The 57,671-nt window shown below is 52.2% G+C and carries 43 protein-coding genes, 2 tRNA genes, 2 pseudogenes and 1 riboswitch (2 of these 48 running past the window's edge); of the genes and pseudogenes, 18 read left to right on the top strand and 29 right to left on the bottom strand.

Features of this window, described 5'->3' with window-relative positions:
* The 3 genes in view from BUA49_RS13220 to BUA49_RS13210 are tightly spaced (at most 5 nt apart) and all read left to right on the top strand, a layout consistent with a single transcriptional unit that may run on beyond the window.
* Positions 1–732, top strand: partial view of an FAD-binding oxidoreductase gene (locus tag BUA49_RS13220; protein WP_072798410.1) — the 3' portion only. 885 nt of this gene lie to the left of the window's left edge; 732 of the gene's 1,617 nt are visible here — the last part of the coding sequence; its start codon lies off the left edge, out of view; it ends in the stop codon at positions 730–732.
* Between the two features lie 5 nt (positions 733–737).
* A complete protein-coding gene (locus tag BUA49_RS13215; protein WP_072798684.1) occupies positions 738–2,351 on the top strand; it encodes a glycerol-3-phosphate dehydrogenase/oxidase in 1,614 nt (537 codons plus the stop codon).
* Position 2,352: 1 nt separating this feature from the next.
* Positions 2,353–3,912 carry an FGGY-family carbohydrate kinase gene (locus BUA49_RS13210; RefSeq protein ID WP_072798408.1) on the top strand — a complete coding sequence of 520 codons (1,560 nt, stop codon included), beginning with the start codon at positions 2,353–2,355 and terminating at the stop codon, positions 3,910–3,912.
* 13 nt (positions 3,913–3,925) lie between these two features.
* Here the strand turns inward: BUA49_RS13210 and BUA49_RS13205 are convergent, their stop codons facing one another.
* The 3 genes from BUA49_RS13205 to BUA49_RS13195 all read right to left on the bottom strand — a co-directional run bounded on the left by BUA49_RS13205 (position 3,926) and on the right by BUA49_RS13195 (position 7,713).
* Positions 3,926–5,485 (bottom strand): DUF4139 domain-containing protein, encoded by a 1,560-nt coding sequence (locus BUA49_RS13205; protein ID WP_072798406.1) that lies wholly within the window; start codon positions 5,483–5,485, stop codon positions 3,926–3,928.
* 43 nt (positions 5,486–5,528) lie between these two features.
* The gene (locus tag BUA49_RS13200) at positions 5,529–6,611 is read right to left on the bottom strand and encodes an endonuclease/exonuclease/phosphatase family protein (RefSeq protein ID WP_072798404.1); all 1,083 of its coding nucleotides are present in this window, start codon (positions 6,609–6,611) and stop codon (positions 5,529–5,531) included.
* Positions 6,612–6,849: 238 nt separating this feature from the next.
* The gene (locus tag BUA49_RS13195) at positions 6,850–7,713 is read right to left on the bottom strand and encodes a LysR substrate-binding domain-containing protein (RefSeq protein WP_072798402.1); all 864 of its coding nucleotides are present in this window, start codon (positions 7,711–7,713) and stop codon (positions 6,850–6,852) included.
* A 185-nt stretch (positions 7,714–7,898) separates the two neighbouring features.
* Between BUA49_RS13195 and BUA49_RS13190 the strand changes: the two genes are divergently transcribed.
* Entirely contained in the window at positions 7,899–8,126 is a 228-nt protein-coding gene (locus BUA49_RS13190) for a hypothetical protein (RefSeq protein WP_072798401.1), read from the top strand.
* 9 nt (positions 8,127–8,135) lie between these two features.
* Here the strand turns inward: BUA49_RS13190 and BUA49_RS13185 are convergent.
* From BUA49_RS13185 to BUA49_RS13155, 6 genes and pseudogenes are all read right to left on the bottom strand, one after another.
* Positions 8,136–8,315: pseudogene (locus BUA49_RS13185) on the bottom strand (arsenical resistance protein ArsH); the annotation flags it as partial.
* A gap of 34 nt (positions 8,316–8,349) precedes the next feature.
* On the bottom strand, positions 8,350–9,099 hold the full coding sequence (locus BUA49_RS13180) for a CLCA_X family protein (protein WP_072798399.1): 750 nt from the start codon (positions 9,097–9,099) through the stop codon (positions 8,350–8,352).
* Between the two features lie 151 nt (positions 9,100–9,250).
* Positions 9,251–9,574: an amidohydrolase family protein gene (locus BUA49_RS13175; RefSeq protein ID WP_228704502.1), complete on the bottom strand. Its 324-nt coding sequence runs from the start codon at positions 9,572–9,574 to the stop codon at positions 9,251–9,253.
* 232 nt (positions 9,575–9,806) lie between these two features.
* The gene (locus BUA49_RS13170) at positions 9,807–10,019 is read right to left on the bottom strand and encodes a penicillin-binding protein (protein WP_072798397.1); all 213 of its coding nucleotides are present in this window, start codon (positions 10,017–10,019) and stop codon (positions 9,807–9,809) included.
* 380 nt (positions 10,020–10,399) lie between these two features.
* Positions 10,400–13,258 carry a formate dehydrogenase subunit alpha gene (gene fdhF, locus BUA49_RS13160; RefSeq protein ID WP_072798396.1) on the bottom strand — a complete coding sequence of 953 codons (2,859 nt, stop codon included), beginning with the start codon at positions 13,256–13,258 and terminating at the stop codon, positions 10,400–10,402.
* A 10-nt stretch (positions 13,259–13,268) separates the two neighbouring features.
* Positions 13,269–14,984 carry an NADH-ubiquinone oxidoreductase-F iron-sulfur binding region domain-containing protein gene (locus tag BUA49_RS13155; RefSeq protein ID WP_072798394.1) on the bottom strand — a complete coding sequence of 572 codons (1,716 nt, stop codon included), beginning with the start codon at positions 14,982–14,984 and terminating at the stop codon, positions 13,269–13,271.
* Positions 14,985–15,270: 286 nt separating this feature from the next.
* Between BUA49_RS13155 and BUA49_RS13150 the strand changes: the two genes are divergently transcribed.
* Positions 15,271–15,990, top strand: coding sequence for a DUF2799 domain-containing protein (locus BUA49_RS13150; RefSeq protein ID WP_072798393.1), 720 nt, complete (start codon positions 15,271–15,273; stop codon positions 15,988–15,990).
* A 10-nt stretch (positions 15,991–16,000) separates the two neighbouring features.
* On the opposite strand, the gene BUA49_RS13145 is transcribed toward BUA49_RS13150, so the two are convergent.
* The 6 genes from BUA49_RS13145 to BUA49_RS13125 all read right to left on the bottom strand — a co-directional run bounded on the left by BUA49_RS13145 (position 16,001) and on the right by BUA49_RS13125 (position 21,917).
* Entirely contained in the window at positions 16,001–17,344 is a 1,344-nt protein-coding gene (locus tag BUA49_RS13145) for an NADH:flavin oxidoreductase/NADH oxidase family protein (RefSeq protein WP_072798392.1), read from the bottom strand.
* A 53-nt stretch (positions 17,345–17,397) separates the two neighbouring features.
* Complete coding sequence (locus BUA49_RS13140) at positions 17,398–18,042, bottom strand: SOUL family heme-binding protein (protein ID WP_072798390.1); 645 nt, start codon at positions 18,040–18,042, stop codon at positions 17,398–17,400.
* Between the two features lie 61 nt (positions 18,043–18,103).
* Entirely contained in the window at positions 18,104–19,192 is a 1,089-nt protein-coding gene (locus tag BUA49_RS13135; protein WP_456085449.1) for a flavin monoamine oxidase family protein, read from the bottom strand.
* Between the two features lie 55 nt (positions 19,193–19,247).
* Positions 19,248–19,406, bottom strand: coding sequence for a hypothetical protein (locus BUA49_RS18065; RefSeq protein WP_228704488.1), 159 nt, complete (start codon positions 19,404–19,406; stop codon positions 19,248–19,250).
* Positions 19,390–20,490, bottom strand: coding sequence for a class I SAM-dependent methyltransferase (locus BUA49_RS13130; protein ID WP_228704487.1), 1,101 nt, complete (start codon positions 20,488–20,490; stop codon positions 19,390–19,392). The genes BUA49_RS18065 and BUA49_RS13130 overlap by 17 nt, the downstream gene beginning before the upstream one ends.
* A gap of 311 nt (positions 20,491–20,801) precedes the next feature.
* Positions 20,802–21,917, bottom strand: a complete 1,116-nt coding sequence (locus BUA49_RS13125) for an ADP-ribosylglycohydrolase family protein (protein ID WP_072798386.1) — start codon at positions 21,915–21,917, stop codon at positions 20,802–20,804.
* A 226-nt stretch (positions 21,918–22,143) separates the two neighbouring features.
* Here BUA49_RS13125 and BUA49_RS13120 point away from each other — a divergent pair, with 226 nt between their 5' ends.
* From BUA49_RS13120 to BUA49_RS13110, 3 genes are all read left to right on the top strand, one after another.
* On the top strand, positions 22,144–22,530 hold the full coding sequence (locus BUA49_RS13120) for an HIT family protein (protein ID WP_323807522.1): 387 nt from the start codon (positions 22,144–22,146) through the stop codon (positions 22,528–22,530).
* The gene (locus BUA49_RS13115; RefSeq protein ID WP_072798384.1) at positions 22,527–23,624 is read left to right on the top strand and encodes an HNH endonuclease domain-containing protein; all 1,098 of its coding nucleotides are present in this window, start codon (positions 22,527–22,529) and stop codon (positions 23,622–23,624) included. Before BUA49_RS13120 ends, BUA49_RS13115 begins: the two co-directional genes overlap by 4 nt.
* A gap of 169 nt (positions 23,625–23,793) precedes the next feature.
* Positions 23,794–26,382, top strand: a complete 2,589-nt coding sequence (locus BUA49_RS13110) for a DNA phosphorothioation-associated putative methyltransferase (protein ID WP_072798383.1) — start codon at positions 23,794–23,796, stop codon at positions 26,380–26,382.
* Between the two features lie 50 nt (positions 26,383–26,432).
* Here BUA49_RS13110 and BUA49_RS13105 read toward each other — a convergent pair whose 3' ends face one another.
* Genes BUA49_RS13105 through BUA49_RS13095 form a run of 3 tightly spaced genes read right to left on the bottom strand, consistent with a single transcriptional unit; the run spans position 26,433 to position 30,440 of the window.
* Positions 26,433–27,689, bottom strand: coding sequence for a hypothetical protein (locus BUA49_RS13105; protein ID WP_072798381.1), 1,257 nt, complete (start codon positions 27,687–27,689; stop codon positions 26,433–26,435).
* On the bottom strand, positions 27,689–29,791 hold the full coding sequence (locus BUA49_RS13100) for a ParB N-terminal domain-containing protein (RefSeq protein WP_072798380.1): 2,103 nt from the start codon (positions 29,789–29,791) through the stop codon (positions 27,689–27,691). Before BUA49_RS13100 ends, BUA49_RS13105 begins: the two co-directional genes overlap by 1 nt.
* 13 nt (positions 29,792–29,804) lie before the next feature.
* Entirely contained in the window at positions 29,805–30,440 is a 636-nt protein-coding gene (locus tag BUA49_RS13095; RefSeq protein ID WP_072798379.1) for a hypothetical protein, read from the bottom strand.
* Positions 30,441–30,601: 161 nt separating this feature from the next.
* On the opposite strand from BUA49_RS13095, the gene dndB reads away from it, so the two are divergent.
* Genes dndB through BUA49_RS18285 form a run of 4 tightly spaced genes read left to right on the top strand, consistent with a single transcriptional unit; the run spans position 30,602 to position 35,561 of the window.
* On the top strand, positions 30,602–31,684 hold the full coding sequence (gene dndB / locus BUA49_RS13090) for a DNA sulfur modification protein DndB (protein WP_072798377.1): 1,083 nt from the start codon (positions 30,602–30,604) through the stop codon (positions 31,682–31,684).
* Entirely contained in the window at positions 31,681–33,213 is a 1,533-nt protein-coding gene (gene dndC, locus BUA49_RS13085) for a DNA phosphorothioation system sulfurtransferase DndC (RefSeq protein ID WP_072798375.1), read from the top strand. Before dndB ends, dndC begins: the two co-directional genes overlap by 4 nt.
* Complete coding sequence (gene dndD, locus BUA49_RS13080; RefSeq protein ID WP_072798374.1) at positions 33,200–35,239, top strand: DNA sulfur modification protein DndD; 2,040 nt, start codon at positions 33,200–33,202, stop codon at positions 35,237–35,239. The genes dndC and dndD overlap by 14 nt, the downstream gene beginning before the upstream one ends.
* Positions 35,211–35,561, top strand: a complete 351-nt coding sequence (locus BUA49_RS18285) for a DndE family protein (RefSeq protein WP_072798372.1) — start codon at positions 35,211–35,213, stop codon at positions 35,559–35,561. Before dndD ends, BUA49_RS18285 begins: the two co-directional genes overlap by 29 nt.
* Before the next feature lie 114 nt (positions 35,562–35,675).
* On the opposite strand, the gene BUA49_RS13070 is transcribed toward BUA49_RS18285, so the two are convergent.
* The 6 genes and pseudogenes from BUA49_RS13070 to BUA49_RS13035 all read right to left on the bottom strand — a co-directional run bounded on the left by BUA49_RS13070 (position 35,676) and on the right by BUA49_RS13035 (position 44,416).
* Positions 35,676–36,113, bottom strand: coding sequence for a DNA phosphorothioation-associated protein 4 (locus tag BUA49_RS13070; protein ID WP_072798371.1), 438 nt, complete (start codon positions 36,111–36,113; stop codon positions 35,676–35,678).
* On the bottom strand, positions 36,106–38,115 hold the full coding sequence (locus tag BUA49_RS13065; protein ID WP_072798369.1) for an AAA family ATPase: 2,010 nt from the start codon (positions 38,113–38,115) through the stop codon (positions 36,106–36,108). Before BUA49_RS13065 ends, BUA49_RS13070 begins: the two co-directional genes overlap by 8 nt.
* Positions 38,116–38,286: 171 nt before the next feature.
* Positions 38,287–40,362: a DEAD/DEAH box helicase family protein gene (locus BUA49_RS13060; protein WP_072798368.1), complete on the bottom strand. Its 2,076-nt coding sequence runs from the start codon at positions 40,360–40,362 to the stop codon at positions 38,287–38,289.
* 1,345 nt (positions 40,363–41,707) lie between these two features.
* A pseudogene (locus BUA49_RS18060) lies at positions 41,708–41,845 on the bottom strand (sigma factor-like helix-turn-helix DNA-binding protein); the annotation flags it as partial.
* A gap of 1,257 nt (positions 41,846–43,102) precedes the next feature.
* Positions 43,103–43,747 (bottom strand): metallophosphoesterase, encoded by a 645-nt coding sequence (locus tag BUA49_RS17545; RefSeq protein WP_084063583.1) that lies wholly within the window; start codon positions 43,745–43,747, stop codon positions 43,103–43,105.
* A gap of 21 nt (positions 43,748–43,768) precedes the next feature.
* On the bottom strand, positions 43,769–44,416 hold the full coding sequence (locus BUA49_RS13035) for a hypothetical protein (RefSeq protein ID WP_072798365.1): 648 nt from the start codon (positions 44,414–44,416) through the stop codon (positions 43,769–43,771).
* A 191-nt stretch (positions 44,417–44,607) separates the two neighbouring features.
* Here BUA49_RS13035 and BUA49_RS13030 point away from each other — a divergent pair, with 191 nt between their 5' ends.
* Positions 44,608–45,768 (top strand): PcfJ domain-containing protein, encoded by a 1,161-nt coding sequence (locus BUA49_RS13030; protein WP_175547588.1) that lies wholly within the window; start codon positions 44,608–44,610, stop codon positions 45,766–45,768.
* 142 nt (positions 45,769–45,910) lie between these two features.
* Positions 45,911–47,245, top strand: a complete 1,335-nt coding sequence (locus BUA49_RS13025) for a peptidoglycan DD-metalloendopeptidase family protein (protein ID WP_072798361.1) — start codon at positions 45,911–45,913, stop codon at positions 47,243–47,245.
* Between the two features lie 27 nt (positions 47,246–47,272).
* Here BUA49_RS13025 and BUA49_RS13020 read toward each other — a convergent pair whose 3' ends face one another.
* Complete coding sequence (locus tag BUA49_RS13020; protein WP_072798359.1) at positions 47,273–48,778, bottom strand: flavin-containing monooxygenase; 1,506 nt, start codon at positions 48,776–48,778, stop codon at positions 47,273–47,275.
* A gap of 184 nt (positions 48,779–48,962) precedes the next feature.
* Between BUA49_RS13020 and BUA49_RS13015 the strand changes: the two genes are divergently transcribed.
* On the top strand, positions 48,963–49,976 hold the full coding sequence (locus BUA49_RS13015; protein ID WP_072798357.1) for an AraC family transcriptional regulator: 1,014 nt from the start codon (positions 48,963–48,965) through the stop codon (positions 49,974–49,976).
* Between the two features lie 13 nt (positions 49,977–49,989).
* Here BUA49_RS13015 and BUA49_RS13010 read toward each other — a convergent pair.
* The 4 genes from BUA49_RS13010 to BUA49_RS12995 all read right to left on the bottom strand — a co-directional run bounded on the left by BUA49_RS13010 (position 49,990) and on the right by BUA49_RS12995 (position 54,092).
* A tRNA-Cys gene (locus BUA49_RS13010) sits at positions 49,990–50,063 on the bottom strand.
* Between the two features lie 63 nt (positions 50,064–50,126).
* Positions 50,127–50,201, bottom strand: a tRNA-Gly gene (locus tag BUA49_RS13005).
* A gap of 112 nt (positions 50,202–50,313) precedes the next feature.
* Entirely contained in the window at positions 50,314–52,962 is a 2,649-nt protein-coding gene (locus BUA49_RS13000; protein WP_072798355.1) for an AAA family ATPase, read from the bottom strand.
* Positions 52,959–54,092 (bottom strand): metallophosphoesterase family protein, encoded by a 1,134-nt coding sequence (locus tag BUA49_RS12995; RefSeq protein WP_072798353.1) that lies wholly within the window; start codon positions 54,090–54,092, stop codon positions 52,959–52,961. The genes BUA49_RS13000 and BUA49_RS12995 overlap by 4 nt, the downstream gene beginning before the upstream one ends.
* A gap of 128 nt (positions 54,093–54,220) precedes the next feature.
* Positions 54,221–54,318, top strand: a riboswitch (TPP riboswitch).
* A 67-nt stretch (positions 54,319–54,385) separates the two neighbouring features.
* Between BUA49_RS12995 and thiB the strand changes: the two genes are divergently transcribed.
* The 3 genes in view from thiB to BUA49_RS12980 are tightly spaced (at most 21 nt apart) and all read left to right on the top strand, a layout consistent with a single transcriptional unit that may run on beyond the window.
* Positions 54,386–55,390 carry a thiamine ABC transporter substrate binding subunit gene (gene thiB / locus BUA49_RS12990; RefSeq protein WP_072798350.1) on the top strand — a complete coding sequence of 335 codons (1,005 nt, stop codon included), beginning with the start codon at positions 54,386–54,388 and terminating at the stop codon, positions 55,388–55,390.
* Between the two features lie 21 nt (positions 55,391–55,411).
* Positions 55,412–57,142: a thiamine/thiamine pyrophosphate ABC transporter permease gene (gene thiP / locus BUA49_RS12985; RefSeq protein WP_084063582.1), complete on the top strand. Its 1,731-nt coding sequence runs from the start codon at positions 55,412–55,414 to the stop codon at positions 57,140–57,142.
* On the top strand, positions 57,135–57,671 hold the 5' portion of the coding sequence (locus BUA49_RS12980) for a thiamine ABC transporter ATP-binding protein (RefSeq protein WP_072798349.1). The gene runs 78 nt beyond the window's last position; the window shows 537 of its 615 coding nt (coding positions 1–537); its start codon is at positions 57,135–57,137; its stop codon lies beyond the right edge, outside the window. The genes thiP and BUA49_RS12980 overlap by 8 nt, the downstream gene beginning before the upstream one ends.

Genomic DNA, 57,671 nt, shown 5'->3' with positions numbered 1-57,671 from the left:
CGAACCCAGCTTTCCATGCTGCGGCTCAGCAGCGCCGTTGAGACTGAAACTCAGCTTGCACTGGCAGGACACCCACACCTGATCAGCATGCTTGAGAAAGTCCTTTCCCTGCGTGGCTCCGCCGAAGGTAAGTGCATGATGACCTTCGGGCTGACCGGCAGCAGCCGACAGTGCGCCAGCGCCAAACAGGAAGCAAAGCGCATCTGCTCGGAATACAACGGTGTTTATACCGGCACCAGGCTGGGTAAAAAATGGGCCGAAAAACGCTTCACCATGCCCTATCTCCGGGAGGCACTTTGGCAGATGGGCTACGCTGTGGACACTCTGGAAACAGCGACCGATTGGGATAACGTCGACAATCTGCTTGGCCTGATGGAAGGCAGTCTGCGCGACGGCCTTCAAGCCCGCGAAAAAAGCAAAAATGAGCGCGCTCATGTGTTTACCCATCTTTCCCATTTTTACGCACAGGGTTGCAGCATCTACACCACGTATGTTTTCCGGGTTGCAGACAGCTACGAAGAGACCCTGGCGCGCTGGCAGCATCTCAAGAACACAACCTCTGAGCTGATCGTGCGCAACCGCGGCACCATCAGCCATCAGCATGGCGTCGGCAAGGATCACGCGCCCTTCCTGCCGGTTGAAAAAGGTGAGCTGGGAATGCTGGCAATCCGCTCTCTTTGTGCAACCTTCGACCCGGAAGGCATTCTCAACCCGAAAACCCTGGTGGAATGAGCCCAATGAAGCGCCGAGACTCATTGCTCAGTGAACTTCAAAGCAGCGCGCACACGTTTGATGTTGTGGTCGTTGGCGGCGGCATTACCGGTGCTGGCATAGCCCGGGAAGCCGCAGGCAGTGGCCTGAATACCTTGCTGGTCGAACAAAAAGACTTTGCCTGGGGAACCTCCAGCCGATCTTCGAAAATGGTGCACGGGGGGCTACGCTATCTTGGCAGCGGCCAGTATCGGCTGACCCGTGATGCCGTTACCGAACGCCAGCGCCTGATGGCCGAAGTGCCGGGGCTTATCGAACCCTTGCGCTTTATCATGCCGCACTTCCAGCGCCAGTTTCCCGGCCCTCGCCTGTTTCAGATTCTGCTGCGGATCTACGACTGGATATCCCGCTCCCATTCGCGCCAATTCCTGACGCCGGGCGAAACCATGCAATGGGTGCCTGGTCTGAATACCACAAAACTGACCGGGGCCAGCGGTTTCACCGATGCGGTAACCGATGATGCTCGACTGGTGCAGCGTGTGATAACCGAAGCCCGCCACGACGGCGCCTGTTGCCTGAACTACGTTAAAGCAATGAACGTTCTTCGAACGAACGGCAAAGTCAGTGGGCTTGAACTGCAGGCAGAAGACGAAACCTCAACATTTACCGTCAACACGCCTCTGATTATCAACGCCACAGGCGTATGGGCTGACCGGCTTCAGCAACCAGTCGACGGCCAAAAGCCCATGACTATCCGGCCATTGCGCGGCAGCCACCTGGTTATTCCCTGGCAGAAGCTTCCTGTCTCTTGCTCTGTTTCCCTGTTCCACCCGGATGACAAGCGCCCGGTTTTCGCATTTCCCTGGGCCGGCACAACAGTGCTTGGCACAACAGACCTCGACCATACAGATAGCCTGGACAATGAGCCGCATATTGCCGGTGAGGAAGTCGATTATCTGTTGAAAATTTCCAGCAGCCTGTTCCCCGGCGCGACCATCTCAAGAAGCGACGTTCTATCCACTTGGGCGGGCGTTCGGCCCGTCGTAACAGCAGAACCAGGCAATGCCAGCTCGAAAGCGCCATCAAAAGAAAGTCGGGAGCATGAGTTCCGTGAAGATAAAGGCTTGATCAGTATCGCAGGCGGCAAACTCACCACCTTCCGACTCATTGCACGTGAGGCGCTGGCACGAGGCCTTGGAAGTGAAGAGCGATTGCGACCGGAGAATGACCCGGTTTTTCGGCAAACCGCCCCACCCCGGCGGCCCGCGACTATCAGCCACCAGAACTGGCAACGGCTTACCGGCTTTTATGGCTCGGATCTGAGCGCTGTTATGCAGGCAGGGCCTGCCGAGCCTGTATATGACGGCACGACTTCTGTCGTCGTTCCGGGGGAACTGCTGTGGGCGGAAGTTGTGTGGGCCTGCAAACAAGAGGATGTAAAACACCTGGATGATCTGATGCTACGCCGCACCAGGCTCGGGTCAATCGTACCGGAAGGCGGCAAAGCACTGCTTCCGAAGGTGAAGCAACACTGCCAGAACGCTCTCACCTGGGACGACGAGCAGTGGCTCGCTGAAGAGGCCCGTTATCTGGCGATCTGGCAAGAGGCCTATTCGTTACCGCCTCGGCCGGAGCAATAATATGCATTCCAAGCCCCTGATACTGGCGATTGATAATGGCACACAGAGTATTCGCGCTCTGCTTTTCGATACTCAGGGCAACCTGATTGCCAAGGGCAAGCGGGAAATTCAGCCATACTTTTCAGAGCAACCCGGCTGGGCCGAACAACACCCGGAGTATTTCTGGGACAACCTGGGTAAGGCCTGCAAACAGCTTTGGCAATCAACCGACATAACGCCAGACAGGGTTGCGGGCGTTACCGTCACAACCCAGCGCGGCACAGTGATTAACCTCGATGAAAACGGCAAGCCACTGCGCCCCGCCATCATCTGGCTCGACCAGCGCCACGCGAGGGTCGACGGCCCGGTCAAAGGCCCGTGGGGCTGGTTCTTCAAGCTGGCAAGGCTCGAAGGCACTATTAATCGTTTTCGAGAAAAAACCCAGGCCAACTGGATCGCCCAGAACCAGCCGGAAATCTGGGATAAAACCCGACACTTCGTTTTGTTGTCCGGTTACCTGAATTACCGCTTAACCGGCGAGTTCCGGGACTCTACCGGTAGCCAGGTAGGCTACCTGCCATTTGACTACAAAAAACACCGCTGGGCGGGCAAGCGGGACTTTAAATGGCAAGTCATGCCGGTAAAAAAACCCATGCTGCCCGAGCTGGTCAGCCCTGGTTCCACCCTGGGCCATCTCACCACAGAAGCTGCCAGCCATCTGGGGCTTCCAGAAGGCCTGCCAGTCATTGCAGCAGCCTCCGACAAAGCCTGCGAGGTACTTGGCTCAGGAGGTTTAACACCGGATGTCGGCTGCATGAGCTACGGCACAACCGCCACCATAAACACCACCAGCAAGCGCTATGTTGAAACTGTACGGCTGATGCCGCCCTATCCTTCCGCGCTGCCCGGGCACTACTCCACAGAAGTAATGATTTATCGGGGCTTCTGGATGGTGAGCTGGTTCAAGCGGGAGTTCGGTTTGCGGGAGCAGAAAATCGCCGAGGAACGGGGCATCGAACCGGAGGTGCTGTTTGATGCACTGGTCAAGGCTGTGCCTGCCGGGTCCATGGGCCTGATGCTACAACCCTATTGGTCACCAGGCGCACGACAGCCGGGGCCGGAAGCCAAAGGCTCCATCATCGGCTTTGGCGATGTTCACACCCGCTCACACATTTACCGGGTTATTCTGGAAGGCTTGGCTTACGCCCTCCGGGAAGGCAAAGAAAAGATCGAAAAGCGCAGCGGCATTAAAATCCGCAAACTCCGGGTCGCGGGCGGCGGCTCCCAGAGTGACGCCGCCATGCAATTAACCGCAGACGTATTCGGTTTACCCGCCGAGCGCCCCCACACTTATGAAACCTCTGGTCTGGGCGCTGCTATCGATGCAGCGGTCGGGCTTGGCCTGCACCCCGACTTCGGAACCGCGGTGGCAGCAATGACCCGGGTTGGTGACGTATTCCAGCCCAACCCGGAAGCCAGGGAGCTCTATCAGCGGCTCTACACCGAGGTGTATCTGCGCATGTATCCCCAGCTGCAGCCGCTGTACCAGAAAATCCGGGATATTACCGGATACCCGAAGTAGGCAGGCCTGACCATTACAACCCTGGCAGCGCGGTTCCTTCGGGAACCCGAACCTCAAAACCGGATTTCACATTAACAGTCTGGCCGGCCGGCACTTCGCGATTCCAGGCCAAAATGCCTTTTTTGTCATCAACATCCCGCTCAACCGGCTCGCTGATTTCCAGGGGCTTAACCGTCAGAACATCCATCTGAGACACCGGAAGCCGGTCAAAAATCCGGACCTGCACTGGCTTTGAGTGATGGTTCGTAATCTCGAAACGGTTTTGGCGACGCTGGACATTCTCGCTCTTCCAGACTCCTTCTTCCCCGGTGCGCTCAAGCTCGTTCACCACCGCAACACGGATACCCTCATCCACCCCGAATCCGAGGGTCAGCTCCTCGCCGTCTGCCAGCTCTTGCAACTGACTTTCACCAACGCTCTGGCCATCCCTGAATAGCGTTACCTGCCCTGCGGGTATGGGTGCGTCAGAAAGGAAGATGCCGGTCGCATTCAGATATCCAGTTGTGTCCATTACTGGCGCAGTCCAAGTAGCAACCTCGACCGGAATCTGATGCTCAGCAACGGTCAGCCGCTGGCCTGATGAACCACTGGGAATATCCACCGGTTGCGGCAGCCAGTAGCTTTGCGTAAACGCGCTCTGACGCTCAACAACAGCCGGGCTCACCATTAGCGACTCTGCCTGCATATCGGCCATCGACGCTGATGACTTTGAGCGATAGACCTGAGGCGGCTCAGGGCTGACAACCCAGGAATAGAGCGGCGGCATCGCAGTTCCCCGCCGGGCGTTTGCGGTTGCAAGACGAAGCTCTACACCCGACCAATCGGTTCCGGTTGTTTGCTGCACAACAGCAAGGTGTTCAAGCGTTACCTCACCACCAGACTCACCCTCCAGTTCCGTTTTCAGGCGGGCATTGTATTCGCTCCTCCAGCTGGCTTCCGTGGTCTGGAACCTGAGCTTTACCTGCAACTCACCGGTCTCCGGCGCCTGATAGCGCACCAGCACTTTCTTGGTTGCCTTCGCACCCTGTTTAACCTGAGCCAACTCCCGCATTAAACGATCTCGCAAGGCAATATCGTCAGTCATCTTCGCCCGAATGGCCCGTATCTCCGACAGCGCGCTCTGTGTTGTGTCCTTCAACGCGGCAGCCATATCATTCAGTTCTGAAGCCGACAATTCGTGGGGCGACTCAGCCGCCTTGCTCATGAGAGTAACCTGCTGGTTCCAGGCCCGGATCGAATCCTCCTGTTCCTGAATTCGTAATGTAACCGTAGCCAGCTCATCGCGGATCCGCCGGGTTTCTCCCGCCACAAATTCGGCCTGTTCAACGCGACTGACCTGAACCTGCCGGACCTGTGATCCCGCAATACCTTCAAGCACCACCTGGAGACTCTGATCCTGAAGGCTGACCGGCAACCCGCCGATCTCCAAGGTTCCTGCGCCGGAACCTACCTGCTCAATCTCCTCCCAGGTAAGTTCAGCGTGTGAAGGGTATAACGTTGCCTTTGTGATCTCCGCCTGAGCCATAAACGGTGTCGTCGCAATGGCAATCGCCAGCAGGCTGTGCTTCATCATTTCAAGAGTCCTTTTAGTCACGGCTGATTCAATTCAAAGAGTGTTACTCGCCCGGCTCCGGCACATCCTGTTCGCTCGCACCCTGGTCCCTTGCGATTTCCCGGGCACGGCCGCTGTCATCATTATCGGGTCTCAGTGGCTCTTGATCTTGTCCGCGGGCCGGAGCAACCACCACACGGGTCAGCAACGGAAAATGATCTGATCCTATCGAGGGTAACCGGGAAATGGACGCAAGCGTAAAGTGGTGGCTGTGGAACAGGTGATCAAGTGGCCATCGTAGCAATCGGTAGTCCGCATGAAACGTGCTGTAAAACCCTCGCCCTACCCGTGGATCAAGCAACCCGCTGACTTTACGGAACAGGCGCGTAGTCGGCGACCAGGCTACGTCGTTCAAGTCGCCGGTTACAATTACAGGTTCGTCACTGTCAGCAACGCTGCGCCCAACAATCACTAGCTCTGCATCCCGTTCTGCGGATTCGTCGTTTTCCGTAGGGCTGGGCGGTGCAGGATGTACAAAATGAATTCTTACCCTGTCACCGGATCGCAACTCGACCAGAGCGTGCATGGAGGGCACCTGGTCCTCGATCAGAAAACAAACCTGAGACTCATGAAGCGGTAGCCTGGAAAACACGTGCATACCATAGAGGTTATCCAACGGGCACTTAATGGTATAAGGCATCTTGCTTTCCAGAACCGCCAGTTGGTCTTGCCACCACTGATCCGACTCCAGCGTTACCAGAACATCAGGTTGGTGCTGTTCAACGAGTGCGATCAACGCCTCTGCGTTGCGGTTATGCGTGAGCACATTGGACGTGAGTATCGCCAAAGTCCTTTCTGGGCTTGCGGCCCGCGCGTCTTTAACTTCCTTGGGCCAAAGCGCTGTATAGGGCAAAATCCACCAGAGCTGTGCTGCCAGCGACAGCCCTGCCACAAGAACCAGCACCCAACTTACAGGCCGAGCCATATCCAGAAGCAGCAATTGGGCAACCACCAGCAGCGCAGCCAGAACCGCCAGCTGCAGGCGTGGAAAATCGAAGCTCCGAACACTCCAGTGGGTGTTCCGCCAAAGAGGCAAAAAGGTCGCTACGGCGACGGCAACAGTAAAGACGAGCAACGTAAGTAACATCTGTGGCCTGGCGTGTCCTGACACAAGGAAAAGTAGTACAACCGCCGAGTGGCGATCATGGTTTTTTGCAATCTGCGTGCCGCACGAGTTACAAGCCTGTGCTTCACGATTAAAAACCATATGCCGGCGTCAGGCATAAGTCCAGCCATCACGTTTGAGCTGTTCTGCCTATTCCGGATCGTTGGTGATGCCTTCGAGGTGGCAGGTACGCCCGATCAACGGAGTGTAACCCCGAGAGTCATTGCTGCAGACCCCTGAATGCACCTTTCACATGGAGTGCCAGCGCATCATTGAGTGGGTTAGAGCCCCGACGGACAAGTGCTAACTGATAGGAGCCGATCTCGGGCAAATCCTGGCTTGCAACCTCCTTCAGCGGCGGGCGCACCAGACTCTTCGGGAACGGCGCAACGGCGAGATCCGCAAGCATAGCTGCCTCTTGGCCAGAACAATGCTCGCAGGTGTAGGCAATCCGGTACGGCTTGCCGGCTCTATCAAGCGCCCGCAACGTCATTCGCCGCCAGGAACAGCCTTCGTGGGCCACCGCAATCGGCAGAGGCGTTCGCAGGAATGCCGACGCCCCTTCCCCACCTGCCCAGACCAAGGGCTCTTCATGCACAACTTCGCCTCGGATATCCCGGACCTGATCTGCAACGGTAACCAACGCCATATCCAGCTCTCCGGCATCCAGCCGGGCCAGATTCTGCTTACTCGAACCAACCACAACGTTCACCAGCACCGCCGGGTAAGAGCGCGCGAACTGAGCAAGCACCTCGGGCAGGATTCGGGTGCCGACATCGTCTGATGTTCCAATACCGACCTTGCCCTCCAGCGTCGGCGAGAGAAAATACTGCACCGCCTCCTCATTTAACCTCAGCAATCGGCGACTATAATCCAGAAGCGCCTCGCCTTCTGCTGTCAGCCGTACCTGTCGCGGTTCACGAATGAACAGACATTTGCCAAGGTTCTGTTCCAGCTGTTTGATCTGCATGCTTAGGGCCGAAGGCGTTCGATGCACCACTTTGGCAGCACCCGTAAAGGTGCCGCACTCAGAAATAGCAACGAAAGTTCTGAGCACATCATTGTCGAGCAACGGTATTGCCATTTGATCACGCCTCACTCACGAATATTCAGAATATTGACTTAAGCATAATTGAACGCAGAGTTAAATTCTTTTTGTTTGATTGAATGCAGATGGAACTCCATCCTGTTACCACAGCGCACCGGCTGGGCAGTTTTGGCGCAATCGAGTGCTTACAAATCAGAAGGGTATGACGACAGGTGGAGACAATGCTGGAAATCAGAAGGAATGATCAAGTAACCGGGCAGCGGGCCTTCTCCTGGATGGAGAATTATTCCAGACGCCAGCAGTTTCGGCGTATGGCCCGCTCACTCCTGGCTGAGAAAGATAACGTTCTTTCAGACCTGGGTTACGAACGCAGAGTCCTCTTCTTTGCGTTGAACCTGCCAATGCGCAGTGATGCTGCGAAGTATCTTGCGCAGCACCGCAGAGCGTGATCTCGCAACTCAGTGGGAACCCTGGTTGACCCGACGTGAGACTGCTTCTGCAGTCTCGACACGCTCCGAATAGCGATCTGTGAGATAACCGGAGCGCCCCCGGGTGAGCCAGGTAAACTTCACCAGCTCTTCGCACACATCCACTATGCGAAAATAAAGCGATGAGGGTTTCATCCAGCCTCGTTGATTATCCTATGGGTGGTAGTTAAAAAACGACATCCTATCACCCTGCTTTAGCCTGCTCCCGGAAAAGAGCTTTACCAAGATTCTCGAAATATCTCCGAAAAGCATCATTGATATCCTGCCGTTGCCTGCCTTTTGGGTAGAGCCCAGCCTTCGCCTCTTCAGAATGAGCAGTGCCACGCACCAGAAAACTATTGCGGGGCTTGCTGTCTTCTACAAACGCCTCAAAAGCCCGGGCACAAAGTTCTTCGGGTTGAGCGTAATACAGCACATCACGTTGCTGATCCGCCAGTTGTGAGCAGCGAAACAGGTCACTGGGCTGAGTGCCATCTTCATTCAGCAGGATGGTTCGGAAGCAGTTGCTCAGCTGCTCATTGAGCGGGTGCTCTTTCTGATCTGCGCTATCCAGCCAGGCAACGGAGGCAAAACCATGCTTGCCAGAGTTACGAAATGCTTTGCTTCCCATGTAGTGATCGAAGGCATGGAACCATTCGTGGGCAAGACTTCCCGCCCCGGCATTCTTCGCCAGAGCCAGCTGTCGGGTAGCGGGAATATAATGTGCGGCTACCCCCGGCCGTCCACCAATACCGTACTGAAGGCCCAGCGAGCCTCGCAGGGAAACAAGCGCTTCAGGGCCCTGAAGAATGATCAACAAATCGGTCAACGCCCGATAGAACCGACCAGCCGCCCTGTCACGCTCGTCAGGGGTTACCCAGCGCCCGACGTCAATGCTCCGAAAATCGAACCGGCGCCTCACGGTGACAAACGACACGGGTGACTGTGTTGTCATGAACTTCCCCCACACCTAAAAACTGTATTTATATACAGTATTTTGATTGCCAGCACATGGAGAGTCAATACAAGCCAGCTGGATTGCTAAAAGAAAGCGGCGAACGATTGATTTTGATCGGCATGACGTGCGGGTTCGAGGAGACCGTGAATCAATCCGGCCGCGCAACAGCGTCGATGCGCTCCAGCCAAGTCTTCTTTTGGTCCTCCGGGAGAAACGAGGCGGTAATAGAGTTTCGGGCCAACGCACGGATGTCGTCATAATCCAGTGACAACGCCTCAGCCACGGCACGGTAGTTGGCGCCCACGTATCCTCCAAAATAGGCTGGGTCATCGGAGTTGATGGTGATCACCAGCCCCATGTCCATCAGGCGCTTCAGATTGTGAGACTCCATCCTGTCAAAGACCGCAAGTTTAGTATTGGAAAGCGGGCAGACGGTAAGCGGAATTTTTTCCGAGGCCAAACGGCGGCACAGATCCCTCGATATGCAAGTGCAATTCGGCTTTGGGCAGTGCGCGAATATACGCTGCCATCGGGGTTTCAGTACCTATGATTTCGCTCAATGCTTGCCCTTCCATTACGGGTTGAGAAACAAGTGTCTCGCCTTGTTAGTTCGTGGATTTACCAAGTGACGACGCGCCCGTTCGCCTGATGCGCATGGCAGATCAGCGACTCTACAACGACAAACGGAGCCGAAAAGCCACACCTCAGTAGCAGGAATTTGGCTCAGAATCCGGATTGATATCACCGCTGACCTCTTCGGGGTCGATGCCATGGTGAGCCAGCACTTCCCGAACAAATTTCACCTGTGCCTGAACCTTGTCTGTATCGTCACCGTACTCGAAGCGGTTTATCTCCATTGGGTGTGGCATAAACGTGAAAGCAACTTTAAGCGCTTGCAGAGTGTCTTCGTCGGCCATGCTTGGGCTCCCGTCATTGAATAGTCGCAAAACAAAGTTACGATGTAGATCGTATCGACGATATCTTGATGGCGCATCAAACGAAAGGACAGCAACTATGAAAAATCGCAACGCAGCCGGGCTTGTTATCGGGTGATGTCGGCGCTGTTTGAGTCGGCGGAATCTGATGGTGCGGATATTGCGATGACGAAGCTCGCCCTGATAACCAGTGCGTCGGACGTCGCAGAAAAGATCTACCGGGCTGCAGAAGCGGCGCGTCCCAGGCCGCGATATTTAGTTACGCCGCAGACCTACATTGCCGCATTCATCACCCGATTTATGCCCACTCTATCCAGCGGAGACTATTGAGGTAGTTTTGCTCACTTGTTCGATGACAGTGGCTACGCCGGGCTCAGCCGGCACGCTGCATACTTGAATTCCGGAATCTTCCCGTACGGGTCCAGCGCCGGGTTGGTGAGCAGGTTGGCCGCCGCCTCCGCAAAGGCGAAGGGTATGAACACCATTCCATCGGGCATGGCCTGGTCCGCCCGCGCTGTCAGGGTAATGCTGCCACGCCGGGTCGCAACCAAAAGAGCATCACCTGGCGCAACACCCAGCCTATCCAGCTCGGCTGGTGCCAGATAGGCAGCCGCTTCGGGCTCGCGCTCATCCAGTACCCGGCTACGACGGGTCATGGCACCGGTGTGCCAGTGCTCAAGCAATCGCCCGGTCGTCAGCACAATGGGATAAGCCTCATCCACCGGCTCGTCTGGCGGCAGCGGCTGAGTCGGCGATAACTTTGCCCGGCCCCCGGCGCGGGGGAAGGCATCAGAGAAGACAACATCCTGCCCTGGCGCGTCGTCGGCCGGACATGGATAGGTCACAGAACCTTCGCGTTCCAGGCGGGACCAGGAGATATGATCGAGTGAGTGCATGCCCTGTTTCATCTCAGCGAACACTTGCTCGGGGCCGGCGTAGTTCCAACCCAGTCCGAAACGCTGGGCCATTTCCTGAATAATCCACCAGTCGGCCTTTGCCTCTCCCGGCGGCGGCAGCGCGGCACGGCCCATTTGCACCTGCCGGTTGGTGTTGGTGACGGTGCCTGACTTTTCCGACCAGGCCGTCGCAGGCAGGATGACGTCGGCAAACTGGGCGGTCTCCGTGACGAACAGGTCCTGCACCACCAGGTGCTCAAGGGCAGCAAGCGCGGCCCGGGCGTGTGTCAGATCCGGGTCGGACATCGCGGGGTTTTCGCCGAGGATGTACATGCCCTTGATCGTCCCCGCCGCGATGGCGTCCATAATCTCCACAACGGTCAGCCCCGGCTCCGGATCCAGTTCGGTATTCCAGAGTTCTTCGAATGCGGCTCGCAGCTGGGCGTCTCCTACCGGTTGGTAGTCCGGCAATACCATGGGGATCAGGCCGGCGTCGGAGGCGCCCTGAACATTGTTCTGGCCACGTAACGGGTGCAGTCCGGTGCCTGGCCGGCCCGTGTGGCCGCAGGTCAGGGCCATGGAGATCAGGCAACGGGCGTTGTCGGTACCGTGTACGTGCTGGGATATGCCCATGCCCCAGAAGATCATCGCCCGTTCGGCGCCGGCGTAAGCCCGGGCCACTTCACGAATGGCTTCTGGCTCAACGCCACAGATCGGGCTCATGGCCTCTGGCGTCATATCCGCAACACTGGCTGCCAGCGCCTCGAAGCCCTCGGTATGGGCATCAATATAGGCCTTGTCAAAGAGCCCTTCGCTGATGATCACATTGAGCATGGCGTTGAAGAGCGACACGTCGCCACCCGGCGAGAAGCGAAGGCTGCGCCAGGCATAGGCGTCCAGGGCCTGGCCCCGGGGGTCGATGATGATCAGCTTGGTGCCGTTTCGCGCCGCCTGTTTGAAGTAGGTGGCGGCGACCGGATGGTTCACGGCCGGGTTGCAGCCGGTGAGGATCACCACATCCGACTGAAGCGCCTGCATGAAGGAGGCAGTCACGGCGCCGGAGCCCAGGCATTCCATCAGCGCTGCCACAGAGCTAGCATGGCAAAGCCGGGTGCAGTGGTCCACGTGGTTGGAGCCGAAACCGGTGCGTACCAGTTTCTGGAACAGCCAGGCCTCTTCGTTGGAGCACTTGGCGCTGCCGAAGCCGGCCAATGCACTCGGACCGTGCTTCCCTTTGAGTTCAGTTAGCCCGGTTGCAGCGAATTCCAGTGCTTCTTCCCAATCCGCCTCGCGAAAATGAGTTAATGGATTGGCCGGGTCAAATACGGGATCTATGCCTTTGGGCACGCCCTCCCGGCGGATCAGCGGACGGGTAAGCCGCGCCGGATGCGAGGGGTAATCGAAGCCAAAGCGGCCCTTCACACAAAGCCGGCCCTGGTTGGACGGCCCGTCCCTGCCCTCGACAAAGAGGATGCGCCCTCGTTGTTCGTTTGCCTCGGAAGGCTCGTCTTTGACGTGATAAGTCAGCTGACAGCCCACCCCGCAATAAGGGCAAACAGAGTCGACGGTGCGATCGGCCACGGCAGAGTCTCCGCGGCCCTGGCTATCGATCAGGGTGGCGGGCATCAATGCCCCAGTCGGGCAGGCCTGCAAGCATTCGCCGCAGGCAACACAAGTGCTGTCTCCCATCGGGTCATCGAAGTCGAAGACGACCTTGGACACAGCGCCACGGTGTGCCAGACCAATCACGTCATTGCCCTGCACCTCGCGGCAGGCGCGCTCACACAAACCGCAGGTGATACAGGCGTCCAGATTGACGCTCATAGCAGAATGGGTAGCGTCATGGCCCTCGGCGTGGGGCAGCGCATCAGACCGCGCGGTGACATGGTGGACCGTTGGCTCTTCCCGATCTGAACGAGCCGGAAGGCGCTGGCGCAGATCACCAACATCGATGGCCAATCGGTCCGCCGTATCCCACAGATGGCTCGAGCGATCGGGACTTTCTGCTCGCTCAGGCTGGTCCGCCAACAGCAATTCCAGCACCGCTTTTCGGGCTGCCTGGGCACGGTCGGAGCCGGCACTGCGCACAACCATGCCGGGCGCCGCTTCGCGAATACAACTTGCGGCGAGCACCCGCTCACCTTCCACTTCCACCATGCAGGCGCGGCAATTGCCATCAGCCCGGTAACCGGGCACGTCTTTAAAGCAGAGGTGCGGAATGGTTTCGCCCGCGCGCTTGGCTACCTGCCACAGGGTTTCGCCGGGGTGGGCCTGAACCTCAACGTCGTCCAGAGTCAGGGTGAAACTTGTGCTGGCATTGTTCATGGCTGCCTCCCTACCCTTTGGCGATCAGATTTTGGCTGGCAAGCTCGCTGCGAAAATCCCGCAGCAGACTCAGCACCGGATTGGGTGCGGCCTGGCCCAAGCCGCAGATGGAGGCATCCGCCATCACCCGGGCCAGCTGCTGGAGCGTTCCCTCATCCCAGGTGTCGCGCTCCAGCAACGTCAGCATTTTCTCGGTGCCCACACGGCAAGGGGTGCACTGCCCGCAGGACTCATCCGCAAAGAAGCTCAAAAGGTTGGCGGCCGCGGCTTTCAAATCGTCCTGATCCGACAGAACGATCACCGCAGCAGAGCCGATAAAACAGCCGTGCTCCTGCAGGGTGTCGAAGTCCAGTGGGATGTCTGCTTTGCTGGCGGGCAGTATCCCGCCGGAGGCCCCACCGGGAAGATAGGCCAGCAGGCGATGCCCTTCGGCCATTCCGCCGCAGTATTCCTCAATCAACTCATTAAGGGTGATCCCCGCGGGGGCAAGGTGCACACCGGGCCGGGCCACCCGCCCGGACACCGAAAAGCTGCGAAGCCCCTTACGGCCATGCCGCCCCTGGCTGGCGAACCATTCGGCGCCCTGGGCGTGAATGCGCGGGATCCAGTAAACCGTCTCGACGTTGTTAACCAGGGTGGGCTGGCCAAACAGCCCTTTCTGGGCCACGAAAGGCGGGCGATGGCGTGGTTTGCCGGGCTTGCCCTCCAGGGACTCGATAAGGGCTGACTCCTCACCGCAGATATAGGCCCCAGCGCCACGGCGAAGGATGATAAAACCAGGCTCGACGATTTCGGCCGCTTCCAGCTCGGCCATGGCCTCGGCCAGCACTCCGTGCAGCCCTGGGTATTCGTCCCGCAGATAAATGTACAGTGCCTGCGCCTCGACAGCCCAGGCACTGACCAGAGCCCCCTCCAGGAAGCCATGGGGTTCACGTTCCAGGTAATAACGGTCCTTGAAGGTGCCCGGTTCGCCCTCGTCGGCGTTGATCACCGCGTAACGTGGTCCCGGCTCGGCACGCACTGCCTGCCATTTGCGGAAGGCCGGGAATCCAGCACCGCCGAGACCACGCAGGCCGGCGTGCTCGAGTTCCTTTGCCAGCGATTCGACGCTCACCCGGCCTTCACGGCAATCCACCAGCAACCGATAACCGCCCACAGAACGATAATCCGCCAAACGTTGCCAGGGGATCTCATCCGGCTGAACCTGCTCATTGGCGACCGCCGCACCCACATTCTGGGCATTGGCATGGCACACATGATGGTGGCCAACTTCCACCACCGGCGCTGTTTCACAACGCCCCATGCAGGGCGCTCGCAGTACCCGCACCCGGTCCGGATCAGCACCATCAGCCAGTGCCTGATGCAGCGCCTCTGCCCCGGCCAACTGGCAGGAGAGCGAGTCACACACCCGCAGGGTCAACGCAGGCGGTGGCGCTTGTTCGTCATGAATAACGTCAAAATGGGCGTAAAAGGTGGCCGTTTCGTAAATGGCGGCCATGGGCAGATTCATGAAAGAAGCGAGGGCCCGTAGACGGGGCATGGAGAGGTAACCGTGCGTATCTTGCAGTACATGCAAGTGCTCGATCAGACGATCGCGGTGTCGCAACGGCGAGTCGATGCGTTCGTCACCGATCAGGTCCCGCAGCTCCGACAATACAGCCGGCTCCAGTTGACGGCCACGAAGGGCAGATCGCCGGCGTTTGACCACTTGTTCGTCTGTGCTCATTGTTTTTTTTCCAGGCCCCGAGGTACCTAAGACAGCCTTGCTGGCTGGCCTGACTACTTATTAATCATTGAAGCATATCCGGCCGCGTCGGCGCCAGATGATCGCCACATCCGGCTGATGTTGCAAGAGTTTCAATGTCCGCATGACGGTGTAAAGCCAAAGGTGTCGTCGTAATTCAGCGTGCTATTATTGCGACCTATAATTTACGAAAAACTCCTGGCTGAGTTCAGGTGATGCTGCTGTGCTCTATACTCATCATTCTCAATAATCTGGAAAAACACGCACTATGTTTAACCGCAAAATCTCCTGGTTTGCCACTGCCGCTGCGTTTCTCATGCTGGCCGGCTGCGCAACAATGAATGAGCAGGAATGTCGCGTCGCAGACTGGCACGCCGTGGGTTATCAGCACGGTGCAAACGGCCAGGGCACGCAAAGCTTCAGCGAATACCAGTCAGATTGTGCTGATCACAACATCCGCGCGGATTTCCAGGCGTTCAAAGAAGGACATAAGTCAGGATTATATGACTTTTGCGTGTTTGAACGCGGTAAAAACCTGGGACAGAAAGGCGCAAGCTACAACGCCAACTGCCCTGCCGCACGATACCCGGATTTCAAGGCCGGCTATGACATGGGAGTTGCGGGATTCTGCACCTTCAAAAACGGCCTTGAATCCGGCGAAGCAGGAGGCAAGCTCAGCCCTACATGCTCAGAATTTCCCGGTTATGCAGAAGGCTATCAAGAAGGCTACGCCCGGCATGAATTAGTATCAGCCATTAGCCGTGTTGAAGATCAGCTAACGGCCACAGAGCAAAAGATCGTCAAAAAGCGGCAATTCATTGAAGATTCCGAGGCGCTCATCGTCAGTGATGGCACCACGTCAAAACAGCGCGCCGATGCGCTTGAAGACATTAACGTCCATCGGGAAGAGATTTCCCGCCTGAAACACCAACGATTCATCCTGGATGATGAGCGCAGTGAATTAATCCATACACTGGAGACGCGCTAGCTCAAGAACGTCAGCCCACGCGCTGGCGAAGGGACTTCTTCACCCGCCGGGCCTGGCTCAGTTCATCCTTCAAGTAAGCCCCAATGGCCCTGAAAATGCCCAGACCCGGATCAGCTTTCTCGTCATCCGCCAGCCGGAATATCTGCTGGTAGTACCAGGCCTGGCCGCCCAGCACGTTTATTATTTTAAGTGGCATCAGCGGACTGGCCGGAGAGAAAAACCCCCGCTGGGCAAGCTTGACGTGATCTTCGTGGCAAACGGTCTTATCGATACGCCCCTCAAGCAGATCCCTGGGCGTATCGGGATCCGTGCAGAGCGGTCGGCCAAGGCCAATCACGTCGGTTTCGCCGCTGGCAATCACCTCTTCCATAAAAGCACGCGTCCGGAATCCACCGGTAACCATTAGCGGGCAATCGCACACCTCACGAATCTTCTGGGCATAATCCAGAAAATAAGCCTCCCGCTTGCGGGTGCTTTGCCGCATGGCCGGCCCCTCGCTCGCCGTTTCCGCATCGCCACTGTACCCGAGCAGTCGCGGCTGTTCGTAGGTGCCGCCGGATACCTCCAGCAGATCAATACCTTCCTCATTGAGCCAGCGCACCACGCTCACAGACTCATCGAGCGTAAACCCGCCCTTGCGGAAATCGTCGGAATTCAGCTTTACCGCCACCGGAAACTCCGGCCCCACAGCGGCGCGCGTCGCCCGCACCACCTCGAGCAGAAAACGGGCGCGATTTTCCAGTGCTCCACCCCAGCGATCCGTCCGCTGATTGGTGACCGGAGAGAGAAAAGAGGACAACAAATACCCATGAGCGCCATGCACCTGAACGCCGGTGAAACCCGCCTCTTTGGCAATACGCGCCACGTTGGCAAAGCGCTGGATAAAGTCCAGGATCTCCGGCTCCGTGAGGGCCCGCGGGCGGGCATAGTTGCCCATCAGCGATAGCTGCACCGCCGACGGCCCCATTGGGCGCGTGGTAACGTAACGCGGCGACTGCCGACCGGCATGGGAAATCTGCATCCACAAATGGTTGCCGTTGCGAGTGCCCGCTTCAGCCCAGGCACGCAATTGCGCCATACCCTCCGGCTCGCCCTTCACTTTTGTTAAATCTGGCGCCGGATCAATCGCCACGTTACCCGGCCGTTCCAGCACCCGGTGATCAATCATCACGTTGCCGGTAATCAACAGCCCTGCTCCACCATCGGACCAGCGCCGATAGAGCGTTTCATGACGGCTGGTGGCGTGGAGCTGATCGTCTGCCAGCCCCTCGGTCATGGCAGCCTTGGCAAGTCGGTTAGGCAGGACTGCTCCGCAGGGGAGTTTCAGGGGTTGGGCTAGGGGCGATTCGGGCATGGCATCATCCTGATGATTTGAATTCGTTGATTCTTAAATCATGATTCGAGGTTTCACTGCACCTGTTCTATGGGAATCAACACTTCGTTCCGCCTCATAAACCATGGCATGAACGGCGCGTTATAACGCGCCCAGACCGGCGCTCCAGTCGCGGTGTACCCCTTTTGATCAATCCAGTTTTCCAGCCTGGACTTGTTCTTTTGGTAGCCTGATTCACTCCAAAACCCGGAGTACCGTATGGCTGCCAGAGTCTGCTCCGGCACAGAACGTAAAGCGATCCGTTCGTCGTTGGGTTTCGGTATGCTGTCCATCGTAAATGATCCCGGCATCATAAAACTGACTACCCATTTACCATCAACCTGGGTCTGCCCTACCGGCGCCGTCATATCGATATCCTGACCCTCAGCCACCTGGCCAACGGGCGCAGTCATGGCGATTTCCTGCTGGGATTGGTTATTGCCGGAAATGTATTTAAACAAACGACCAAAAGCTTCACTGCCCGCGTCTTCAAATTCTGAGTCAACGACGGTCTCTGCAACAATCTGCGGCTCATAATGACGCACCTCCAGATTTTCTTCCTTCAGGAGTACTGTGTATTCCGCTTCTTCTGTCGCCATGGTGGTTGCCGATATGAACATTGAACCCAGTGCGATAACTAACGCTGCCTTCCTCGAAAGCGCCTCAGCAAGCACGGTCATAAGCCACTCCAGTAATATGCTTTGTCAGGGATAATCTACCCCTACGCTACCACGGACATCGCTAAAAAGAGGACAAACCACGATTGGTTGCATCAATAGCGCCGGCCAGATATCCCGTAAACTCACGTGACCACTCACTTCCGATTCCGGTTAATCGGCTAGCCCATTCGCCTGAGCCCGGTGACAAGGCAGGCCTAGGGTGATCGCCAGAGGATCTTTCATCTGACTCGGTGGCTGTGTAAATCTCTTTAGCCCAGTCTTTGATAAATTCTGCCTCTGGATTCTCCGCTTGCGAACCAAAAAGTCGCACAAACTGTGTGCGACAAGCAGTCATAAGCTCTTCCTCAGAAACACTACGGCGCACGTCAGCAGGCACACCCAGGAAACCAAACAAGGCTGCCTTCCCCTCCGGAATAGAGGCATCGTGGATTTCAACCATTGGCCCAAGTGCACTTCGAGCCTCCCCGGATAATCCCTGATCTCGCCAGAAAGGCCGATCAAACACGGCAATATATTTTGCGTGAGGGGCCATCCAGGTATCGGTCTCTCGCCACTGTCTTGCAAGCTTGTCAGGCAAGGCCGGCGAAAACGTAAGCTGAGACTCAACTAATCGGGGCGGCATGGCCAACAACACATGTTCTGCAAAGTGGCTAAAGGTTTCTCCATTCGCATTTTCGCTCACTAGCTCAACATGTGGTTCTGAAATGCGCAGGTGACGAACCGCCTGGCCCGTCACAACCCGCGCTGAATCAATCCGCCGGTATAACACATCAATCAACGAATACATACCACCGGCGATTCGCATAGATGGCGGGGAATTGATGTACCCACGTGTTCTCTCTGGCGGCTGATTCGATGAACGCTCCAGAAGCATATCGCCGGTTTCAAATTGCTGGAAGGTCTCTAGTTCGAGTTCATCTACCAGTCGCGCCATATCGGTCTGGAATGCGGGCCAGAACCAGGCGGGCCCGAGATCGAAGCCCTCAGTTCCTGATCCATTAAATTTACCATCACAGTGGATCGTAGAAGCAATACGCCCACCAAGAATCTCCCTGGCCTCTAGAATGACATAGTCTTTGATGCCCTTCTTCTCAAGAGAATAAGCGGCGTATAAACCCGCCAGGCCGGCGCCAACAATGGCGATGCGCACGTTTTGCATGAATGAACTTCCTGTGATGATCGTGTTGCTTTGATAATTCTCCGTTCTAACCGCCCAACCATTCTGCCAGCTGAAGATTGGTTTTCAGTCTCAACCTCTGCTGAAGCATTCCCTCAAAAACGCCTTCCACGGTTCGTTCCTGCCCTAGCAATGGTAGCGAGGCCTCAGCCTCTGAGAAGAACTGCTCCTCACGAGACGTACCCATTATGGCCTGCTCCCACCAATTCACTACTCGGGAGTGCGCCTCTTTGAGGAGCAAGTCCCCGGGAAGCTTTTCGGATTTCGAAGCGCCAGGTCGTGAAATGTATGGGATTCTTGAGAATGGTTGAGCAAGCATCCCGGATAGCGCACAGGACTTCCAGTGCAACATCAGCGGACAGTGACATACACACTCTGAAATCCAGAGGCGTGAAACTTTGCAGCTTGAAGAAATCCTCCGTGGCAAAGCCATAGCCACGGCCACCTGGCGCTTGCCTCAGTTGATGGCGGAGAACCAGAGGGTGATAAAGCATAATCCAGAACAGGCCGACTGCACCAAGCGGAATATCCACCCAGTCATCAGTGCGCTTAAGCGCCAAGCCGGGCGCACCGTCAGCAATCCGGACAAGGGTTCGCAGCAAGCCCAGCTTGTAAGTTGACGACTTATTATCATTTACGATGATGTGGCGGACGGTCGGCAATGCCCCTGTGCCATCGTCCGCCAATCGAAAAGCCAGAGTCTCCCAGGAAACCTCATTCCTCTGGAGCTCATCCTTCTTGCGCCCGACCGGCAACGGGAGCGGTATCAGTGCCCGACGTTTGGCAAAAGCCTCCAGCTCTCCCCTACTGACATCGTAAAAAACTCGTTCGCGATCACCGGGCCCATGCCGAAGCGTAATCACCAGCATTCCACCGGGTGCCAAAAGCTCAGTCAGGATTCGAAAAGCACGTTCACGATCAGATAGTGGGATATGCATCCAGACAGCGGAAACAAGAATCAGATCGAAGCGATAGCTCAGCTTCCGGATCTTACCAAGGTCGGGCAATTGGTCGTCTACCCAGTGAATGCTTTGATTGCTAGTAGCACCCTGCCCCAACTCTCGCAAGCCAGCTGCGGGCTCTACCGCGACAACATCCCAGCCTCGTACTGCAAGGGCACTGGAGTCGCGACCGCTGCCTGCGCCGACATCCAGAGCAAGGCCTGATTTATCGCCAAGGAAAGAAACCCAGTCTTGATGAACCTGTTCGAAGGTAAGCGACTGGTACTGGTCATAGAAAGCTTTAGCCTTCTGGCTGTATACGTCAGTCACGAGTATCTGTTCAACCAGGGGATAAAGGCATCAACTCATAGAGTTCGTAAATTGTCGATTAGCTTATCAAGGAAAGCGCACTCGGATGAAACTCTGGCCTGAATTCACCTAACTGAAGGTGTATTTTCATTAAGTCAGAGGGGAGCAGGTCAATCAGTCCAAGTTCGGCACCCCGGCTGAAGGTGCCAGCCCGGAGCTGTTCGTCGACTTCTAGGGAGGCGCCGGGGAAAAGCACCGACAGGTAATGGTTTAGGTGCTTCTGCAGCGGTGCCTGCAGTCGCAGAAAGTCAGTGATAGCTTGAATGCTGGTCTCAGTACCCGGGATATCGCTCCCAGAACTCTTCGTTGTCCACGCAGCTCTTCCAGAACTGACAAGTCCAAAGATCAGAGGCCATAACCTCGATAACATCGCGCAATTCCAACGGATCCAGCCAGCGCTCAGGAATGACGCGGGTACCCTGCATTGCGCCCAGAATATTGCCGGTGATAGCGCCAGTAGAATCCGAATCGCCATCGTGATTAACGGCCAGAATAATGGCTTGCTCAAAGCTCTCTGCAACCAGTGCGCAGTACAACGAAACAGCCAGGGCTTCCTCGGCTACCCAGCCCTCCCCCAACAATCTTATGGCTTCGGGATGAGAGATGCCCGCTGTGCTGAGCCGAACTGCGTTATCGATTGCTTGCAGAGCTTCTTCATGCCCGCGGTGCAACACCAGCAGTGCCCTGACGTGATCAAGAGCTTCCATCAGGGTGGCACCATCTGCCAGCGCGAATATCAGCACCGCAAGCACACCACCGGTAAGGTATCCGCTCGGATGGCCATGGGTGAGCGCGGCGATATCTGCGCCCATCTCAAAGACTTTTGCTGTGTCGGACTTTCCCCAGAAGTGCCAGCAGAACAAACCTACGGGCGCAACCCTCATGACACCGCCACACCCTTTGCTGTCGTTTGCGGCAGGCTCCCCAGCCTGTGCCATATCCCGCAGCGCACTTAGGCACGTCATCCCCGGGGCACGCTGATGGTGCAACTCCCTGTGCTGATGCAACCAGCCATCCATAGGCGTCGGCACGCGCTGATTTTGCTCACCCTGGGTAGCCAGCCAGCGAATGTAGGCGTGAGCAACGGTGTTCGTATAGCTCGTGATGCCCTTGTCAAGCCCACGCATCTGACCCCTCAGCAAGCCTTCGGCTGTGTACAGGGTCATTTGGGTATCATCGGTGATCCTGCCCCTGCCTCCGTATGCATAGACATAGTCCGTAATGCCTTTTTCACCGAACTGCTGAAGGATCTGGGAGCGGGATAGGAATTCCACAGCTCCGCCTAAAGCATCGCCTACTGCACCTCCCAACAGGCAGCCGAGAAAGCGTTCTCTGGTAATACTCTTTGGTTCAGTGGTTGAAGTCCAAGGCTGAGAATCATCTTCCATTGTTTCACCGCTACAGAGAGTTAGTGCTTAGGGTTCGTAATCAGGTGCCAGGCTGTAGAAAAGGCCGATTTCCTGCGCTACAGATCCGACATTACGCGGTTGAGAGTTCGCCAGTGGCCGATATTAAGCTTGATTGCTGGTCGCTACCAATTTATTCCATATGTTGCGCTGACGAATATAATCGGCAACCATCACCTAACACTTGAGCTAACGGCATACCTTCTAAATGATGACTTCCAAAGAGTGTCCCTTCTGCAACTTGCCAAGTGAGCGCATTATTCATGAAAGCATTGACGGCTTTGTGATTAGGGACGGATACCCAATCTCGCCCGGACACACGTTAATAATTCCAAAAGAGCATTACTCCGATTTCTTCTGCATGCCAGGAAATATTCGACAGGATCTAATGTCCTTGATCGATACTGCAAAAACCAGACTGGATGTTGAACTGGAACCAAACGGGTACAACGTTGGAATCAACAACGGACCAGCTGCGGGGCAAACCGTGCCTCACCTACATATTCACCTCATACCGAGATTCGAAGGTGACCAAAATGATCCTAGGGGCGGTGTACGTTGGATTTTTCCGGAAAGGGCTAGGTACTGGGTATGAATGATGCACTACCGAGCCACAACAAACTCAACGTTGGTTATCTTGCAGGCCTATTCAAAAACACCACTAATTCCTACAAGCTCCTTTTTTTTCTGGCCATGCTAGATGAACTCAAAACCCGTGCCGCAAATAATGACTGTAGCCGCGAGATCGGCATCCAAAACCTGACGGTAAATCTGCTCCAATTTGGCTGGTATCCGCATCGTTTTTTTAGTCTTTCCTTTGGTCTGCAGGACCAAATCGCTCAATCCCTCGATAAACTTGTGTTTCGCGCTGATGAACACGCAATAACTAACCCGACCACCAAGGCCCGACTGCGTTTATCGATAGAGGAACAGTTCCAAATGGTCGGGGGAGACTCTTTTTCACGCTACGTTCCTTTCAGGCTCCTCACGCCTTTTTTTAAGGAAGAACTGAAGGGAGTGCCTGACACAAAGAAGAATACTGTCATCACGCGGCTCGCGGGAGAAGCCTTTAACACCGACGCCCCTGCTTTATACCGTTTTGACAGTGACTGCTCGCAGATTGAGCTACACCCCGAATGGCATCGATACCTTTTGGTAAATTTTCCAATCGTCAAAAGCTGGGCTTTGTTTGAATGGGCAAATTACCTCCAGCGTCAGAATCCGCACACACCAGCAATACTCAGAAAAATCGAGCCGCCCAAGCAAAGGGCATCCCTCGCAAAGCAAACAAAATTCTGGAATCTCGTCGTTGAACAGCGCCCAATCCGATGCATTTATTCCAATGTTCATCTCAGTTCTGGCTCATTCGCTCTGGATCACTTCATTCCTTGGTCGTTCGTCTGTCACGATGAACTCTGGAACCTGATACCTGCCGATCCACGCGCCAATTCATCCAAGGGCCGGGCTATTCCCGAAGACAAGTTTTTGGATCCCTTTATTGATCAGCAAATTGAAGCACTGCAGGTACACCGAACCCGGAATAATAAAAATTGGTGTCAAGTCATCGAGCCATACCTGGAAGGACTGAACCTCAGTGAGAGTGAGCTAGCGACCCCTGGGAAAATTGGAGACGCATACGAAAAGAAGCTGAGACCACTGCTGGATTTGGCAAAAACTATTGGGTATTAATCTAACCAGCCCACCAAATGCAATCCAACCACGCGTTGTTACTGGTCCAGTCTCAGCCAAAAGATTATGGGCCTGTATGGATGTCATAAAGCAACTCGGTCACAGCACAAAACCTTGGCAAGATCCGAAAACCTGATTCCTTTTTGGCAATTCGGCTAGAGCAGAGATCATGAAAAAAATCGGCAAAAACATCGTAGCTAATCAATACATCCATCTATCTCTGCTGAATCAACTCAGTGAGAGCGACCAATTGGTGGTCAAGCAGGCCACCCTCCTCGCTGGCGTGCAGGAGGAGGAACAATTCAATGTAATAAAACTCTCAGACAACCGCGAAATTGTGACCTTGTTGGACTATCCAGATTTTTTTACTGAAGGATTTCCAATTTTGGCTCGCTATTGGACTGTAAACCTTGCGACAGAAACTTACCGGCACCGCACCTATGAGGACTCGCAAAACCCCCCAGTCCTTCATCGAAAAGAATTATTAATTTCCTCAAAGCAGGAGCAATATGAACAATTTTGTAAACTTACAGTCGATGCAGAAACCATTGGTTTATTTGATGATCCCAACCGTATAGGTTTTCTCCGTGCATGGGAGTCGTTACTTAAACTCAAAGGCTTTAGCGTTGTTGGCCACGACCTTGTACCTGTCGGAAACCTTGAGAAATTCGGTTCCAACGACGAAGAACCCATTTCATCTGAGTCCGGGATCGCCCGGCATTTAACTGCCCTAACTCGCTATAACCTCTCCGCACCGATGCAGACGCTAGCGCGTTTTGGTTATCTGGATGGCCGCAAGAGCGTTTTTGACTATGGCTGTGGTAAGGGAGGAGATCTTCAGGCTCTCCATGAGAATAATGTCGTTGCTTCAGGATGGGACCCCTATTACGCTGCGGACGATATAAAAAAACAGGCCGACATTGTGAACCTTGGCTTTGTTATTAACGTTATCGAAAGCCTAGACGAGCGTGTTGAGGCCATTCAAGGGGCTTACGAACTCGCCAACGAACTCATTGTAATCTCAGCTATGCTGGCAAACCCAGAGGCGGTGAAGGGCAGGCCCTATGGGGACGGTGTGTTGACCTCGAGGAACACCTTTCAGAAGTATTTTACTCAGGCAGAATTGAGCCACTTCATCTCAGAAACATTGCACGAAGAGTCTCTGCCCGTCGGACCAGGAATTTTCTACGTCTTCAAGGACAAAGATGCTGAGCAGCGTTTTGTGTATAGCCGGTTTGTAAAAAAACGGCCTCCAGCAATCCGCGTCAAACGCGCTCCCACCGAGAGACGAACCAAAGTTCGAGTAAACCGAGTTCAGGAAAAATATGAAAGGCATCAAGCTCTTTTGGAACCACTTTGGCATTTATGGCTCCAACTCGGTCGGAAACCCGAGCGTAACGAGGTAAATATTGAAGAAATTGGAGCCGCGCTGGGGTCACTCCCCGCAGCTCAGCGACTTATCATGGCCTATAAAGGTGAAGAGGGAGCTGAGCTTTTAAACGCCGCCGAAACCGCCCGAGTTAATGATCTTCGAGTCTACTTTGCAAATCTCCAGTTTGGAAAGCGCAGACCATTCAAACACATGGAACAGCGCCAAAAGAGCGACATCAAGCACTTTTTTGGTACCTTCAAGGCGGCGGTCCAGGAAGGAGAAAGGCTACTCTTTGAAACCACCCAAGTCGCAAACATCAATGCCGCCTGCCAAGAGGCAGCTGAACACGGCCTGGGATGGCTCGATGAAAGCCATTCATTACAGCTTCACACCAGCCTTGTAGAGCAGCTACCCGCTGTCCTGCGTTGCTATGTGAGTTGTGGAACACTGCTCTACGGTGATGTCTCCAGCGCCGACCTGATAAAAATACATATCCGATCAGGCAAACTGACCCTTATGACATTCGACAAATTTGATGAAAGCCCCCTCCCACGCCTACTCGAACGCGTCAAAATCAATCTTCGAAGTCAGCGGTTGGATTTTTTTGATTATGGGGAAATTTACATACCGCCTTATCTTTACCTAAAATCACGATTTATTAACGAAGAACACCCTTTTTTTGCGGAACAAGCATCTTTCGATGAAAAGCTTGAACAACTAAACCTTGCGGACCTTAGTGGATTCGGACCAAGTCCCGAAGAGCTCGAAGCCCTACTTGAGGAGCGAAGATACTGCATAAAAGGCTTTAACCTTGAGCGCAGCCAGACGATTCCCAACCTAGACGATGCCTGCGGGCTATTCCTAAAGTATAGGGATCTAATTGAATGCGGTGAAACGCAAGCAGAGACGAAGCTCCCGAATCTTCCCAAGCAGCCGGACAGCTACACAGCTCTACTCGAATTATCGACTCAACTGCTAGATCCAATTATCGATTACTTCGGTATGATTAAACTCACCTATGGATTTTGCTCCCCTGAGCTGGCACGGAAAATCCCAGGGCGAGTTGCGCCTAAACTCGATCAGCACGGAGCGCATGAGAGGAATCGGTTGGGACACTTCATATGTTCAAGAGGAGGAGCAGCAATCGATTTTTTAGTAGAAGATGAAGATATGATTGCGGTAGCCTACTGGATCGCAAACCACCTAAGCTTTGATAGGCTCTATCTCTATGGCTCTGATAAACCTATCCACATAAGCTACAATTTTAATAATGTTAAACAGGTTAGTTTAATGAAAAAAGTAAAATCCAGAAAAAATCTAATCCCAAAGACAATGGATTCGGAAACATTCCTAAACACTAATAACATAAAACTACAACTTACGTAAAACCGAATCAGGAATGGACGGAAACTAAGTAATTTTGTATTTGACATTAATTACGATTGAAAAATTAAAAAATCTTCAGAGATTGACGACGAACTAGCTTGGAAACTATCAAAAAAGTCTGGACATGATAAGTCAGAAAAGGTCTGCTTATACTCTATATATAGATACTCATCGGAAAATTCTTCAATAAGATTTCTGATCTCATTAAAAATGACGTCCAGCTCTGACCGTTCAATATTGAGCACGCCATGAGCAAGTTGACAATGATTTCTTGCAGACAAAATAGTTCTTGCCCTGATAGTCCAGTCTGATAATAGTTTCACGTTACGGATTCGACAATCAATCCGACGCTCAAAAATTTCATCGATAAACTTTCCGCAACCCTCAACTTTACGATTGGAAATATACAAATTTCCATCCGAAGGAGAAAGCACTCCCTGGCCAGAGATCAAGCTTTGGGCTTGAAGCATTAACTCAAAACTTCTAACCATAAATAGTAAAGAAACTGAAGTATTCTTATCGCTTCTACGCGTTAGAGACTCCCTCATAAACCATGCTGCAGTCGAAGCATAAAGCATTGGCCAGTATGCGCTATCATAATTAGGTCGAGTGCTTCCCGATCTAACACGGCATCGGGAACATAGAGTACGAATTCTATCAACGCAAGAGAAGATTTCTTTACCCTTTGCAGGAATCAATTTATTATTTTTAAACAAGGAATTCCACTTTACAAGAATCGACTCTGGAACTCCATAAGCTCTTAATTTACCGTAACTTTGGTAAGGATCACCGTAGACATCAAAATAAATGAAATCAAATTCCTGAAAGACAGGACGTAACGAATTTCTTAAAAGCCTCCCTATATCACCGAACTTTTTTAAATCATCACTACAGCAAATTCGTTTAAATATGTCGTGGGTATGGGAGGATAAATCTTTTAATTTCAATCCCTCTTTTAGTTCACCAATTGATCTCGTAATATCCAAAAGCTCAACGCTTGTATATTCTTGAAATACACCATCATCAAAATAAAAATACCTTTTATCAAGTGCGTCTCCTCTCATCAGAAGATCTAGACTAATCAAAAAAAATTTAGTGCCAAAATCTGTTATTGGAGAGTTAAGCTCCCAAATAGTCTGATAATGATCAATGGCTTCCTTTTGTAAGGAAGCCTCGACCACCTGAAAGTGCCCTTTTCGGAGGATAACATGGGAACCAAAACTATCCGGCCGAGATAGCAAATCCTCAATATAAAGAGGCACCTCATCAATATCAGTAACCGTTGACATGTCGAAGACAATATCCACTACGACTCTTCACCTTCAGTCGCATCTTTTTCATTTTCTATCGGTAACAGATCGCCCTGTATTCCCAGCCGATCTTTCAACTGCTTCTTCGCGTCAACGAAGAAGTTTTCAATATAGTCATCAACAGCAATATCGAAATCTCGAATAAATCCATGCTCTTCCCGCGTTCCTTCTTTGACTTCCCTTTCGTGCGATTTCTGGGTCATCTCTTTAAGCTTCAGGTCTTCCCTTTCCTCTTGGGTCAGTGAATAATCAAACTCGTAACTCTTTCTGAACGCTTTACCTCGCTCTTCTCGGAACCGAGACAACAGGCCTCCTGCCGCAGAAAAACCCCGATCTAGTAAATCAGCAGATAAAGGATTTGGATTATCTAATGAACTAAACCCTCCTTGAACAACTTTGGCACGAATATCTGGATCCAAAAGATGAGCTAAGATCAAATCTCGAAAAGTCAGCTTTGTATCTTCTCTCGCACGAATGCGCCTCTGATCGAAAGCCGTAAACTGTAAATAGCTTTGATCGTGATCAAAAACACTTCTATCACGAAGAAAAATGCTATCAATGAGCGCTATGAAGCCCTTATAGGCATTCACTTGGGCAACTTCATATTTAAGACCGAAACGTATAATTTCCCCAGCAACAGAAAACAAAGCCCTTTGGAAAAGAGCGTACTGGGCAATATCCAACTTTGCCACTTTACGCTTACTTTCGATAGCCAGCACGAACTTGGCCATTCGAGACCTAAAGTCAGGCTCTTCAAGGTTCAGAGGCTTGTATTCCAAAACTGTATGTAGAACAGCTTGAGCTGCAATTCCCGCCTGAGTTTCTTGAGTTTGTTCTTCTTTAAGTTTTTCGATTTCCCCCGAAAAAATATCAAATAACTCTTTAAACGGAACGGATTCAAAATAAAGGGTCTGAAGCAAAGGTACCACGTGAAGCTTTACTCGTTCCTTAATTGCATTTGACTGGGCATAAGAAAAGCTATCCCATTTTATATTAGGATAAAAATCTTCCCTGCTTGCACCTTCAGGAAACAGATCCTCGGAACCCTCAGTGATATCAAGCAAATAATTAACCAACATATTTGGTTTAAAATTCTCTTCCATTCCTTTTTGGATGATTCCGATACTTGTGGATGTGTACTTTTTTGTTATATTAAATGATTCTTTTGCTGATCGCGTGTTCCATTCAATTACAGAAAGACCAGTTCTCCCGACATCCTTCAAAATCGTATCACAAAAAACTCTACAAGATATATCGCCTACGGTTTTATCAGATAGGAGAATGTTAAAGTGCCCCCCAACAACACGCATAGTTGAGTTCACATCAACAAATAGATTACGAAAAACTCTTGGAACCGTAGGGGTCGTCTCATCATTTGTGGTGCCCAAGTGAGAATTCGGTGGGTAGACGATACATAAAGGGACAATCAAATTTTTCACTGAATTTATATTTCTTTTATATAGTTTTTTTAGTGCACTTAGGCGATGCTGGCCGTCGATTACAATCAGCATAACTCCATCACCAAAATTTTCCTCTGTGCGAAGATTCAAAAGTGCCTGTCGGGATTTAATCTTTTGCGACTGTTCATCGACTGTCAAAGATAGCCCATCAGGGCTATCTGTCGTTAACCCATATACCTGGAAATGACCCGACCATTTTACACCCCGATATCCGTCTATTGGAGTCGTCATCTCCTTCGCTCCGTAAAACTTTTCAATTTTATTGTCGCGAACAGGTACTATGGCCGCCAATAATGGAGGAAAAAAAAGTGGTCGCGTACTACCGGGCTGGTCGTCTTGCCGTAAATAAGGGATAATTTCTTTTTCTACACGTTCCTCATCTATATCTCTCTGCATCAGAAGATCAAAATCAATATCGTCCATTTGCACATCGCTCGCAAACTTAAGATATCTATTTGCTTGTGCCATAGGCATCGATGCCATAAAGTATTCAATTGGATATGATTGTGATGAAACAAAACGTCCAAAATTACCTACCAGTTCGAGATCGAAACCCAAATCTGAAGCCTGAACATCTGTAATCCCTTGTTCACTGGGCTCACTATTATTTTCAGAGTTTTTATCGTTAGTATTAGCCATTTCGATCTCCTTTTTATCTAATGCTTAACAGAGGATTGAACATAGTTATAATTTGTCTTTCTAAAAGTTTAATACTCTTTGAGTCTGCGGATGGGACACCTATAGGCGTATAAACGAATATCAAATCATTCCAGCTTATTGAAAAATTTGACAATCTCCCACCAAAAGTTCCAGGTTTATCACTTTCATAATTTGATTTATGCTGGGAGTATCGGTCTCTAAGGCCCTGCTTTATAGTCATGCCGCAGTAAATAGCTTGAGACAGAAGAGTCGCATGACTTGCCATTTCAAGATAGGCCATAAATTCCGAAATTGTTAATGCTTCGATCTCAGCTGGCTGGAAAAATGTATCTGTAAATATAGCTGCCTTACCAATGAACGTTCCCTCATTAGCTCCTGCTGGGCTTAAAAGCTTAAGATTAGCCTCTATCGTCTTGCTCGATTTCAATGAATTGTAATTGTTTAACTTTTTGATTAAAGCTCGCTTGGCCTCTGACGCTCGCTGTTCCGAGATGGGTACGCCAGAATACAACCCTAGCTTGCTTTTTTGAAACGGATTAAATAGGAAACCGTATACGCCTGCTGAGTTAGATATTTGCTCGTCGTCTTCTAGGCCAGCGTGAAAAATATGATTGAAATTGAAGCTCAATTTTCTCTCCGCACCTTTCAAGAAAAAACTTGCACAGCTCTGCACAAACAGGGACCGCGTAAGGGTGAAATTCGGCTGTTAAAATTTCTGGACGTCAATTGAAACCAAAAAAGACTTCCTGTAGGATTTAACTTCCTTTTTGGCGATCATGAGGTAACGAGATGGACACTGATTTTTGTCATAGCTTCCCGGCCGCTCGTGGAATGCAGGCAGGCAGACCCTGTTACGTCGCAATGTGTCCAATGCGCCTAATTCCAAAGATTTTTGTATTCGACGAAGAAGAAGTGCCTGCAGAGCTACGTGCTCAAAGGACACTTAACAGGACTCGAATTCCTGAAATTGTTGAGTACCTTGTAAATAACCCCACCGGGTACACCATCTCGGCAATTACAGCATCTATAGACGGTAAAGTCACGTTTCAGCCAAGCGCCGACACCGGCCCCGGATCCAATCTAGGTGTGCTCTCCGTACCCATGGATGTTCGAATTTTGATCAATGATGGGCAGCATCGTCGAGCAGCCATTGAGCAAGCGATTGCAGAGAGTCCAGAGCTAAGCTATGACAACATTCCGGTCTTATTCTTCATTGACGAAGGGCTGACTCACAGCCAGCAAATGTTCGCTGACCTAAACAAACATGCTGTCCGCCCTAGCGACTCTATTAGTACACTTTATGACCACCGCGATGCAATTTCAGAACTTGCCCGCTCAATGATCAAACGTGTGGAAATCTTTTCAAAGCTTACTGAAATGGAAAAATCAAGCATTTCAAATCGCAGCACGAAGCTGTTTACGTTATCTGCGATCAAGAACTCTACCAAAGCTCTATTACTGAAAGGCAAAGGAGATGGGGTCGACGAGGAGGAAAAGGATTTGGCGGCAGCTTATTGGAATGAAGTAACCTTACATGTCGCCGACTGGCAACTGGCACTCGACAAGAAGGTCGCCACATCAGAACTGCGAGAACAGTACGTCCACGCTCACGGAGTGATGCTTCAGGCCATGGGACAGATAGGTGCAGATCTACTGGTGAAACCCAGAAACCAATGGGCCGGAATATTAAAAGGTTTGAAAGATATCGACTGGGCTCGCGCCAATCCCGACTGGGAGGGTCGTGCGATGCATCACGGTCGGATTTCAAAGGCACGCAGCAGTGTCGTTCGCACAGGCAACTACATCAAACATAAGCTGGGACTACCCTTGACACCCTCTGAACAGGCTTACGAAGAAGGTGAAACGATATGACAACCTCTGAGCACTTTCCTTATGCCGATCACAAAGCGATGATCCGCGAATTTTCGCTTGGTAGTCGACCTTTAGCCGACCTAGTTCGAGAGATTCAACATATTTACTGCTCTGACGATCGTCCCTGGGTAATTGGTTTCAGTGGGGGCAAAGATTCGACCTGTTGCTTGTCACTTATCTACGTTTCACTCCAGCTTCTGCCAGAAGAGAGGCGTCATAAACATATTTATGTGGTGTCTTCAGACACGCTAGTGGAGACACCCGTTGTAGTAGACATGATCAAGAGTGTTATTGGCACCATTAACTCGTCTGCCGTTCGCGACAACCTACCCATTACGGCGCATGCGGTGGTTCCTAAGACAGACCAAACCTTCTGGGTCAACCTGCTTGGAAAAGGCTACCCAGCGCCGAATCAAACCTTCCGTTGGTGTACGGAGCGAATGAAGATAGATCCTGTCAGCGAGTTTATTATGGACAAGGTCGCTCGGTTTGGAGAGGCGGTTGTCGTCCTTGGCTCCCGGAGCCAGGAGAGCAACTCCCGCGCGCAGGTTATCGCAAAGCATAAGGTCGATGGTTCTGCTCTTAGCCGCCATAGCTCTCTACCTAATGCTTATACCTACATGCCTATCGAGAGTTGGTCTGCGGATGAGGTATGGATGTACCTGATGAGCGCGCCCTGCCCTTGGGGAGGCTCAAACCAGCAGCTACTCGAACTCTATAAAGGTTCAAATCAAGGTGAATGTCCATTGGTGATCGATACCAGCACTCCCTCCTGTGGTAATAGCCGCTTTGGATGCTGGACTTGCACCGTGGTAACCGAAGATAAGGCGCTGCACGGTCTAATCGAATCCGGTGACACTTGGATGAGACCGCTCTTGGACTTTCGCAACAAGCTCTACCAGTCTCGCCAAAAAGAGCATTCAGAGGAATATCGGAACTTTCGCCGTCGGACAGGTAGGGTGAGCTATAACAGCGGTGATATAGAGAACCAAGACATTACCGAAGTCCGCCATATCCCTGGCCCCTATTGGCTTTCCGTCAGGAAAACGCTGCTAAAGGAGCTTCTTGAAATAGAGAAGACGATTAATGATGAGGGGCGCGATATAGAGCTTATAACTCGCCCCGAGCTTCACGTGATTCGGCGTGAATGGCTGCGTGACCCCAATGAACCAGACTGGGAAGATTCTCTCCCGCGAATTTACGCAGAGGTTTTTGGTGAAGATCTAGACTGGGTCGAAGACGACGCAGGGGCTTTCACCAAGACTGACTCAGCCGTACTTGAGCAACTATCGAATAGGTATCAAGTTCCCGCTCCTCTTATAAGGAAGCTCCTGGAGGCGGAACTCCAAGTGTCGGGGCTAGGAAACCGCAGAGGAATCCTCCAAAAACTGGAATCCATTCTGCGGCAAGACTGGGACGAACTTGACGCCATCAACGAGCGCAATGCGGAATTCAGGAAACTGGGTAAGCGCCACGTTGATGAAATTCAGGAAGAATTCAAAGAGTTTTTATCTGATGCTAATTCATGAACTGATACTTAATAATTTTCGGGTTTACGCCGGCGAGCATCGATTTGATCTGCGCCCTGATAAACAAGCTGGCAGAAGCAGACCAATCGTTCTCTTTGGCGGACTTAACGGTGCGGGGAAAACCAGCATTCTTAACGCGGTGCGCCTTGTTCTTTATGGAAAGGCCGCCCTGGGGGGCAGCGTTTCCCAACGGCGGTACGATCAATATCTCATGGATTCTATTCATCGTTCCCGTGAGACACACAGAACGGCCAGTACCGCAACTGTTGAAATAAAGTTTTCCTATGCAAAGCTCGGCGTAAAAAGCGAGTTTCATATTGTCAGAATTTGGGAAAGGAAAGGCAAAGGTGTCCATGAAACCTTGCGGATTGAAGAAAATGGCGCCGAAATTAAAGGCCTAGATTACGAGCAAGCCCAGCATTTTCTCAATGAACTTATACCAATAGGGGTTTCTGAGCTTTTCTTCTTCGATGGGGAAAAAATTTCCCAATTAGCAGATGATGCAGGAGGCGCTGGATTAGAAAGCTCTATCAAAAAGTTGCTGGGTCTGGACGTTGTTGAGAGGCTTGCAGGCGATCTCACCGTGCTCAGTCGAAATATAGCGAAGGGTTCCTCTCAGCGCTCGATTGAAGAAGAAATAACTGAGGTCCAAGCTTCGCTTCAGGAGTGCCGCTTTAGAATTGAGAACCTGCGGCAAGAGATTTCTGGCATCTTAATCCGTAAATCAGAGGCGGCAGCAACAGCCGAGCGCCTCACTAAGAACATAAGTGACCGTGGGGGCCATTTCTCCACTTCAAGAGCTGAATTGCACTCTAAGCTCGATGAACTTACTGATGAGCGCGATTTCCTCATATCCAGGATTAGCGCACTGATCAGCGATTGTGCGCCCATGGCAATTTGCAGCGATTTCTGTGAAAGAGTCGAGCACCAGGTGCAAAAAGATCTTAACGAAAGTGCTGACCGAAAGAGCTTTGAACTCCTTGAGAAAAATTTACTAACAATCAAGGCTAGGCTTGAACAAAAAATCCCTGGCGATGTCCAGGCCCTTATCGAGGCAGAGGTTAATTCACTGCTCAATGAGGCAAAGCCTTTGAGCAATGGCGAAGAAGCTCTCATCCACGACCTGACAGCCTCACAAGCCGGGAAAATACTGTCTACCTTCGAGTCAGGCAGAAGCCAGGGCCAGGATGCTAGCAAATATTTTGAGGAGCTCGAACGCGTTGAGGTAGCTATTGACGAAATCGGTGCTTCATTAACCAGAGCCCCGGATGACATCCTCATACAATCCGATTTTGAAAATCTCCAAGAAATAAAGCAAACGATCGGAAAATTCGAAGGGCACATCGAATCACTGAAGGCTGATGCTAGAAAGCAAGCACAGACTGCCGTGGAGTGCGCGCGGCGTCTAGATAAACTCTTTGATGAGGCAGCGAAACATAGCGACCAACAAAGAGTTCTCAGTTACATAAGCAATGCTAATGGAATGCTTGAAGAATTTGTCGATCGTTCAGCTACGGATAAAATCAGGGATCTTGAAGTTCAGTTCACCGAATGTTTTGCCAAACTGGCCCGCAAGGACGACTTAGCCCTGACCGTTAGTATTGATCCAAAAAGCTTCCACGTTGCGCTGAGGAACGCAGGTGGGCGCGAGGTTGGCAGAGATGAGCTTTCCGCTGGCGAAAAACAGATCTTTGCAATATCAATGCTGGAAGCATTGGCCAAGACTTCAGGCCGTCAATTACCAATGATCGTCGACACACCTCTGGGACGTCTGGACTCTAAACACCGCACAAAACTCGTAGAAGGCTACTTTCCCCTAGCCAGCCATCAAATGATCATTCTCTCGACAGATACCGAAGTCGATGAATCCTTCTATTCACAGCTTGAGCCAGACATTTCACGAGCATTCCGGTTGGACTATGACCCTCATCAAGGCGCGACTAAAGTAGAGACCGGCTATTTTTGGCAAAAAACCAATCATAAAGGAGTTGGCTCTTATGTTCCCGACACGCTTACAACTGAATAAAAAAACCTGGGACCGGCTACAATACCTGCAAACCAGGACCAAATTGACACCAAACGTGACGGCAAGACTGGCAATTACTCTTGCTCTCCGTGATATACGAACCGCTACAATCAACATAAAAAAGCCTGAACAGGTTCACGTAATCAATCGTGACACTCTATTTGGCGAACATGAGGACGCCTACGCGGCTATGATCAAGCAATTTTGCTCGGAGCAAGAGGTGACTGCTGACATAAACGACGTCGTAAGATCTTTGATCGATAATGGTCTACATAAAATCGGCCACCTTAAGACATTTTCAGATTTGCGAACGGTGTTCTAAGTTATTGCCATAAACCGGGGGGACACCCCGGACGCACCGTGCTTGTCTGGCTGCGGTGCGAACGAGCAATTATTACGTAATCAGCTCCAGACGGTCGACCATCCCAAGTTCTAGCTAGGCACCCAGCGCCGTAATATCATCAATGATAGTGTGTTTAGCCTCTTCATCTAAGATCAAACGAATAAGTTCGCCCTGGGCATCAAGCCCGGGGTCGATAATGGTATTTTTAATAATCTCGAGCCCCCCACACGCGTACTCCTCAAAGAGTTTGATCTTCGCGTCAAACTTCTCACCCTCCGGCTCTAGGTACCCAGAGTCCTTATGCTCGAAAAGTGCCAGGATATTCATAAAAGCTTCGTCGTATTCACCACGAAAAACCGACAAGGGAATGGGTTCGCTCGACTTGTCGAACTCGACCGACTTCCCTCTGGAAAAACCAAGTGCCGCGGCAAACACCAAGGCATCCTTATATGAGGCAAAGATTCCGACATCGTCTTTTAGGAAGTTTAGGGTATCGGTATGTTTTGCAGGCTTCCTGACTCGATCAACCATAAAATCCTTCCTCCAAGTTTGTGTACTCGAACTTCTCATCACCATCTTTGTCAGGTTTATGGTATTTAAGCGTGTATTGCTTACCCAGGCGTTTTGAAAGCTCGTTCTCTACCTCACCGCGCCATTGCGATTTCGACACCATAACAATGACTTGGTCAGCCAAGGCGGGGATAAATGACGCAACTTTCTCACGATACTCCGGGTCTAACGCACCAAACGGTGAGTCCATAACGATTGGATAAACCCCGCCTTTCTGGAAAATGCCGGGATTATTCGCTTTTTCCTTGGCGCTGTTAACAATGCTACTGATAAAGCACAGACTCGTTACTTGATTCTCGCCAGTAGATTTCTCCAGAACTGGCTGCTTACCATGCCCTTCAATATTTTTAAAGATTTTTAGGGTAAAGTCCTCGTCTATTTCCGCCCAATAGTCTTTTCTCATTATTTTCTGGAAGGTTCCATCGACTTTTTCCGACAGATCTGTGCGGACTTGATGCGCCATTGCCTCGTGCAACTCAGAAATGGTATCTGCCACTTCCTTGGCCAGCTGTTTTCTTCTCTGGCTTAAATCAGCCTGATTAGTTTTGGCAAGCTCTTTTTCTATTTCTTTTTCCTTTTCTTTGGCCTCGTCTTCCCATTCAGATTTTTGATGCTGACCTACTGCGCAATTATCATTAAATTCCTTGCGATTTTCCTTTAACTTCACCCGCCGACTCTCTAACTCGGATGAATCACCAACACCAAGTATTTCCTCTCCCAATTCGTCAATACGGCCAAGCAGATGCTTTCGTCGATCGGCAAGATCTTTTAGTTTGTTAATGGACTCATGAATACTTAAGAACAATGCCTCTCGCTCGGACTGCAAATGGGACATGACCCCGAAAAGGGCCATAAACTGTTCTTCCACACCATTGTCCTGAATCGTCGTTTTGTAAGACTCCAAGGTCTTTACACAGTCACTACCTGGCTCCAGAGGTTGTCCACAAATGCATTTACCAAGCTCGATAAGGTCATCAATAAAGGTTGATTTCACCTTGCTTGGCATCTCCCCCCTTATCCTCATTTCATCCAGATAGTCCTTGACATCGTTCAGTTGGGCATCAATGAACGCCAAGAAACCCCGTTCTGATACATTCTTTTTGAGGGAGAACGATTCTGCGGCTTTATCCTTGTTGATTTGCTCAATCTGCGCCTCTAGCTCTCTTCTCAACTTCTGCTTTTCAGCAATAGCCTTGATAGAGTCCAAACGCTTATCAATTTCTTCTATATCTAACTCAATTTCACTGTGGTTCTTTTTCCAACCTTTTAGCTGCTCTTCTTTTTCTTGGATTCGATCCGTCAACAATGAATGCTGGTCGTAAAGAGCTGCCAGATTGCCGGAGGAACTCTCTTTGGCCTCTTTGTTGAAATGCCGCACTACCGAGCTCTTTAATTGCCTTTCGGCACGATCAAGAATATTCAGCCCCATCAAGCCCTTAATGGCTTCTCTGATCTGTGTTGACGCACTGTTGTAGGCGAGCTTTTCAATTCTTTCCCCGTTAAAGAAAAAATAACCATGCATATCTTCCGGCAAAATCTGGTTAAGCTGGCTTCCAGGATTGGAGGAACGATGGGAGAGACCCGCTGAATCAATGTAGCTAAGCGATAACATGGATTGACCTAATGATTCCGCGTGCAAGCCGTTGCCTTTGGTAAACTTATGCTCCCGATGGGCGGTATAGGTTGCCCCGTCGTCGTCAAACTCGAGCGTCACAGACATAACGATCGTACTGTTCGGAGAAGCTTCCGCAATGGCCTTTTCACTGAGCAGGTTTTCATTGTTAGTATCGAAGTCGGTGGTCCCGTATAACGCCCATTTAAAGGCGTTTAGCAGGGATGTTTTGCCGGCACCGTTTTCTCCGTGAATGACTGTGACACTCGCCTTTTCGTCGGTTGAGAAGCTGATCGACACTTCGCCGAAGAACTGCCGAAAGTTTCTAATCGTCAGTGTTTTTATTTTCATGTCTTAACTTCGTCCTTAATCACCTTGATGATTCTTTCGCAGAAGTCTCGCTCCATGTCCGTTGGAAGAACACGGTAGTGCTTACCTTCTTGTTGAATTTTAAGGACTTTATTTATGACTGACTGTGCCTCTGGGGAGGCTGACTGAATAACTTCAGATGGAGTCTTCATTCTAAACACCTAATAGTTTGAGTTTCTTTCTTATCTCTCTAAGCACCGACAAAGTGTCTCCATAATTTTCTGAAATTTCGGCAAATTCATTAACTCTCTCAAGCTCCTTCTCAACCATACTTTTTTCTATTTTGAACGTTTCCGCGTCCTCCCCTAGCTTGTTCAAAGGAGGAATAGCGATGAAATCGTAGATCGAAGCTATGCCCTTGCCTTGATATTGCCTTAGAACCCTTCCTCTTCGCTGTATGAATTGACGAGGGTTGGTCGATGACGCCACGATGTATGCTGTTTTTGTTTGAGGAATGTCCACGCCTTCATCAAGACACTTAATGGCCACGATCCCCTCAATGTCACCCGACTTAAAGTTTTCCAAAATCTCGGACCTTTGCTCTTTGCTTTCCTCGGCCGTGAACTTGGCGACTTTCCAGTCACATTCCCTTCCAGCAAGGCGCACGATCTTATCGATATCCTTTTCACCATCAGTGATAGCCTCGCTTGAGTAGATAAGCGTATGCTTTCTATCTTGATTCTCGTCCAACAGCTTTTTTAATTGTCTTTTTTTGCCTCTACTGCTTCCCGTGAGCTTGGCCCTCTTAATAAGCTCCAATTTTAAGCTCGTAGAAAAATCGTCTGAGTCGCTCATAGCCATCAGCCGAGCAATTTTTTTGCTTAACAGCACGTATTCTTCAAGTTCGTCTTGGTCCAATTCGCATACGACGGGATAGTAGTTGTACCTACACAAAAATCCGGCTTGGATGGCGTCCTTGATATCGAAATTAATCACAGGTTCGCCAAAATAATCAAAGATTGCTTTGGTGCCGAATGGGTCATTGTGTCGTATGGGCGTCGCCGACAAGCCGATTCTAAATCGCGCATGGTGGGGCAACTTCTGGACGATATTTTCTGCGCCCATGTTATGCACTTCATCAGACACGAGCAGTAAGTTAGATCTAACACCGTCAAGAAAAGATTGAAACTCGCGGTTGCTGAAGGTGGCATTAACCACAATCGCCAATAGATAGTCCCTTTCTCCAGACAGCAGCTGGTTGTAGCTGGACTGCAAGTCATCCAACCACTTACCTTTGCCCCCATAGCATTTAATCGCTTCATAACCGAAGAATTCCGTTTCGTCCGCCCACTGCTCACCTAAATGGACGTAGGGGACAGTGATGACAATGACGAGGTTGGATTCTTTACTGTTTATGAACTGCAACAATCTAGTGGCAGCCGTCAGGGCGGTGATTGTCTTGCCCGACCCGGTGGCCATGCAGAAAAGCCCTTGCCCATTATGGGAAAACCAGCTCTTGATGGCTTGCTCCTGGTACCCCCGAATTTTGCCTTCCTCATCCTGGATGGCGCTGGGTACCGCCGGGGAGCTGGATGGCAGGCTGTAGGGCCGAGTGCCAGAGGCAGCGTAGGCTTTGATTTTTTCCAGGGTTTTCAGTGATGGCCCAACGACGAGTAAATTTGGATCTTTGTTCTGCCAGATACTCTCAAACTCCTGCTTCTTCAACGCGCAGCGTTGGCGCCCTTCCTCACTGGACCACGATCGAAAAATCTCAATGGTTTCCCAATTTGAAGAAGCTCTTGAAGTAAGATTGTACGAACCGCTAAAGGCGATTTCATTACCCGCCTCATCTGAAAAAATGCCATTCTTGGCATGATAGATACCGCTAAGCTTATTGATGGGCAACGCAATTCTAAGCTCTACGATGCCGTCGCGAATCAGCCAGGCCAGCACCAAGCGGGCGTTCTCTTTGAGTGCAGAAAAAACATCATCAACATCTTCTTCAAAAATGCGTTTCGCTTGAAACTCCTTATCGGCCACTGCCTTGGGATTTACGATGGAGTCTAGGTCCTTTTCGTGCAATTCGTGTCCGACGACCCACCGTGCCTTCCCCCGGGATTTAGCAAATCGAGATATTCCATGGGCGGTGTCTGCAATCCATCCGGATGTAAAGTATCCAACGCCGACATCATAAGTTGCTGCGCAATTGAGTACGGGGTCGAAAAATAGAACGTTTGGATCTTCTGAGGAGGTATTGATCGAAAGCGGAAGGTCGATATCTTTAAACATTGAGATCGAACTCATTTACCAAGGCATCAAGAATTCCGGTATCAATCGATCGATCTTCCGTGTAATTCCGGTAATCCAGTTGCGAAAACGTCATGGGCTCGCCTGTCGCATAATAGCTTTCGATCTTGGCGTCAGTCCCAAAAAAGCCAACATAATCACCGTCCCGCTTTGTTTCCGGATCCTTCCACACAACGGAAAGAATCGTTCCAATCCCGTAATTGACGCCTGTTGACCTAATGCGATTATAAACAGACGACAACGCAACCATTTTTCTGTACGCGGCCATTCTGATGGCGATTTGAAGCTTTCGGATATCTGAGGCGTCGTTGAACACTCTTTCTGCCACATCCCATTTTCTTTGTTCAGATGTCAAGAAAATCTCATCAGAAGCAATCAAGGTATTCCTTACAGATCCATTGGTTAACTCGCCTCTGGTTGGGCGAAGCAAGACAATGACCTCGGAGGTAGAAACCGGTCCATGCTTTTCCACCAATTCTTCGACTTCCGTTTCAAGCGGCAGATGATCCCCAAAGCAGGCCAGACCAACCATAAACCCTCTTTTGGTCTGATATCTTTCGTCGTCCTGAAGGACCCCAAGCATCAGATGATAGTTAAAATATGGCTCTTTTCGTCTCAAATCTGGCCTTATTCGGCAGATATTTTCGAAAATTATTCTTGAACTTAAGTAACGACCTGCACCTTGTATGACCTCGTATGCTTCGTCTCTTACGCTATCGATGTCTTCGGAACTCAGCCTCAAATGCGAATATAAAGCATAGGTTCCCGGCGCCACAATTAACCCGTCCGACAGCCTGCCTAAAGTTGCTGCTAGCGTGTGTTCGGCTATGTCTTCCTTAAAAATAGTTTTGTAGAGCCTTGTTGCTTCGCTGGTATGGATTGGCTGACCAGCAATGGCCAAAACAATTCGGGCGCGCTCCGATGCGGAGCTAATGACTAATTCAATCTCTCCATCACCGCTCATGGAGAATTTTTTATGATTCACAAATAAAAAATATCGTGAGATTTGGCTGTTGACGCCATCTATTCCCTGAACGGTTACTTTGCCACCGCACCCCGCCTGAATATAGATAGACTCTTCAATTTTATCGAATATTTTCTCTTGACGCCCTTTGAAATCGCTGCTGATAATGTACTCACCGTCTCTTGAAAGCCATGATTCATCGCTTTCAGGTACGAAAAGATTTAATGCAACTTCAAGCTTTTGTTTTGAAATTCCGTACAAGTTCTTGATTAAATCAATAGATAAAACACCTTTTGATGCTTTAACATATTTTTCTAAGTTTTCAGATAGGTGTAAAAGCCCTACTCGATTAGCCTTTATATATTTCGTTAGGGCCTTCGACTCTATTTGTCGGATCCTCTCTCTGGTAACACCAAGTTCCTTCCCCAGCTGCTCAAGAGTCAGCTTATCGGTACCAAATCGTGACAGCAGAACTTTTGATTCCTTTTCATTGAGACCAGAAAAGTCGTTTGCAAAATATTCTTCGTGACTAAATTTTTGATTATTCTTGCTCGACAAAAATCTATAAAAATTCATGATTAAAGACGCGAGCTGTGGTGACAGCTTTTCATCCTTAATTAATGTTCTAGAGATTTCATCCAGCTCACCACCGCTCGATGCTAATACTTCGGAGAGCGGAGTGTCGGTATATTCTTGATCAATTATCTTGAGAAGTTTCTCTTCGCTCTTCGAGCGGCCGGGCGTCTTTCTTACAATCTCCGCCACGGTGATGTCGCCATAGCGCTCTTTTTCAAGGAGGCGTAGATAGTCAGACGCCCAGTCAACCGTATTCGACTGAGGATGAACTCCTGCTTTATCCCCCATCTGGGAATCAATGCCTTTAGCCGAGTCGGGGGACATGGTGCTCAAAAGGTCTAAAAATTCTTCGACAGATTTCCGGCCCAGGTTTTGTACTCGATGCAGTTCACTCTTCAGTACATGAACGCTCTTGCCGTCTAGGTCTCCCAACGTCTCGGCACGGAATTCATGCCGTTCAATCGAGCTAGTTAACGCATTTTCCAATCTCACACTGCAATTAATCGACCTAATAAATGTGACAATACTAACGCTCTTAAGTGCATCGGGTATGGAGAGCTCAGCTGAAGCGGGTGAGGTAGTTTCAGGTAGGTCCTGACTATATTTGTCAAGCAAGCCGATCAGTTCGTTTATCGTTTTCTGGCCAATACTTGGGAGTCTGTGAAGGCGCTGAATCGTCTCATCTTTCGTCTTACTGTACTCTAACACTGTATCGCAGGGCATATCGCCTCGTTGATAGGCCCTGTTCAAAGCATTGCGCAGCCTGTTGCTGACAGGCTCGAACTCTAAAATGTCTAAAATATTGTAGTCTGTCACGGCGCTCACGCTCTTAATATTCCCTCTTTCCAATACCACTAGATGCCAAATGCAGTGTTACCATTTCTACGGAGACTTTTGATAACAGCAACCATGCCTAATCCAATTCAAAGCACCTGTTACCGATAGCGCGCTCATCACCTTTCTATACCTCAGGAGCTGCCCCCCCAATAGAGACCATCGGAAGCTTTCACATCGGTCTTGTGGCCAACAAACAATGTTTCGCTAACTCCCTGGACAATGAGGATCATCACTCCGCTCATTACTTGACCGTAGCTAATCAACCCTGCAACCTGAACCTCACATTCCCATCTGCGAACACCACCAAGCAATTTTTCAATGTGGGCCTTGAATCTGCCCAAATGCCTAATTTTGATATGCTACAGCAGCGGTTTCTCCGAAACTGCCTAACCTTATAACCGCTAGGGTTGTAAGCAGCAATTTGGATACTGTCAATTCGTGTAAAAGCATCAGAAAATCAAATTTTAAAGCCCTGATTTTGAGCATTTTTACCCAGGAAGATTTATCTTTCTTTAAGATAGATTCACCGACAACACTGCAATCCAAGCACGCGATATGGTCGCTGAGAGGCACAGGCTCTCCACTCATCCAATAATGACCAACAGGCAGGGTTTTAAACCATTCAACCATGCTCTGGTGAAGATCACTTCCCTCACTTACTTGATCCAGAAACGCTTGATGCTGATCCTGATTCTTGTCTGTATGGGAGCGAAGGTAATCACCAGGATTTTTCGGGTCTGGAGTGGCCCAGGCAACGGCGTTAAATTCATGGTTGCCCATTACGGCCAGTGCGTTGTCGCTCTCGACCATGCTGCGGGCAATCTGAACGGTTTCTACCTGCTCAGGACCGCGGTCTACAAAGTCGCCCAGGAAGATAACTTTGCGCTCGGGATGCTGCCAAATGCCATTGATTTCCTGGTAGTCCATTTTGGCCAACAGGGCTTTGAGTTCACTGGCATAGCCGCGGATATCGCCTATCAGGTCATACATCGATACTTCTTCCCTCATCGATTATTGCGGGGCTTCGCGAGTTTCCGGTGAGATCACATCCAACGCCATAATTGCTTTGGCTTGGCTGGGCACTGGTCCCGCACGGTTTCCAATCACTTCACCGTTGCGCGCTAACAGATAGGCTGCTTCTTTTTTATAATAGAACCAATACTGCTTGATCTCTCCCCAGATTCCAAGGGTTCCGCCGGTTTCGAAGACATGTTCCCGAACCATGCACTGGGCACGACCCAATTGTCTGTCCAGCGGCAGTCGCCAAAAACCTTTTGCAAAATTCAAATACCTTTGATGCTCACAGGCTGCCAGCGCAAACAGGGGCTGGCCTTTACGCGTGAACCCAGTATCAACCCAGAGGCAAGGATGAAAGGCCGCCTTCTCCTCTGCGAGCCGCTTTGTCACACGAGTGATGCGCTGATCCGTCAACGCCATGTCCATCCCAAGCACCACACACAGGGCTCTCAGAAAGCCTTCACTGCTGAACTTGAAGTCGTAGCCTCCGTCATTCAGGCCAAATTCATGGCTTTCCAATACGTTCTGGAGGCGCTCGAGGTTGGCAGAGGTCGGTTTTAGATACCCCATAGCCTTGAGAACTTCTGCGAGAGAAATGGCGGCTACGCGTACCACCAGATCGGTTTTGAAGTTATCAATCATGGGGTCAGCTTGGAACAGGGCTTTGGAGATTTGTTGTGGTGTGAGATTTGCGCTCCTACGGCCCTCCTGTTGGGTACGAGTATTATGCAATGAGAAAGCGACACCATCTGTCGCAATAAACTTATATGATCTCAACCAGTGAACGCATGGTGAGAAAACCTAATTTCGCGCCACAGAGCCTGGGAGAACTCATGACTGAGTCGGCACTAAAAAATTCAGCTCCTTCAGAAAACCAGGTGGTGTTCGATCTCAGCGCCATCCTTAATTACCCCATTCAGTTGGTTGTCCAGAGCTGGCAATCTGCCAAGCCACTGCGTTGGTTCAGCAGGAATGGTGATGGCATCGTGGCTGAGGGTCGCTTTCTGGAAGCTCCAGGCCTGCCGTTGTTCACGCTCGAAGATGACACGGGAAGGCGGGTTTCAGACGGCATACCCGAAGACATACTGGCCGTAACCCGCTTAATGCCGGCGATGGACTTCGAACTTGCACAGGCCTGCGCGGCGTCGGAAGCTGCTCGCGAGCTGGCAGAAAGCTCTCCGCTTCTGTTCATTCTTCTGGTGAACCATGCACGCAGCCAGCCACTCACCCCTGAAGAGTTTGAGCAATTGTTAGCGTTAAAGCGCACGGCCATTCTTGAGCGGATCGAATTGCCGGCCAGAAAATCCCTGGTTCGCCTGGTTAACCGGATGGAACTCTCCCCTCTGCTCCCCTGGGAGCTTGAAGATGTCACCCGATCATTGGCTCAGCATGAGTTTCTTGCTTTGCTCAGGCACCACCCGAACCTGCACCTGAACCACCTACGTTTTTTGCTCCGCCAAGGACAACCGCTTTGGCCGGGCATGCTGTGCCTGGTCGATAAACACTCGTCTGCTTTGGACATTACCTGGCTATGCCGAATGATTCGCGACACGCTGAATATGGCAGCGGGCAACTTACAGAGGCTGCAGCGAGTGAGTTCAAGGCGGGAACTGCAAGAGCTTCATGATCAGTTGGTTGAACGTTTTAACAGCATGGGCTCTGAAGCCAAGCGTGCCGCCCATGCCGCCGCACTTACGCAGGAGCACGGAGATTATCCGGCACCGCCCATACCTGCCATCGACGGCATCGAGCCTCTGGCTTCGTGGCTGGAATTGTTGGACGAGGGTTCGTCTATGCACCACTGCGTGGGGAGCTACGATACGTTTGTTGCGCTTGGCGAGGTATTTATTTACCGCATGATGGAGCCAGAACGACTGACCATTTCACTGGAGCACCGGAACAATACCTGGGTTATTGGCGAAGTGCGGGGAATCCGAAACGCCAACCCTTCGCCCGCGGCATTGGATTTTGTTCGGCGCTGGGTTGAACGCTAATGGCTGTCAACAATTTCAACAATTAACCGCTCGTACCATGGTCAGAACTCCACAGTAAAACCGAAATAATTTATGTTCTGGGTTAACTATTTTATGATGTTACATCAATACGGCTGCACACCTGCCAAGAGACAACTTATTAATGATTCGTTCAAGAACGTTTACGCCAACCCATGTGGTTTTATCAGCTGGTGCGTTATCACTGATTCTGGTGGCCAGTGTCTGGTCGGCACAGAGTGAGTCATCCACAAGTATTCAGTTGCCGAGTACCGAAGCGGTAAACCATTTGGCAGATCTCGCGCAGCAGCCAGACTCCCAGGCCACAGGTCAGCCGTTACAATCAGGCACCCCGGACCCGGCCCGGTCAACCAATATTGTCCAACATACGGTCCAGCCCGGAGATAGCCTCAGCAGCATTTTCAGCGAAGCCGGAGCCTCGCAAGCCGACCTGCACCGTATCATGAAGGCCGATGTGGAATATCTGGCGCTGGAAACTCTCAGGCCGGGAACAGAACTCAAGCTGATATTCAGTAAACAGGGCGAATTCCAGCAATTGGCGCTGGATCTGGATCCCGCCCGTTCTCTTGCCTACACCAGAGTGGACAGCGATACGTTCGAATACCAGGAATCCGTGCAAAATACACACTGGGTATCAGAAGTCTTGAAGGGTTCCATTCGAGGCAGTTTTTACCAGTCAGCCCTGAATGCCGGGCTCTCCGCGACACAGATTGCGTCAGTCCAGCAACTGCTTGAGTACCAGATCAATTTCAGACGGGAACTGAGGGTTGGGGATACCTTTGCGGTCATTGTCGGTCATGAAAGGACGGCCTCAGAAAGCACCGGAAAAACCCGCATTGAAGCGGTGTCGCTTGAAAGGCGCAACCGGACTCACACGGCGTTCCTTTTCGACGACGGCAACTATTACGATCAGAACGGCAAAAGTGTCTTGCCCGCATTCAGACGCCTGCCTACGGCCAAATCCTTTCGGGTGAGCTCTCGGTTCAACCCGAACCGGCTTCATCCCGTTACCGGCCGCATCTCGCCCCACAACGGTGTTGACCTGGCCACGCCTGTCGGTACTCCAATCATGAGCACCGGCGATGGTGTTGTCGAGCGAGTGGGCAATCACCCCTATGCCGGCAAATATGTCGACATCAATCACGGCAATGCCTACAAAACCCGCTACCTGCACCTGGACAAAATCTTTGTGCGAAAGGGTCAGCACGTCCGGCGTGGTGAAAAAGTCGCACTTTCCGGTAACACCGGCCGCATTACCGGCCCTCACTTGCACTTCGAACTGCAAATGAACCACAGACCGGTAAACCCGTTGAAAGCCGATATTCCTACTGCTTCAGATGTCCCGAAAACGGCGCTCAAGCAGTTCGAAAAACTGGCCGAATACGAGCTCGCGGTGATGACTAATGCCGCCAGTAGATCGAACCTGATTCTGGCGGGCATAGACACCCGATTCGATTAACCTCCGACGTGCGGACTGCCGACCAGCTCAGGCCGTGGTGGCTTGTTGAAGTAGATCTGACCCCCGGGATGAAGCAGAGGGCGCAGTTTCAAACTGCAAAATCCCATCATCCACAGGATCTTTAAGCAGCATTTTTTTATCCTTGCCATAATGCATGGTTATCCTCCAGGGATCCGCCTTACCCTGCCGGGGCATTTTATCTATTGCCCGTACGATATAACCTGGTGCAAACCCATCCAGCACACTGGCATCGGTCGCGTTACTCCCTGTGTCGACTGCTGTGGCGACTGACACTCCCGTTTGGTCCATGTGGGCGAACAGTCGACACAAATAGCGCCCGCCAATATCGCACTTGAGTGTCCAGGGCGCGTTGGTATACCCGAAAATCCAGCCGTAGTTAGGCACGTCCTGAATAAGAATGCCTTTGTAGGCCATTTTCTTGGGCAGATTCACTTCCTCATTGTCGATACTGAGCGTCGAGCCTCCCATCAACTGAACCTCCAACCCTGTTGCAGCAACAACAATATCTGCTTCGATATGCTGGCCAGATTTCAGCTCAATGCCCGTTTCATCAAAGCGATCGATATGGTCGGTTACAATCTCCGCCTTTCCTGAACGCAAACTTTCAAAAAAGTCGCCATCTGGCGCAGCACACAAGCGCTGATCCCAAGGCATGTACTCAGGTGTAAGGTGGCGTTTATCGACGTTTGGGGCATGTTTGTACATATGCGACAAAAACATCTTGCGCATCGCGTTGGGCCAGCGCTGGCAAGCCAGGTAAAGAGCGCGTTGAAATAGAATGTTGCGCCGGCGGGCCAGTTTGAACACCCAGGCTTTTGGCAATACTTTGTTCAACACCATCGATATTTTGTCGGTGTTTGGCAGGGACATAATATAGCTGGGTGAGCGTTGCAGCATGGTGACTTTTGCAGCTTTATCCGCCATGGCAGGCACCAATGTTATTGCGGTAGCGCCACTGCCAATAACCACCACTTTTTTACCGCTATAATCGAAACCTTCAGGCAAGCTCTGGGGGTGAACGATATCCCCGGTAAAGACTTCTTCCTTGGGAAAACCTGGGCGGTAACCCTGATCGAAGTTGTAGTACCCGGCACAGTTAACCAGGAAGTTGCAGGTAAATACTTTCTCCTCCCCCGACGCTTCCTGCGCAGACGAGACGGTCCACTTTTGATCTTTGGTCGACCAATCAGAGTTCTTGAGTTTTAAGCCAAACTTGATCTTCTCGTACAAACCGAACGCTTCTGCAGTTTCGCGCACATACTCACGAATATCGCTGCCTTGGGCTAATACGTTGTCGGAATACCAGGGTTTGAAGTTAAACCCGAAACTCGCCATGTCGGAGTCGGACCGTATACCGGGATAACGGAAAAGGTCCCAGGTGCCACCCACATTTTCCCGGCGTTCCAGAATCGCCAGTGACTTTCCGGGGTGTTCCCGGGCAATGTGACATGCCGTGCCGATGCCGGAGAGCCCCGCACCGATAATGATGATGTCGTAGTGTTTGATCGTCATCTGAGTGTCCTTCTTGTTATTAGTCAGCCGATGTTAATTCTGATTCTCGCAAACGTCGCCTTGACAATATTGACAAAACAAGACATGTTTTTGACAAATCACGACACCCCATTGTTTAGAGCACTACCGCGATGATACTGCACCAGCAAGCTGACTCGCTGCAAAGAAGCAACCGGAGACCTGGATGGCCAATTTGATTAGAGCGACAAACCTGAGGGGCTTCGAGAAGCTTATAAAACAAAGAGGTGGAGACCCCCTCCCCTTGCTGGAAAAATACGATATCCCCCCAGCTGAACATCGAGATGACAGCAGCTTTCTGCCTTTTCGAAACTTGGCTGCTCTTCTTGAAGACACGGCGAAAACGCTGGACTATCCGGAGCTTGGCTTAAAGCTGGCTGAGTCCCAAGGGTTGGACATTCTGGGGCCAATTAGCGTTATCGCTCGCAATTCTGACAACGTCGGTGAGGCCATTAATAATATTAGCCGCTACCTTCATCTACACAGCCCGGCCCTGGGCATCAGCGCTACTCACAGCCGCTCATCGGATGAGGAAAGTATAAAATTTGAATTTAAAATTGATCACGAAAATACCGGGGGGTATCACCAGCAAAGCTATGAGCTAAGCCTGTCCAACTCAATGCAAGTGATGAAGCTATTGTGCGGCAATCGCTTCAAGCCGTTGAGCGTGCACTTTCTTCACGCCCAAGCCGCTGAAACGTCTATCTATCAGGACGTATTCGATTGCGAGGTTCTCTTTAATCAGAGTTGGTGTGGCATGCGGTGGCCAGCTCAAACCTTTCAACATCCTCTATCAAGTGCAGACCACCAAACCTTTGGACTCGCAGAACAGTATCTTTCGTCTCAACAGCCCCCGAATGCATTGAGCCTCTCTGAGGACGTTACCCGACTCATCGCTACCCTGCTGCCCACAGGCCAATGCAGGAGTGACGTTGTTGCTGCCCATTTTCACATGGACAAACGCACGTTGCAGCGTCGCTTAGCCAAAGAAGGAACCTCCTTTGGAAAGCTGCTTATTGAAGAAAGACTAAAATTGGCAAATATGTATTTGATAGAGCCCAACATGAAACTGAGCCAAATTGCCGGGTTGCTTGGCTATTCAGAGCAATCAGCTTTTAACCGGGCGTGCCGTAACTGGTTTGGGATGTCGCCGCTTCAATATCGCAAACAGGCTAGATAAAAAGGGGAAATAATGGAGGCGCGGGTCGGAATCGAACCGGCGTACGCGGAGTTGCAGTCCGCTGCATGACCACTCTGCCACCGCGCCTAAAAAGATCGAAGGAATCGATTCTTTGTGCTCTCAGATGGGCATTGAGAGACTTGAAGTAATTGGAGCGGGAAACGAGATTCGAACTCGCGACCCCAACCTTGGCAAGGTTGTGCTCTACCACTGAGCTATTCCCGCTCTATAGTTACCGAAGCAATGCCCCGACAACGGATGCGTATTCTACGGATTACGGTTCTTTCGTCAATACCTTTTTTTAAGTTTTTGTTTTACCGGGGTTTGCGAGCAAATTTTAACCAGCAACACCCTGCAATTTTAAAGCCTCGAGATCCCTGGGTTCAACGCCCAGATCTCGCCAATTTTCGGGATGACAAGTAAACAGCAGTATCTGATGCCGGGTTGCCGCATCGAACAGGATACGTTTCATGCCATCGAGGCGGTCGGCATCGCTGTGTACCAGAGTGTCATCCAGAATGATCAGCGTTGGGCGGCCGGCTTCCTGCAACAGGTCGGCGTAGGCCAGGCGGCTGATCAGGCCCATTTGTTCCCTGGCCCCGTAGCTAAGTTCGGCCATCTGGCCCAGTTCGCTGCCCCGGCTGAACTTTCCGGGCATCAGGTTTTCATCCACTTCCAGGCTGGCTTCCGGAAACAGCACGGTCAGGTAGTGATCCAGGTGTTTCTGTAATGGCGCCTGCAGCCGGCGCGTCAAAGCCTGCCGCTTTTCCTTCAGCAGGTTCAGGAGCAGATCCAGCGCTTTGGCCCTTCGATCCAGTTCAAGGTACCGGCGGTTGGCGTGCTCCAGTTCAGCCATTTGTTCATTGCACTGTTCTTCCAGCCCTTCGGCACCCCAGGCTTCAAGCCTTGCACGGATCTCACTCAGTTCCAGGGCACGTTTTTGTTGAGCGTTTTCCTGATGTTCGGCGGTAGCCCGGTATCGCTCGATGTCCTGCTTCAGAAGCTCAGGGCGGGCCTCGCTGATTTTTGCTTCGCGCGCCTTCAGGGAAGATTCGAGCTCAGCCTGCTGCTTCTCAACGGCAGCAATGTCCCGGGTGAGCGCTTCCATCTTCTGCTGACGTTCGGGGCCGTTCAACTCATCCTGCATCCGCTGCCACTCGCGGTGGGCCGTATCGCAGGTGTGCCGTGCTTTCAGCAACAGGGTTTCCTGGTTCCGTTGCCTGGACTCCGCTTCCGCCAGTCGCTCTTCCGCCTGCTTCAACTCAGACTCCACAAGGCTCAGGGATTTAGCGTCTCCGTCATTGAGCGCCGCTGCTGGCAAGGCTTCGAGTTCGGCGGTGCGGGCGAGCAATTCGGATTCCAGATCAGCACCCACCGAATTCAGTTGCTCCAGCCCGCCAGGGGCCAGGGATTTCAGCAGTTCATCGAAACGCTGTATCTGCGCTTCCGCGTCCTGCAGTCGGCCCCGCTTCAGCTCAGCCGCCTCAACGGACTCAACGGCCAGAGCAGCTAATTGCTGCGACAGTGATTGTTGCAGTCGCTCGAGCTGGCGGCGGAGGCTTGCAAGGTCATCACCGCCGGGTTGAATGCCAAGACTGCCCAGGCCCGGAATCTCGATAACACCGGGTTCTAAAAGAAGCTTTTCACCCTGCCCCGCAATGTTCTGTCCATCCAGCGTCAGGCCTTTGCCTTCGGCCAGGTTCCAGGTAACCCGAGTGGCGACGGTTTGAATGCGGATATTCGCGTCATCCAGTTCGCGCTGGGTCTGCTTGAGCTGAAGCAACGCACTGGCGTCAATCTGGTTTTGCTGTTTCTGTTTTCGGGCGTCGTCCAGCGATGTCTGGATGCCCCTGGCCTTTTCCTGGCTTTGCTTCAGCCGGGTCAACTCTGCTTCAATTCTTGCGCGGTCCTTTTGCAGGCGCTCCCGCTTGTCCCTGAGATGGGCCTGCTGCACGGCCCCAGTGGCGAGTTGATAATGGCTGCGGGCACTCTCAACCGCCTTCACCAGCTCAGGGCTAACGAGCTCTTCCTGCTCAAGTTGTTTTTTGGCGCCCTGATAGCTCTGGTGGCGCTGTTCCAGCTGTTCGTTCTGGTTTCGCCAGTGGGCCTGGCTCTGTTGCAGCAAGGAGAGGTTTTGCTGCAGCTGCTTTAGAGAGTCCATACCGCGGTTCTGCTGTTCCTGCAGCGCCTCGACTTCCCGGTATTTTGCTTCCGCACGCTGCATGCTGCTCCGGGCCGCTTCCCAGGGCCGCTCCCGATTGGCCTGCTCGTGCTCAGCCGCCAGAGTGCCCAGGCGGTCTACCTGAACCTTATACTGGTCGACCCGCGCCTGCAGATCGGAGACGTTCTGTTGCAGCGTCTCCCGGGAGTTTACCAGCGCAAGATAGTCACCCCGTGGTTTTCCAGTGGCTGTCAGCAGCTCCTGCCTTTGCTGCTCCACTGCCTGGATAACGTCGTCCCCGCCGCTGCTGGCTACTTCACCGACCAGGTTATTCAAAGCGGATTTCAGGTGACCTCCGGCGTGCAGAACAGCCTTTTCGATGTTCTGCCCGGTGCCCTGCTCCACCCAGAGCAAGCCTGGGATACCCCAGTGTTCTTCTTTGCTGGCGCCCTTTTTGGGGAACTGATAGCCCAGCAATGCAGCAAGTTTCTCTTCAGCTTCTTCACCGCTGAACGCTGTGCTGTCTACCAGAAGATCACAGCGATGTCGCTTGAGAAAACGCTTGTCCAGTTGCCAGCGCTGTCCGTTGTGTTCAAACACGAGCTCAACCGTCGGGGCCGCAGAGGAATCTCCCCAGGGAGCCAGGTCTTCTGCGGATTTTGACCGGTAGCGCTCAAAAAACGCGGCACGAATGGCGCGAACCAGAGTGCTTTTACCGGATTCGTTGGGGCCGTGTATCAGGTTAATACCGGGCTGCAGATTATCCAGCTCCAGGCCTTGTCGGAACTGACGAAACTGCTCAACTCGCAGACGCTGAAGCTTCATTGGGCCACCTCCGCGTCCTTCGGCTTGAGCAGGCTGGCCAGAATGGCCAGCGCATCGCGCGCAACCTCTGCGTCACTGCCCTTATCCACTGCCTGTTGGCTCTCCCGCAGCTCCTGAACCACTTCTCCGAGATAACCATCCGCGAGCAGTGCGGAAATATCGTCGTCTGTGGGCTCAAGTTGCAGCCTGGTGCGGTCGCAGGTAACGGCGCGATAGCGTGCCTCTGCGATGGAGAGGGCTTCGGTCAGTTTCTGGTCACCCGCCAGTGTGAGAGTGCCCGCCAGTTTCAAATCCAGAACAGAGGCTTCAGGCAACTGGCTGATTCGATGCAACAACTCATCCAAATCAGAGGGTACCGACAAACTTTCCCGCCACTGGTGCCATTGATAACGCGCAGTTTCATGCCGGGTCACCTTCGGTGTTGCGCCCGGTTCTTTGATATCAACAATCAACACATAACCCGCGTCGTTATTACGGAAACGTTCCGGCTCCGGCGTGCCGCTGTACCAGGTGCGCGCGTTGATCTCCCGCACGCCGTGCCAGTCTCCCAGACCCAGGTAATCCAGCTTTGCGGTTTCTGTGCGGTCAGGGGCGATGGGATTTGTTGAATCTATGTCTTCAGGCAGCAAACCTTGCACGCTGCCGTGGGCCAGGCCTATGCGCAACAATTCCGGTGGCGTTTCCATATCGTCGAAGGGCTGGGTCAGGTCGCCATAGGTATGGCGCTGAGTCAGGGGTGCAGACAGCACAGCGATACCCTGCTCTGGCAATGGGGTAACACCGGACTCAAGCGCCAGATAGACGTTTTTCGGCACCGCGTCAAGCCGCTTTGCGCGCGTCCAGACACTTTCCGCGAGCGCCGCATCGTGGTTGCCGGGAAGCATCACCCAGGGGCCGTCAAAGCCGCGGGTGGCATTGAACACCCGCCGGATGGTGCGATCAGAGACCGTCTGGGCATCAAACACATCACCGGCCACCAGCACTGCATCACACTGATGCTCGGTCGCCAGCGCCGCCAGCCGTTCGATGGCCTCGTAGCGTGCTTCAACCAGCGCAGCACCGTCTTCGGTGTCAAACCGGCTGTAGGTCCGGCCCATCTGCCAGTCAGCTGTGTGTAGAAACTTTGGCACCTGCTTTCTCCTTGCTCTTTATAGTTGGCAACCGGCGGCTTATCGTTGGCAGCCAGAACAGCTCGTCGCACAATACAGGCTTGCGCTGCCGCCATAAAGAATTGCCACTTTGGGCATGGTACACTCAACGCAACTCAACGGGGTGCCGGGCAAATGCCGGGCTGAGACCATACCCGCGGAACCTGATCCGGATTATGCCGGCGAAGGGATTGAGCACTCACCGGCTTTGGTGGGGCCCGCGGCACGGTTGCCTTTTATGGTTACCCCTGATCTGCCGTGGAGGTTACAACATCATGCTCATTCGAGCGCTTACACTGTTCTTGCTCACCTTGGCCTCTGTGCCTGCAAATGCTCAGAAGGCATCCACACTCACGATTTATACCCACCCTTCTTTTGCTGCCGAATGGGGCCCTGGGCCGGCCGTTAAAAAAGCCTTTGAGCAGACCTGTAATTGCCAGATCAACTACGTGGTTCTGGACAGCGGCGGCGACATTCTTCAGCGCCTGCGCCTGGAAGGCGAAAGCACCCAGGCCGACCTGGTGCTTGGGCTGGACACTGGCACCATGGAAACAACGCGACAGACGGGTTTGCTCGCTAACCATGAAATCGATCTGTCAGCCGTGAAACTGCCCATCGACTGGCAGGACCCGGTGTTCGTGCCTTACGACTGGGGCTACTTCGCGTTTGTTTACGATACCGAACAACTGCCCGAGCCGCCGGCGAGCCTGGCGGAGCTTATCGCTGCGCCCGACGGTCTGAAGATTATCATCCAGGATCCCAGAACCAGCACGCCCGGCCTCGGCCTGTTGTTGTGGATGCGCCATGTATACGGCAACCAGGCTCCGGAGAAATGGCAGCAACTCAAGGGCAAAATCCTCACTACAACCAAAAGCTGGAGCGACGGCTATTTCTCGCTGTTCATGAATGGCGAGGCGCCCATGATTCTTTCCTACAGCACCTCCCCTGCGTACCACATGGCAGTGGACAAAACCGACCGTTACCAAGCTGCTGAATTCAAGGAAGGTCACTATCTGCAGGTTGAAGTGGCGGCTCTGGTAAAGTCATCCGACAAAAAAGAACTGGGCCGGGCGTTTCTCGACTTCATGCTCAGCGCCGATTTTCAGCGCCACATTCCGCTGAAAAACGTTATGTACCCCGCTACGGATCTGGGCGACGAGTTGCCAGAGGTGTTCGACAAACTGATTCAGCCTGCACAAGCGCTGTATTTTGACCCGAAGGCCGTCACCGAGAACCGGCGCGAATGGCTAAATGAGTGGCTGGATGCCATGACACGTTAATAAACGAGCGTGGATAATTTCATGAGTTACCAACGGCGCTCTGAACGGCGCTCGCAATGGCGCTCTCAATGGCACTCTCAATGCCATTCTGCACCTTTCAGCCACCCCGGGTGGCGGCTCTGGCCCGGGCTGGCTATAGCCAGTGCATTAATCGTGCTGGCAGTGGCGGGGCTGGGTGCGTTGATCTGGGAGGCTTCGCTACCAGATTTGAGCGAGCTCTGGCGTAACCGTTACCTGCGCACGGTGGTGACCTTTACCGTCTGGCAGGCATTTCTCTCTGTGGTACTCAGCTTGCTCGTGGCCGTCCCGATTGCCAGAATTCTGGCAAGGCAACCGGTATTTCCCGGCCGCGCTGTTTTGCTCCGTTTAATGGAGCTGAGCCTCGTGCTTCCCTCCATTGTGGCGGTATCCGGCCTGGTCAGTGTGTACGGGCGTCAGGGTTGGTTCACTGGCCTGGCCAACGACTGGCTGGGCGCCTCCTGGAACCTCTATGGTATCAACGGCATTGTGTTGGCTCACGTGTTTTTCAACGCGCCCCTGGCTGCACGGATTCTGTTACAAGCGATTGAGAGCGCACCGGCATCGCAGCGCCGGGTTGCCGCGCAATTAGGGCTTGGCCGCTGGTGGTATTGGCGTGCCGTGGAATGGCCGGCCGTGAAACCTGTCATGCCCGGCCTCGCGGCCCTGGTGTTCACCCTGTGTTTTACCAGTTTTGCCATTGTAATGACCCTTGGAGGCGGTCCGGCGGCCACGACCATTGAGGTTGCAATCTACCAGTCATTGCGCTTCGAATTTGATGCCGGCCAGGCCGCTCTTCTTGCCATGGTTCAGCTGGTCATTTGCGGCTTTCTCTGGTGGCTGGCAGCCCGCCACGGGCTCACCGCATCGCTACTCCCGGACAGGCAGGTTGCCTCACATCGAAGCAAAGCCGGCAGCTCACTCTGGGCGCGCCTGGGAGACGGCACCACCCTTGGATTGTTTTTGCTGTTTCTGGTGATGCCGCTGATGGCCATTTTGCTCAGGGGGCTTCCAGGCATGGGCTCGGCATTTTTTCCGGACAGCAGCTTTTCGGTTAATCCCGCATTGCTTGATGCCACTCTGAGAAGCCTGGCCATCGCCCTGCCCGCCGGGCTGATGTCCGTGAGCGCCGCGCTGCTGATTCTGGCTTGCGGAACCACAGCGTCCAGGCCTGCCATTACCCGGCTTACCGATGTGGCGGCCTACCTGCCGCTGATGGTCCCGCCGCTGGTTCTCGGCACGGGTCTGTTTTTGCTGTTCAGACCGAGCCTGGGTAATTCCAGCGAAGGGCTGGTACTGGTTACGCTGATCAACGCAATGATGGCATTGCCCTTTGTATTGCAGATGCTCCGAGGGCCAATGGGAAACCTGGATGCGGCAAGCCGTCAGCAGGCCGATCAGCTCGGCGTGCTGGGCTGGTATCGCTGGCGCTGGCTGCACTGGCCGCGCCTGCGCCGGCCATTGGCACTGGCAATGGCCTACGGCACCGGTTTGTCACTGGGGGATTTCGGCGTTATCGCCCTGTTCGGGAGCCCGGGCCAACCCACCCTGCCGGTGTTGCTTTACCAGCAACTGGGCAGCTATCGGATTGATGCTGCCGCCGCGACCGGGTTGTGGCTGGTACTGCTTCTGCTGATTCTGTTCAGCCTGTTTAACCGGCTGGGCTCGCCCCTGTTCAGAAACGGCCTGGCGATCAACTCATCCCGCACAGCTCCGGAGCATGAACATGCTTGAGGTAAAGAACCTGGTTTTCGCCTATCCGGGCCAAGAAACTCCGTGGAACTTTAATTTCACTGTGGAGCCAGGTCAGTGCATCGCCATCCATGGTGCCAGTGGATCCGGGAAATCAACGCTGATGAATCTTTTGGCAGGTTTTCTTGAACCTCAATCCGGCGACATCCTGTGGCAAGACAAAAGCATTCGCCACCTGCCGCCCTGGGAACGGCCAATGACCAGCGTGTTCCAGGAGCACAACCTGTTCGAGCACCTGAGCGTTGAGGCCAACATTGGTCTGGGCATTCACCCGGGGCTGAAACTCTCACCGGCGGATCAGCAAGCAATCGAACGGGGTTTGCAAAGCGTGGGCCTTGGCAACTTCGGCAAGCGATTACCCGGTGACCTTTCTGGCGGCCAGCGCCAGCGTGTTGCTCTGCTGCGGGCGATCCTGCGTCAGCAGCCAGTGATGCTGCTGGACGAGCCGCTTACAGGCCTGGACAGCGAGGCACGAGATCTTCTGAGGCAACTTCTACTGGAGCAAAAAACG

The sequence above is a fragment of the Marinobacter antarcticus genome, from assembly GCF_900142385.1.
GTDB lineage: Bacteria > Pseudomonadota > Gammaproteobacteria > Pseudomonadales > Oleiphilaceae > Marinobacter > Marinobacter antarcticus.
The sequence above is the reverse complement of the archived record's forward strand: the minus strand, read 5'-3'. Positions and strand labels throughout refer to the sequence as shown.

Bases quoted from the DNA above. Each gene is read 5' to 3' on its own strand.
- thiP (WP_084063582.1), top strand. From the start codon at position 55,412: ATGAGTTACCAACGGCGCTCTGAACGGCGCTCGCAATGGCGCTCTCAA.
- BUA49_RS13125 (WP_072798386.1), bottom strand. From the start codon at position 21,917: ATGGAAGATGATTCTCAGCCTTGGACTTCAACCACTGAACCAAAGAGT.
- BUA49_RS18285 (WP_072798372.1), top strand. From the start codon at position 35,211: ATGTTCCCGACACGCTTACAACTGAATAAAAAAACCTGGGACCGGCTA.
- BUA49_RS13205 (WP_072798406.1), bottom strand. From the start codon at position 5,485: ATGATGAAGCACAGCCTGCTGGCGATTGCCATTGCGACGACACCGTTT.
- BUA49_RS13070 (WP_072798371.1), bottom strand. From the start codon at position 36,113: ATGGTTGATCGAGTCAGGAAGCCTGCAAAACATACCGATACCCTAAAC.
- BUA49_RS13120 (WP_323807522.1), top strand. From the start codon at position 22,144: ATGATGACTTCCAAAGAGTGTCCCTTCTGCAACTTGCCAAGTGAGCGC.
- BUA49_RS13030 (WP_175547588.1), top strand. From the start codon at position 44,608: ATGACTGAGTCGGCACTAAAAAATTCAGCTCCTTCAGAAAACCAGGTG.
- BUA49_RS13180 (WP_072798399.1), bottom strand. From the start codon at position 9,099: ATGACAACACAGTCACCCGTGTCGTTTGTCACCGTGAGGCGCCGGTTC.
- BUA49_RS13215 (WP_072798684.1), top strand. From the start codon at position 738: ATGAAGCGCCGAGACTCATTGCTCAGTGAACTTCAAAGCAGCGCGCAC.
- BUA49_RS13200 (WP_072798404.1), bottom strand. From the start codon at position 6,611: ATGTTACTTACGTTGCTCGTCTTTACTGTTGCCGTCGCCGTAGCGACC.
- dndB (WP_072798377.1), top strand. From the start codon at position 30,602: ATGGACACTGATTTTTGTCATAGCTTCCCGGCCGCTCGTGGAATGCAG.
- BUA49_RS13155 (WP_072798394.1), bottom strand. From the start codon at position 14,984: ATGAGCACAGACGAACAAGTGGTCAAACGCCGGCGATCTGCCCTTCGT.
- BUA49_RS13110 (WP_072798383.1), top strand. From the start codon at position 23,794: ATGAAAAAAATCGGCAAAAACATCGTAGCTAATCAATACATCCATCTA.
- thiB (WP_072798350.1), top strand. From the start codon at position 54,386: ATGCTCATTCGAGCGCTTACACTGTTCTTGCTCACCTTGGCCTCTGTG.
- BUA49_RS13065 (WP_072798369.1), bottom strand. From the start codon at position 38,115: ATGAAAATAAAAACACTGACGATTAGAAACTTTCGGCAGTTCTTCGGC.
- fdhF (WP_072798396.1), bottom strand. From the start codon at position 13,258: ATGAACAATGCCAGCACAAGTTTCACCCTGACTCTGGACGACGTTGAG.
- BUA49_RS13210 (WP_072798408.1), top strand. From the start codon at position 2,353: ATGCATTCCAAGCCCCTGATACTGGCGATTGATAATGGCACACAGAGT.
- dndD (WP_072798374.1), top strand. From the start codon at position 33,200: ATGCTAATTCATGAACTGATACTTAATAATTTTCGGGTTTACGCCGGC.
- BUA49_RS13060 (WP_072798368.1), bottom strand. From the start codon at position 40,362: ATGTTTAAAGATATCGACCTTCCGCTTTCGATCAATACCTCCTCAGAA.
- BUA49_RS13190 (WP_072798401.1), top strand. From the start codon at position 7,899: ATGCTGGAAATCAGAAGGAATGATCAAGTAACCGGGCAGCGGGCCTTC.
- BUA49_RS13150 (WP_072798393.1), top strand. From the start codon at position 15,271: ATGTTTAACCGCAAAATCTCCTGGTTTGCCACTGCCGCTGCGTTTCTC.
- BUA49_RS13035 (WP_072798365.1), bottom strand. From the start codon at position 44,416: ATGATTGATAACTTCAAAACCGATCTGGTGGTACGCGTAGCCGCCATT.
- dndC (WP_072798375.1), top strand. From the start codon at position 31,681: ATGACAACCTCTGAGCACTTTCCTTATGCCGATCACAAAGCGATGATC.
- BUA49_RS13140 (WP_072798390.1), bottom strand. From the start codon at position 18,042: ATGACCGTGCTTGCTGAGGCGCTTTCGAGGAAGGCAGCGTTAGTTATC.
- BUA49_RS13195 (WP_072798402.1), bottom strand. From the start codon at position 7,713: ATGGCAATACCGTTGCTCGACAATGATGTGCTCAGAACTTTCGTTGCT.
- BUA49_RS13100 (WP_072798380.1), bottom strand. From the start codon at position 29,791: ATGGCTAATACTAACGATAAAAACTCTGAAAATAATAGTGAGCCCAGT.
- BUA49_RS13000 (WP_072798355.1), bottom strand. From the start codon at position 52,962: ATGAAGCTTCAGCGTCTGCGAGTTGAGCAGTTTCGTCAGTTCCGACAA.
- BUA49_RS18065 (WP_228704488.1), bottom strand. From the start codon at position 19,406: ATGGGTACGTCTCGTGAGGAGCAGTTCTTCTCAGAGGCTGAGGCCTCG.
- BUA49_RS13145 (WP_072798392.1), bottom strand. From the start codon at position 17,344: ATGCCCGAATCGCCCCTAGCCCAACCCCTGAAACTCCCCTGCGGAGCA.
- BUA49_RS13025 (WP_072798361.1), top strand. From the start codon at position 45,911: ATGATTCGTTCAAGAACGTTTACGCCAACCCATGTGGTTTTATCAGCT.
- BUA49_RS13115 (WP_072798384.1), top strand. From the start codon at position 22,527: ATGAATGATGCACTACCGAGCCACAACAAACTCAACGTTGGTTATCTT.
- BUA49_RS17545 (WP_084063583.1), bottom strand. From the start codon at position 43,747: ATGTATGACCTGATAGGCGATATCCGCGGCTATGCCAGTGAACTCAAA.
- BUA49_RS13015 (WP_072798357.1), top strand. From the start codon at position 48,963: ATGGCCAATTTGATTAGAGCGACAAACCTGAGGGGCTTCGAGAAGCTT.
- BUA49_RS13020 (WP_072798359.1), bottom strand. From the start codon at position 48,778: ATGACGATCAAACACTACGACATCATCATTATCGGTGCGGGGCTCTCC.
- BUA49_RS13170 (WP_072798397.1), bottom strand. From the start codon at position 10,019: ATGGCCGACGAAGACACTCTGCAAGCGCTTAAAGTTGCTTTCACGTTT.